This is a genomic window from Nonomuraea sp. NPDC052129 (genome assembly GCF_040680095.1).
Lineage (GTDB): Bacteria > Actinomycetota > Actinomycetes > Streptosporangiales > Streptosporangiaceae > Nonomuraea.
The window spans coordinates 55001-111316 of sequence record NZ_JBFAVX010000037.1 but is presented as its reverse complement, the minus strand read 5'-3'; the positions used below and the strand labels follow the sequence as shown (position 1 = coordinate 111316).

56 protein-coding genes, 1 tRNA gene and 1 pseudogene (2 of these 58 only partly in view) are annotated in these 56316 nt (G+C 69.9%); 24 read left to right on the top strand and 34 right to left on the bottom strand.

Annotated features, from left to right (window positions below):
• Positions 1-184 carry the 3' portion of a TetR/AcrR family transcriptional regulator gene (locus AB0L53_RS48890; protein ID WP_364010537.1) on the top strand. 575 nt of this gene lie to the left of the window's left edge, so only the last 184 of its 759 coding nucleotides appear in the window; its start codon lies off the left edge, out of view; it ends in the stop codon at positions 182-184.
• Between the two features lie 215 nt (positions 185-399).
• Here the strand turns inward: AB0L53_RS48890 and AB0L53_RS48885 are convergent, their stop codons facing one another.
• From AB0L53_RS48885 to AB0L53_RS48855, 7 genes are all read right to left on the bottom strand, one after another.
• Positions 400-1218 (bottom strand): phosphatase PAP2 family protein, encoded by an 819-nt coding sequence (locus AB0L53_RS48885; protein ID WP_364010534.1) that lies wholly within the window; start codon positions 1216-1218, stop codon positions 400-402.
• A 10-nt stretch (positions 1219-1228) separates the two neighbouring features.
• On the bottom strand, positions 1229-2152 hold the full coding sequence (locus AB0L53_RS48880; RefSeq protein WP_364010532.1) for a hypothetical protein: 924 nt from the start codon (positions 2150-2152) through the stop codon (positions 1229-1231).
• The gene (locus AB0L53_RS48875; protein ID WP_364010529.1) at positions 2149-2640 is read right to left on the bottom strand and encodes a hypothetical protein; all 492 of its coding nucleotides are present in this window, start codon (positions 2638-2640) and stop codon (positions 2149-2151) included. Before AB0L53_RS48875 ends, AB0L53_RS48880 begins: the two co-directional genes overlap by 4 nt.
• Before the next feature lie 3 nt (positions 2641-2643).
• A complete protein-coding gene (locus AB0L53_RS48870) occupies positions 2644-3867 on the bottom strand; it encodes a macrolide family glycosyltransferase (RefSeq protein WP_364010526.1) in 1224 nt (407 codons plus the stop codon).
• Complete coding sequence (locus AB0L53_RS48865; protein ID WP_364010523.1) at positions 3864-4181, bottom strand: hypothetical protein; 318 nt, start codon at positions 4179-4181, stop codon at positions 3864-3866. The genes AB0L53_RS48870 and AB0L53_RS48865 overlap by 4 nt, the downstream gene beginning before the upstream one ends.
• A gap of 242 nt (positions 4182-4423) precedes the next feature.
• On the bottom strand, positions 4424-4684 hold the full coding sequence (locus AB0L53_RS48860; protein WP_358553954.1) for a hypothetical protein: 261 nt from the start codon (positions 4682-4684) through the stop codon (positions 4424-4426).
• Entirely contained in the window at positions 4681-5487 is an 807-nt protein-coding gene (locus AB0L53_RS48855) for a phytanoyl-CoA dioxygenase family protein (protein WP_364010520.1), read from the bottom strand. Before AB0L53_RS48855 ends, AB0L53_RS48860 begins: the two co-directional genes overlap by 4 nt.
• Before the next feature lie 90 nt (positions 5488-5577).
• On the opposite strand from AB0L53_RS48855, the gene AB0L53_RS48850 reads away from it, so the two are divergent.
• The 3 genes from AB0L53_RS48850 to AB0L53_RS48840 all read left to right on the top strand — a co-directional run bounded on the left by AB0L53_RS48850 (position 5578) and on the right by AB0L53_RS48840 (position 6977).
• Positions 5578-6336, top strand: coding sequence for a helix-turn-helix transcriptional regulator (locus tag AB0L53_RS48850; RefSeq protein ID WP_364010517.1), 759 nt, complete (start codon positions 5578-5580; stop codon positions 6334-6336).
• 72 nt (positions 6337-6408) lie between these two features.
• Positions 6409-6777 (top strand): DUF4184 family protein, encoded by a 369-nt coding sequence (locus AB0L53_RS48845; RefSeq protein ID WP_364010514.1) that lies wholly within the window; start codon positions 6409-6411, stop codon positions 6775-6777.
• Entirely contained in the window at positions 6771-6977 is a 207-nt protein-coding gene (locus tag AB0L53_RS48840; protein ID WP_364010511.1) for a hypothetical protein, read from the top strand. The genes AB0L53_RS48845 and AB0L53_RS48840 overlap by 7 nt, the downstream gene beginning before the upstream one ends.
• Positions 6978-7127: 150 nt before the next feature.
• Here AB0L53_RS48840 and AB0L53_RS48835 read toward each other — a convergent pair whose 3' ends face one another.
• The gene (locus AB0L53_RS48835) at positions 7128-8312 is read right to left on the bottom strand and encodes an FAD-dependent oxidoreductase (RefSeq protein ID WP_364010508.1); all 1185 of its coding nucleotides are present in this window, start codon (positions 8310-8312) and stop codon (positions 7128-7130) included.
• Between the two features lie 81 nt (positions 8313-8393).
• Positions 8394-9335: an RNA polymerase sigma-70 factor gene (locus AB0L53_RS48830; protein ID WP_364010505.1), complete on the bottom strand. Its 942-nt coding sequence runs from the start codon at positions 9333-9335 to the stop codon at positions 8394-8396.
• Positions 9336-9383: 48 nt separating this feature from the next.
• Here AB0L53_RS48830 and AB0L53_RS48825 point away from each other — a divergent pair, with 48 nt between their 5' ends.
• A complete protein-coding gene (locus AB0L53_RS48825; RefSeq protein WP_364010502.1) occupies positions 9384-9857 on the top strand; it encodes a GNAT family N-acetyltransferase in 474 nt (157 codons plus the stop codon).
• 36 nt (positions 9858-9893) lie between these two features.
• Here the strand turns inward: AB0L53_RS48825 and AB0L53_RS48820 are convergent, their stop codons facing one another.
• Together AB0L53_RS48820 and AB0L53_RS48815 are read right to left on the bottom strand one after the other, a co-directional pair.
• On the bottom strand, positions 9894-10262 hold the full coding sequence (locus tag AB0L53_RS48820; RefSeq protein ID WP_357954927.1) for a hypothetical protein: 369 nt from the start codon (positions 10260-10262) through the stop codon (positions 9894-9896).
• A 91-nt stretch (positions 10263-10353) separates the two neighbouring features.
• Positions 10354-10749 carry a hypothetical protein gene (locus AB0L53_RS48815; RefSeq protein WP_364010498.1) on the bottom strand — a complete coding sequence of 132 codons (396 nt, stop codon included), beginning with the start codon at positions 10747-10749 and terminating at the stop codon, positions 10354-10356.
• Between the two features lie 231 nt (positions 10750-10980).
• Between AB0L53_RS48815 and AB0L53_RS48810 the strand changes: the two genes are divergently transcribed.
• Positions 10981-11190: a hypothetical protein gene (locus AB0L53_RS48810; RefSeq protein WP_364010495.1), complete on the top strand. Its 210-nt coding sequence runs from the start codon at positions 10981-10983 to the stop codon at positions 11188-11190.
• Between the two features lie 557 nt (positions 11191-11747).
• On the opposite strand, the gene AB0L53_RS48805 is transcribed toward AB0L53_RS48810, so the two are convergent.
• A complete protein-coding gene (locus AB0L53_RS48805) occupies positions 11748-12173 on the bottom strand; it encodes a hypothetical protein (protein ID WP_364010492.1) in 426 nt (141 codons plus the stop codon).
• Positions 12174-12421: 248 nt separating this feature from the next.
• On the opposite strand from AB0L53_RS48805, the gene AB0L53_RS48800 reads away from it, so the two are divergent.
• Positions 12422-13090 carry a Type 1 glutamine amidotransferase-like domain-containing protein gene (locus AB0L53_RS48800; protein ID WP_364010489.1) on the top strand — a complete coding sequence of 223 codons (669 nt, stop codon included), beginning with the start codon at positions 12422-12424 and terminating at the stop codon, positions 13088-13090.
• A 151-nt stretch (positions 13091-13241) separates the two neighbouring features.
• Here the strand turns inward: AB0L53_RS48800 and AB0L53_RS48795 are convergent, their stop codons facing one another.
• The 6 genes from AB0L53_RS48795 to AB0L53_RS48770 form a co-directional block, all read right to left on the bottom strand.
• Complete coding sequence (locus AB0L53_RS48795) at positions 13242-13751, bottom strand: hypothetical protein (protein WP_364010486.1); 510 nt, start codon at positions 13749-13751, stop codon at positions 13242-13244.
• The gene (locus tag AB0L53_RS48790) at positions 13748-14140 is read right to left on the bottom strand and encodes a hypothetical protein (protein ID WP_364010483.1); all 393 of its coding nucleotides are present in this window, start codon (positions 14138-14140) and stop codon (positions 13748-13750) included. The genes AB0L53_RS48795 and AB0L53_RS48790 overlap by 4 nt, the downstream gene beginning before the upstream one ends.
• Complete coding sequence (locus tag AB0L53_RS48785; RefSeq protein ID WP_358204469.1) at positions 14140-14958, bottom strand: helix-turn-helix transcriptional regulator; 819 nt, start codon at positions 14956-14958, stop codon at positions 14140-14142. The genes AB0L53_RS48790 and AB0L53_RS48785 overlap by 1 nt, the downstream gene beginning before the upstream one ends.
• Positions 14959-15064: 106 nt before the next feature.
• Positions 15065-17797: an AAA family ATPase gene (locus tag AB0L53_RS48780; protein WP_364010480.1), complete on the bottom strand. Its 2733-nt coding sequence runs from the start codon at positions 17795-17797 to the stop codon at positions 15065-15067.
• A gap of 27 nt (positions 17798-17824) precedes the next feature.
• Positions 17825-20530, bottom strand: a complete 2706-nt coding sequence (locus tag AB0L53_RS48775) for an AAA family ATPase (RefSeq protein ID WP_364010477.1) — start codon at positions 20528-20530, stop codon at positions 17825-17827.
• Between the two features lie 80 nt (positions 20531-20610).
• Entirely contained in the window at positions 20611-21552 is a 942-nt protein-coding gene (locus tag AB0L53_RS48770; RefSeq protein WP_364010474.1) for an NADP-dependent oxidoreductase, read from the bottom strand.
• 263 nt (positions 21553-21815) lie between these two features.
• Here AB0L53_RS48770 and AB0L53_RS48765 point away from each other — a divergent pair, with 263 nt between their 5' ends.
• The 9 genes from AB0L53_RS48765 to AB0L53_RS48725 all read left to right on the top strand — a co-directional run bounded on the left by AB0L53_RS48765 (position 21816) and on the right by AB0L53_RS48725 (position 31083).
• Positions 21816-22748: an NADP-dependent oxidoreductase gene (locus AB0L53_RS48765; RefSeq protein ID WP_364010471.1), complete on the top strand. Its 933-nt coding sequence runs from the start codon at positions 21816-21818 to the stop codon at positions 22746-22748.
• A 112-nt stretch (positions 22749-22860) separates the two neighbouring features.
• Positions 22861-23733: a helix-turn-helix transcriptional regulator gene (locus tag AB0L53_RS48760; protein ID WP_364010468.1), complete on the top strand. Its 873-nt coding sequence runs from the start codon at positions 22861-22863 to the stop codon at positions 23731-23733.
• Between the two features lie 187 nt (positions 23734-23920).
• Positions 23921-24763, top strand: coding sequence for an SDR family NAD(P)-dependent oxidoreductase (locus AB0L53_RS48755; protein ID WP_358204416.1), 843 nt, complete (start codon positions 23921-23923; stop codon positions 24761-24763).
• A 156-nt stretch (positions 24764-24919) separates the two neighbouring features.
• Complete coding sequence (locus AB0L53_RS48750; protein WP_358204408.1) at positions 24920-25702, top strand: SDR family oxidoreductase; 783 nt, start codon at positions 24920-24922, stop codon at positions 25700-25702.
• A 70-nt stretch (positions 25703-25772) separates the two neighbouring features.
• Positions 25773-26342: a flavin reductase family protein gene (locus AB0L53_RS48745; protein ID WP_358204401.1), complete on the top strand. Its 570-nt coding sequence runs from the start codon at positions 25773-25775 to the stop codon at positions 26340-26342.
• A gap of 26 nt (positions 26343-26368) precedes the next feature.
• Entirely contained in the window at positions 26369-27745 is a 1377-nt protein-coding gene (locus AB0L53_RS48740; protein ID WP_364010464.1) for an amidohydrolase family protein, read from the top strand.
• 148 nt (positions 27746-27893) lie between these two features.
• Positions 27894-28214 carry an Atu4866 domain-containing protein gene (locus AB0L53_RS48735; RefSeq protein WP_364010461.1) on the top strand — a complete coding sequence of 107 codons (321 nt, stop codon included), beginning with the start codon at positions 27894-27896 and terminating at the stop codon, positions 28212-28214.
• A 38-nt stretch (positions 28215-28252) separates the two neighbouring features.
• On the top strand, positions 28253-29446 hold the full coding sequence (locus tag AB0L53_RS48730; protein ID WP_364010458.1) for a PQQ-dependent sugar dehydrogenase: 1194 nt from the start codon (positions 28253-28255) through the stop codon (positions 29444-29446).
• 23 nt (positions 29447-29469) lie between these two features.
• Entirely contained in the window at positions 29470-31083 is a 1614-nt protein-coding gene (locus tag AB0L53_RS48725) for a Na+/H+ antiporter (RefSeq protein ID WP_364010455.1), read from the top strand.
• Here the strand turns inward: AB0L53_RS48725 and AB0L53_RS48720 are convergent.
• From AB0L53_RS48720 to AB0L53_RS48705, 4 genes are all read right to left on the bottom strand, one after another.
• On the bottom strand, positions 31066-32004 hold the full coding sequence (locus AB0L53_RS48720; protein ID WP_364010452.1) for an HNH endonuclease signature motif containing protein: 939 nt from the start codon (positions 32002-32004) through the stop codon (positions 31066-31068). The genes AB0L53_RS48725 and AB0L53_RS48720 overlap by 18 nt on opposite strands.
• 568 nt (positions 32005-32572) lie before the next feature.
• The gene (locus tag AB0L53_RS48715; protein WP_364010449.1) at positions 32573-32770 is read right to left on the bottom strand and encodes a hypothetical protein; all 198 of its coding nucleotides are present in this window, start codon (positions 32768-32770) and stop codon (positions 32573-32575) included.
• 53 nt (positions 32771-32823) lie between these two features.
• Positions 32824-33285, bottom strand: a complete 462-nt coding sequence (locus AB0L53_RS48710) for a hypothetical protein (RefSeq protein WP_364010446.1) — start codon at positions 33283-33285, stop codon at positions 32824-32826.
• A 772-nt stretch (positions 33286-34057) separates the two neighbouring features.
• Positions 34058-34139 (bottom strand) — tRNA-Tyr (locus tag AB0L53_RS48705).
• 648 nt (positions 34140-34787) lie between these two features.
• On the opposite strand from AB0L53_RS48705, the gene AB0L53_RS48700 reads away from it, so the two are divergent.
• Together AB0L53_RS48700 and AB0L53_RS48695 are read left to right on the top strand one after the other, a co-directional pair.
• Complete coding sequence (locus AB0L53_RS48700) at positions 34788-35285, top strand: YajQ family cyclic di-GMP-binding protein (RefSeq protein WP_357954907.1); 498 nt, start codon at positions 34788-34790, stop codon at positions 35283-35285.
• A gap of 331 nt (positions 35286-35616) precedes the next feature.
• On the top strand, positions 35617-36438 hold the full coding sequence (locus tag AB0L53_RS48695; protein WP_364010443.1) for a glycerophosphodiester phosphodiesterase family protein: 822 nt from the start codon (positions 35617-35619) through the stop codon (positions 36436-36438).
• A 471-nt stretch (positions 36439-36909) separates the two neighbouring features.
• On the opposite strand, the gene AB0L53_RS48690 is transcribed toward AB0L53_RS48695, so the two are convergent.
• Together AB0L53_RS48690 and AB0L53_RS48685 are read right to left on the bottom strand one after the other, a co-directional pair.
• Positions 36910-38163, bottom strand: coding sequence for a serine hydrolase (locus tag AB0L53_RS48690; protein ID WP_364010440.1), 1254 nt, complete (start codon positions 38161-38163; stop codon positions 36910-36912).
• A gap of 36 nt (positions 38164-38199) precedes the next feature.
• Positions 38200-39444, bottom strand: coding sequence for an alpha/beta fold hydrolase (locus AB0L53_RS48685; RefSeq protein ID WP_364010437.1), 1245 nt, complete (start codon positions 39442-39444; stop codon positions 38200-38202).
• A gap of 60 nt (positions 39445-39504) precedes the next feature.
• Between AB0L53_RS48685 and AB0L53_RS48680 the strand changes: the two genes are divergently transcribed.
• The 4 genes from AB0L53_RS48680 to AB0L53_RS48665 are packed head-to-tail and all read left to right on the top strand — an operon-like array spanning position 39505 to position 42056.
• Positions 39505-40050 carry a helix-turn-helix domain-containing protein gene (locus AB0L53_RS48680; protein ID WP_358554014.1) on the top strand — a complete coding sequence of 182 codons (546 nt, stop codon included), beginning with the start codon at positions 39505-39507 and terminating at the stop codon, positions 40048-40050.
• Positions 40051-40110: 60 nt separating this feature from the next.
• Complete coding sequence (locus tag AB0L53_RS48675; RefSeq protein ID WP_364010434.1) at positions 40111-40575, top strand: NUDIX domain-containing protein; 465 nt, start codon at positions 40111-40113, stop codon at positions 40573-40575.
• Positions 40576-40629: 54 nt separating this feature from the next.
• Complete coding sequence (locus AB0L53_RS48670; protein ID WP_364010431.1) at positions 40630-41841, top strand: cytochrome P450; 1212 nt, start codon at positions 40630-40632, stop codon at positions 41839-41841.
• Between the two features lie 5 nt (positions 41842-41846).
• Positions 41847-42056, top strand: a complete 210-nt coding sequence (locus tag AB0L53_RS48665) for a ferredoxin (RefSeq protein WP_364010618.1) — start codon at positions 41847-41849, stop codon at positions 42054-42056.
• A gap of 102 nt (positions 42057-42158) precedes the next feature.
• Here the strand turns inward: AB0L53_RS48665 and htpX are convergent, their stop codons facing one another.
• The 7 genes and pseudogenes from htpX to AB0L53_RS48630 all read right to left on the bottom strand — a co-directional run bounded on the left by htpX (position 42159) and on the right by AB0L53_RS48630 (position 50631).
• Complete coding sequence (gene htpX, locus AB0L53_RS48660; protein WP_364010428.1) at positions 42159-43010, bottom strand: zinc metalloprotease HtpX; 852 nt, start codon at positions 43008-43010, stop codon at positions 42159-42161.
• 204 nt (positions 43011-43214) lie between these two features.
• Positions 43215-44993, bottom strand: a complete 1779-nt coding sequence (locus AB0L53_RS48655) for an NADH-quinone oxidoreductase subunit N (RefSeq protein ID WP_364010425.1) — start codon at positions 44991-44993, stop codon at positions 43215-43217.
• Positions 44990-46753 carry an NADH-quinone oxidoreductase subunit M gene (locus AB0L53_RS48650; RefSeq protein ID WP_364010615.1) on the bottom strand — a complete coding sequence of 588 codons (1764 nt, stop codon included), beginning with the start codon at positions 46751-46753 and terminating at the stop codon, positions 44990-44992. Before AB0L53_RS48650 ends, AB0L53_RS48655 begins: the two co-directional genes overlap by 4 nt.
• Positions 46753-48660: an NADH-quinone oxidoreductase subunit L gene (locus AB0L53_RS48645; protein WP_364010422.1), complete on the bottom strand. Its 1908-nt coding sequence runs from the start codon at positions 48658-48660 to the stop codon at positions 46753-46755. The genes AB0L53_RS48650 and AB0L53_RS48645 overlap by 1 nt, the downstream gene beginning before the upstream one ends.
• Positions 48661-48935: 275 nt before the next feature.
• A pseudogene (nuoK, locus tag AB0L53_RS48640) lies at positions 48936-49220 on the bottom strand (NADH-quinone oxidoreductase subunit NuoK); the annotation flags it as partial.
• Positions 49220-49783: an NADH-quinone oxidoreductase subunit J gene (locus AB0L53_RS48635; protein ID WP_357954888.1), complete on the bottom strand. Its 564-nt coding sequence runs from the start codon at positions 49781-49783 to the stop codon at positions 49220-49222. The gene AB0L53_RS48635 and the pseudogene nuoK, both read right to left, overlap by 1 nt.
• Positions 49780-50631 carry a 4Fe-4S binding protein gene (locus tag AB0L53_RS48630; RefSeq protein WP_364010419.1) on the bottom strand — a complete coding sequence of 284 codons (852 nt, stop codon included), beginning with the start codon at positions 50629-50631 and terminating at the stop codon, positions 49780-49782. Before AB0L53_RS48630 ends, AB0L53_RS48635 begins: the two co-directional genes overlap by 4 nt.
• A 208-nt stretch (positions 50632-50839) precedes the next feature.
• Between AB0L53_RS48630 and AB0L53_RS48625 the strand changes: the two genes are divergently transcribed.
• Positions 50840-52039 carry a serine/threonine-protein kinase gene (locus tag AB0L53_RS48625; RefSeq protein ID WP_364010416.1) on the top strand — a complete coding sequence of 400 codons (1200 nt, stop codon included), beginning with the start codon at positions 50840-50842 and terminating at the stop codon, positions 52037-52039.
• A 559-nt stretch (positions 52040-52598) separates the two neighbouring features.
• Here the strand turns inward: AB0L53_RS48625 and AB0L53_RS48620 are convergent.
• Positions 52599-53552 (bottom strand): zinc-binding dehydrogenase, encoded by a 954-nt coding sequence (locus AB0L53_RS48620; RefSeq protein WP_364010413.1) that lies wholly within the window; start codon positions 53550-53552, stop codon positions 52599-52601.
• A gap of 78 nt (positions 53553-53630) precedes the next feature.
• Between AB0L53_RS48620 and AB0L53_RS48615 the strand changes: the two genes are divergently transcribed.
• A complete protein-coding gene (locus AB0L53_RS48615; protein ID WP_364010410.1) occupies positions 53631-54224 on the top strand; it encodes a helix-turn-helix domain-containing protein in 594 nt (197 codons plus the stop codon).
• A gap of 339 nt (positions 54225-54563) precedes the next feature.
• On the opposite strand, the gene AB0L53_RS48610 is transcribed toward AB0L53_RS48615, so the two are convergent.
• Together AB0L53_RS48610 and AB0L53_RS48605 are read right to left on the bottom strand one after the other, a co-directional pair.
• The gene (locus AB0L53_RS48610; RefSeq protein WP_364010407.1) at positions 54564-55841 is read right to left on the bottom strand and encodes a glycosyltransferase; all 1278 of its coding nucleotides are present in this window, start codon (positions 55839-55841) and stop codon (positions 54564-54566) included.
• 238 nt (positions 55842-56079) lie between these two features.
• Positions 56080-56316 carry the 3' end of a CU044_5270 family protein gene (locus tag AB0L53_RS48605; protein WP_364010404.1) on the bottom strand. The gene runs 732 nt beyond the window's last position, so the window shows 237 of its 969 coding nt (coding positions 733-969); its start codon lies beyond the right edge, outside the window — the gene reads right to left on this strand; its stop codon occupies positions 56080-56082.

The following is a 56316-nucleotide window of genomic DNA, read 5'->3' as shown; positions in this document are numbered from 1 at the left end:
CGGGGAAGACGCCGACGATGAGTGGGTCCTGTCCCGCGACGAACTGCTGAGCCGCTTCGCCGCCCTGCCCGAGGACCGATTCCCCAACACCAGGCGGCACGCGGCCGAACTGACCGCCGGCACCGGGCACGAGCATTTCGAGTTCACCCTCAACCTGATGCTCGACGGCCTCACCGGACGCTGACCTCGGCGTCGTTCATACCGCTACGTATTCACTCCAGTCCCGGCCTGCTCCAGCGAGTGCCGAGCAGGGGGCGGGCTGGTCGCCGGCGAGGGTGGGCAGCGTAACCCCACCGGACCGTCAGCTGGAGTACCGTTTCCAGCCGGAGCCGTTCGAGTGTGTCCCACATCGAGCGGAAGTCATCGGCTGTCCGCATCGCGCGCAGCGGTACCGCGTCGTCATCGCGCCATTGTCCCCGTACCGCCGCAATCCCGAGTACGCCGGCGCTCGGCGAGGTGGTTCCACGCTGATACGACAGCGATGGAGACGGCCAGCAACACGACGCTTCCGGCGATGTCGAGCACATAGTGGTTCCCCGTGACGAGCACCACGGCCATCATGCCCAGCGGAAAGATCCATGGCAGCAACGCCCATTGCGGATGGGAGGCCCGCAGCGCGCACCACACGGCGTACGCGCACCACAGCGACCACCCCACGTGCATGCTGGGCATCGCTGTCAGGTTCTGGCCGTTCGCGATCTCTCGTGAGGCATGGCCGCCCAGGATGTCGTACTCGGCGATGATGTCGACGACGCCCGGCAAGGCGAACCGTGGGGGCGACATGGGCAGCGCCCAGTAAACGGGCAGCACGAGAACGAGCATCGTGACGAGGGTCCGCCGAACCTTGACGTAGACCTCGGCATGCCGGACGAAGACCCACACCAGCACACCGATGATCGCGAGGTAGTACAGGCGGTAGTAGTACACCGCCGGCTGGATGAGGGCCGGATGCTCGGTCAGCCACTGGTTGGCCCTCAGCGCGATGTCCAGATGGACTGCCCGCTCTATGGACTGCACGGCCAGAGCGTTGGCGGTGGCGGCTGCGACGTCCTTCCCGACGGCGGTATGAAGCCATGCGAAGAGCAGGATCACGAGCAGCAGAGCGGCCACTTCGGCGAGTGGTGCGGGGCGCTCACCCATCTTCCCGGCAAGTGCCGCCGATCGGGCACGAGCGAGCAGGCTCGATAATCGGCCTACTGCCACCTCACGTGGGCTCACGCGGGTCACCCTAACTCACTGTTCCTGCAAGGCAGGCGCGCCGGATGAGGGCGATCACAGTGTCGGCGGTGCAATCGAGGAAGCTGCGGCCATCGGGCAACTGCGGCTCTGGGCTGATGTAGCTGCTCCGCCCCATGTGGGTGGCCGGGTCAAGCCTGTGTACGGTGATCTTTCCGGCGCGGGCGGCCCGGTTCCATCCGCTGCGGCGGAACAGCCGCCAACGCTGAGGGAAGATCCAGGTGCCGACCCGCTCGATCCAGTCGCTCGCGCTGGTGAGCTGATGCAGGTGATCGGCGTTGGTGAGATCGTTGGCGCCGTTGTGGAACCCACCGATGGTGATCAGCAGGAGCGGTGCACGCAGCCGGGTGTGCAGTTCTTCGACCGCGCCGGTGGCGACCTGGGCGCCACCACTGTAACTGAGCAGCACCACAGGTATGCCGCTGCCGGGCTGGTAGCCCGCCCGGCGCAGCTGGTTGACGATCTGGGTGCCAACGGCGCGGTTGTACAGGGGACGGTACCTGTGGTCGGCGGCCACGAAGATCTGCATGACGTTGTGCAGGAACAGCAGGAGCCCGGCGCGGTGACGGAGCCACGCCCACACAGGCCGGTCGGCGAGCGGGTCCGCCAGTGGAGAGTAGGGCTGCACCTGACCCAGCACCCGCAGCTCCGGCGCACCGGCGATCAGGGCTTGGACCAGCTGGCCCCCGTCGCGGGTGTCGCGGAAGCGACGTTTTCCGATGCCGTCCAGATAGACCAGGTAGGCGTCCGGCGGACGGTCGGGCTCCGCACCTCGGGCATAGGGCATGTCCTGCGGTAGCTCGGTGGCAGGAGTACGCCAACCGGCGGTGTAGGCCGTGACCTCGTAGCGGGCGAGCAGAGCTTCGGCGAGCAGGACCGGACCGAGCAGCAGGACAAGAAGCGGGATCTCGATCACGTGGCCGGCTCCTGCGCCGCGCTGGCGTTGATCCGCACGACCAGGCGCCGCACAAGCTCGATGGCGGCGGCCAGTCCGACGCCGGCGACGGCCACGCAACCTGCGGCAGCCCACCAGCCCAGCCCCGTCGTGGCGGCGAGCGGGGCGACGAGGCCGGCCCCGACCTCCACGAGGAGCAGCAGGTGCAGCAGGGGCCCGAGCAGCGGGAACGCGAGGACGGCGGCGAGAAGCAGTGGAGCGACCAGGCCGGGTGTCCAGGTCAACGCGGCAACGGCTGACAATGGAGCGGACAGCACCAGCTCGGCGAGGGTCCACGCGGTCAGCGGCCACAGAGCGAACGCGGCGCCCTCGACCACGGCGTCGGTCAGCATGAGCAGGACCGCATGAGGCCGCGACACGCCGGGCCGGCGAGACACCAGGGGCAGGAACCGCCCGACGGCCTCGGACAGCCCGGCGAACAGCAGCAGGACGACAACGACGGGTGACATCGCTCAGCGCTCCCGTGTCGAATCCGCCGGGTCCGGTCGGCTGCCCCGGCCGGCCCGGTGCAGGTAGCGCTCGAGTTCGTCGGCGGCGCGCAGATAGCCGCCGGCCCCGCGCTGGTCGATCCGCAAGCCGGCCGCCGCGGTCCGGAAGCGTGGCTCGTCGAGCAGGCGACGGGCGAGGGCGTTCACGGATCCCGCCGCGGCGTCCTGGGGACGGATCGACAGCCCGGCGCCGAGTTCGACCACCCGCCGGGCCACGAGGGGCTGATCCGCGCCCTGCGGGACCACCAGCATCGGAACCCCGACGTACAGGGCCTCGTTGGCACTGTTCATCCCCCCGTGAGAGACGAACAGCGCGGCACGGGCCAGCACTTCAAGTTGCGGTACGAAGCGGCGAGCCCGCACGTTGTCCGGCAGCGGACCCAGCGCGGCCGGATCAGTCTCTCCGGTGGAGATGATCACGGTGCCGCCCAGTGGCGCCAGCGCGGTGGCGAAGTCGCGCAGCAACCGGGGGGCGGCTTTCAACACCGTGCCCACCGAGGCGTACAGCACCGGATCTCGCAGGCTGTCGGCCGGGAACGACGGGTCGAGTGGGCGTACGCCAATGCTCGGGCCGACGAACTGGTACGAATGGTCGAAGGCGTCGACGCCGGGCTGGAACGCGCGCGAGGTGAAGACCAGGTTGAGCGGCTGCCGTACGTTCGCCAGATCTACCAGCGGCAACCCACGGGTGTCGTACCGGCGGGACAACTCCCACCGCGACCGCAGGTAGCCCCCGCCATAGCGGGGCCGGGTCGCCGCCGCGGCCAGCAGCTCCCACGAGGCGGCGGTGGGGCTGGGCGCAGACCGGTTGAACGCGAACGTGGTGAACAACGCTGCCGCCGGCACCGCGAGTTCGCGGGCGGCGACCGCGCCCCAGGGGCAGGCGGAGCCGTGGACGATCAGGTCAGGCCGGATGTGACGCAGCTCGGAAAGCACCGGCGGCAGCAGACCGACGGCGGTGCGCGCGAGCCCGTCCAGCATCGTGAGCGGTATCGGCGGATCGGGGAGCGGTTGATCGCCCCCGGGGTAGAGGTACACGGTCGCACCGGTGGCCTCGATCTCCTTCGAGAACGCGGGCGAGGTGTGATAGGTGACGGAGTGGCCACGGCGGACAAGCTCGGCCACGACCGGCAGCGTCGGGTTGATGTGCCCATGCATGGCGATGTTGAGGAACGCGATGGTGCTCACCGGCCTACCCCCGACGCGGAGGCGGCGTGTGCCTCGCCCCGGCAGGCCGGAGCAGCCCGATACAGGCCGGACCCACTGATGCGCAGCCCGTCGAGAAAGCGGCCCGCTTCGCGGCAAGCGGTCTCGATCAGCCGGTGGGATTGGCCGGGAGGGATGGTCGGGCTCAGCGGACTCGCCGGTCCGGTCGACAGCACCACCACGCTGGCCGCCCCTGCCTGCAGAGCCGCGCGTACTGGGACATAGGCGATCACCCCGACCGCCACCGCCACGGGACGGGGCCGGTCGCGCAAGCCCACCGACGATGTAACCCTCATGCTCCGCCCCTCTCTCACCATGGCGATCTGCTGGGCGGTGGCGCCGTGCCGGTCGGTGACCTTTCTCTTTCCGTTACGCCCACAACCATATCATTCGCGATAGTATTATTCAATACTATATTGTGGGCTAGAGGAACCACCGATCGCAGTGCGGGACGCCATCGTGCGGATGGGGCGGGCGCTGGAGATGGCGACCGGTGCTTCCCGCCCGCTGACGACGACTGCGAAGCGGGAAGCAACCATCAGGACAGTTTTTCGAAGAAGAACTCGTGCTTGAGAAACGACGTGTCGTATTCGTGCCCTGGGTACGGCGGGATCAGCTGCGATGCCTGGAACAGCCGCCAACCGTCGCGCAGCGCGTCCACCCCCGTCTCGTACGGCGGTTCGTCCCCGTCGCCCGCCGTCGGATCGGTACGCCCGGTGCCGTCGTAGCGGGACCATCCCACCACCGGCGCGTCGAGGGCGGAGGTGGCCAAGTAGAGAACGAGCACTTCTTGCTTCATGCGACCCTCCCGGGGCGGTTGTTCACACGCGTGATCCAGTAGTCGATGTCGAACGAGGGATCCGCGGTCATGGCGCGCCACAGCAGTGCCCGATTGTGGAACTCCAGCCGGCCGGTCGCCTGCTCGTACCAGGGGAAACGCCTGCCCAGCTCGCCGAGGACGGCGGGGTCGGCGAGGTCGGAGGTGTCCCACAGGAGCACCTGCGGGACGGTGGGGTTGAACCGGATCTTGAACATGTACCGCCGGACTGCGCTGTCGTTGCGCCGGCCACCGTGCCAGATGCCGTGGTGCAGCAGCATCACCGTCCCGGCGGGGCAGGTCAGCCGGGTCTGGCCGAGCAGGTTCTGGTAGCGGCCGGTGTCGCTCTCGTTGACGCGGCGCAGGTGGCTGCCGGGCACCACGAGGGTGCCGCCCATGTCCGCGGTGACCTCGCGGGGGTAGTACATGAGCTGTACGTCGAAGGCGTCCACACGGGTGTCGATGATGGCGTCGGCGTGCAGCGGCTGGGCCTGTCCGTTGTACGGCTCGCGGATGTGCACGGCGTGGTGGTCGACGGTCGGGCCGGGCCCGACGAGGGAGTGCAGGGCCCCGGCGACCTGGGGCAGCTCAATGAGGCGGCGGGCGAACGTCCCCTCGGGGAATGCCTTGTCGATCGGGGTCCCGTACGGCAGGCGCGGGATTCCCGCCTCCAGTACGTCGATCGCCTGGTCGTTGAGCTCGTCCGGGACGACTCCGTCGAGCCGCAGGTAACCGGCGGCCACGAAGCCGGCTACCTGCGCGGAGGTGAGCAAAGTGGTTCTCATGCCTCAAAGCTAGAATCGGACACTCGCCGTGTCGTGGGTTGTAATCCTCATCTACTGGTTGATTTTCCCCCACTGGGGTAGACATGCGCTGTGCGTCACCTGACGATCGCGCTCTCCGAGCCGCCCGTGGTGGCCGGGGCGGGAGTGGGCGTGCACGGCGTCGTCGGCCTCCACGACGTATTTCGGCTGCCCGACCTGTGGCAACTCCACCTGTACGGCTACGCGGCCGAACTCGTCCTGGAAAACACCACGCACGCCATCAAGCCGGGACACGTGAGCCTGATCCCGCCTGGCGCCGAGGTGCACTACCACTATCGGGGCAGATCAGAGCACCTGTACGCGCACTTCCGCCTGCCCGGCGAGGACGAGCGCCGCACTGTGACGGTCATGCGGGACGCCGGCGACCAGGCCCCGGTCATCGGCGCAGCGCTGCGCCAGGCCATCGCGGCCGTCCCCGGCACTCCGGCCAGGGCGTCGGCCGAGGTGTGGTCGGTGCTCTGGCGGGTGGCGAGCCTGCCCGTGGTCGGCAGCCGGCCCGCCGTGGTGGCCGCGGCGATCGAGTACATCGAGGCGAACCTGGCCACACCGCTGACCGTACCGGACGTCGCCAGGGCCGCCGGGGTTTCGCACAACCACCTCACCCGGCTGTTCCGCGCCCAGAGCGGTGACACGGTGGTGGCCTACATCCGGCGCCGCCGGCTGTCGCGGGCGCTGCACTTGCTGCGCGAGTCGACGCTGGCGATCCCCGCGATCGCCGCGGCAGTGGGGATCGCGGACCTGCAGGCGTTCAACAAGGCGTGCCGCCGTGAGCTGGGCGCCTCTCCCCGCATCCTGCGCATGCGGCGATGATCCACGCCGACCCTGACCGCCGGCGCCGTCGATATAGATCATCATCCGGACGGCGAGGGCCGATAATGGCGTGTGCCGTTCACCCTGAGCCATGTCGCCGCGATCCTGCCGATGCGGCGGTGGTTACCGCCGTCGGCGCTGACGGTCGGGGCGGTCATACCTGATCTGCCGTACTACCTGCCGCTGCCGTTCTCGTCGGTGAGCACGCACGCATGGTGGGGAGTGCTGCTGCTGGGGGTGCCATCGGGCGCGGTACTGCTGGCGCTGTTTCACCAGGTGCTCCGGGCGCCGCTGGTCGCGTTGGCCCCGGCCGGGCTGCGCGCCCGGGTGCCCGTCGCGCCGCGGCCGGCGCCCGTGACGGTGGTGGCGGCGCTGGGGTCCGGTCGGAACGGCTGCCCGGGGTGGCGGGCCGGGTGCGCGGCGGGGTGCTGGCCATGGTAACGGTGGCCGCGATCGCCGGTGCCGCCGCCGGGGCGGTGACCGACCGCGCCGCGGTGAGCGGCTACGACCTGGTTCGGAGCATGATCCTGGGAGGCGCCGACGGGGCCGCTGTGATACTCGCGTGCTTCGTACTCGTCTGGCATGGGCGGAACGTGGTGAGCACCCGACGGGCGGCGCGTGATGCGGGCCCGCCGGCCTGAGCGCTTCGCCTGGTGGCCGGCACGGTAGCGGGTCACCCTCCGTGGGGGTGAGCCCCCGCGCGCCTAAATGCCACATCAACCGACGACCTTCCAGCCGTCCGCCGTCGACCCGCCCGAACCGCGTGCCGGAAAGGTCGTCCACGACGATGTTCATGCGGTCTCCCGCATCAGCGTCTGCTCACGCTTAACGCGGTTGGGCCGGGTCGGCATCCCAAGTGTCGGGTTGGCGACGCTCCATGCGGCGCTCTTGCAGATCAGTTCCTTGTACGCGGCGGCCAGTCGGCCGGTCAGGACCGCCTGCTTGGCACGGTCGTCGGCTGTGACGTACTGGATCAGGCCCTCCTTGCGGCCCAGTGAGACGCACAGATTGAAGTAGCCGATCGTCTTGTTCGGGACCTTCCGGCCGGTCAGGCGCGCCGCGATGGCGTCGGCGGCCAGCCAGGCGACTGGGATTCCCGAGGCGCACGACATCCGGAGCGGCTTGTCTCCGGCGCCCATCGCCATGGCCGCGTCGCCGACGGCGTACACATCGGGGTGGGAAACCGAGCGCATGGTCCGGTCGACCACGATCTGGCCGGCGCCGGAGACCTCCAGGGATGTCGCCTTCGCGATCGGGTGGACCGCGAAACCGGCGGTCCATACGGTGACCGCGGCGGGGATGACCTTGCCGTCGGCGGTGGTGACGTGGTCGGCTTCGACGCCGCTGATGGCGGCGTGCTCGTACGCGGTGATGCCGAGCCTGCCGAAGACCTTCCTTACGTGCTCACGCCCCTTGGGTGAGAGCCAGTCGCCGAGGCCGCCGCTGACGGCCAGGGCGACGTTGAGGTCCGGGCGGGCCTCGGCGATCTCGGTGGCGGCCTCCACGCCGGTGAGGCCGCCGCCGACCACCACCACGGCCTGCCCGGCGTCGAGGCCCGCCAGGCGCTCGCGTAGCCGGAGTGCTCCGGTACGACTGGCGAGGTGGTACGCGTGCTCGGCGGTCCCGAGTACGCCTTGGCTGTTCCAGTCGCTGCCGAGGGCGTACACGAGGGTGTCGTACGCCAGTTCTTCGGCACCATTCGCACCGGTGATGGTGACGGTCTTGCGGTCGACGTCGACGCCGGTGACCTTCGCGAGCCTCAGTTCGACGCCGGTGCCGGCGAAGATCTCGCTGAGCGGCCGGGGCCTGAGGTCCTGGCCGGTCGCGAGCTGGTGATTGCGGACGCGTTCCACGAAGTCGGGCTCGGCGTTGACGAGGGTGATGGCGACGTCCTCGCGGCGCAGCCGCTTGGCGAGGCGGCCGGCGGCGCTGGCTCCGGCGTATCCGGCTCCGAGAACGATGACACGATGCTGCATTTCAGGCTCCTGTCCGGTTCGGATGTGCCACTTGAACCGGATGGCCCGCCGTTTCCTGACAGGAACGCGGTGTGAGACACGTCACATCACGAGCAGGGGCTCTCCATGGCTGGCCGCCGCCCATTGCTCGGTCGCGCGTTCGAGCTTGTCGGGGTTCGCCTGGGTACGGCAGGCGGTGATGCCCTCGGCGGTGACCTCCAGGCACATGACGGCGACGACCCGGCCCGCCACGACGGCCACAACGGCGGGTTCGCCATTGGCGGTCCAGGCGTATATCTCGGGCGAGCCGCCGACGACGGCGCGCTTGGCCTCGGCGGGCTTGAACATGCCCCACACGAACTTCGCGACCGCGACGGCTCCCTCGAACGCCTTGGTGCGTGCCGGAACCTTCCCTCCGCCGTCACCGATGGAGATGGCGTCCTTGGTGAGCAGGCGTACGAGCTCATCGGTCTGGCCACTGGTGGCGGCCGCGAGGAACTCCTCGACGATCCGCCGGGCGGCGGCCTCGTCGATCTCGGTGCGGGCTTTGCCGTACGCGACATGCTTCTTGGCACGGTGAAAGATCTGCTGGCTGGCCGCCTCGGTGATGTCGAGGATCTCGGCGATCTCCCGGTGCGGGTAGTCGAAGGCCTCCCGCAGCACGTACACGGCCCGTTCGTTGGGGGACAGGCGCTCCATGAGGGTGAGGACCGCGTACGAGACCGATTCGCGCTGCTCAGCGGTGTCGGCCGGGCCGAGCATCAGGTCCCCGGCGAGCAGCGGCTCGGGAAGCCATTGGCCCACGTAGGTCTCACGGCGCGCCCGCGCGGAGGTGAGCTGGTTGAGGCACAGGTTGGTGAGTACTTTCGTCAGCCAAGCCTCGGGGACCTCGACGCGGTCGAGGTCGGCGGCCTGCCAGCGCAGGAACGTCTCCTGCACGACGTCCTCTGCCTCGTCCGCGGAGCCGAGGAGACGGTAGGCGATGGCCTCCAGACGGGGCCTCGACAGCTCGAACCGGTCCACGTCAATCACCGTTAGAGGCATGGCCCGAATCCTAACTCTTCATGCGTGACCAACTCATATGGTTCTCGCATGCCTAAAAGCCTCCGCCTCGCGCCTATCACCCCCGCCAACATTGAGACGGCCATTGCCGTGAAAGTCCGCCCCGAACAAGAACACTTCGTCTCACCTGTGGTGAAGTCGCTGGCCGAGGCGTACGTCCACCCGAACGTGGCCTGGCCACGCCTCATCCTCGACGGCGACCGTCCGGTCGGCTTCCTCATGGCCTTCTTCGATATCGACTGGGACGGCAAGGGAGTCGACTTCCGGTCCGGCTTGTGGCGCCTCAACGTCACACCCGACGCACAAGGGCAGGGAGTCGGCCGCTTCGCCGTCGAATCAGTGGCGGGCGAAGTCAGGCGTCGTGGTGGCACGCAGATGTATGTGACGTGGGAACCGGGAACGGGCAGCCCCGAAGGCTTCTACCAGAAGCTCGGGTTTCAGCTCACAGGTGAGAAGAGCGGGGGCCAGACGGTCGGAGTGCTGAACCTGACGAAGCCCTCGTAATGGCAGGGGGTGGCTGCCGCGAAAACGCTCACAGTCTCAGCGACAGGCGTCGCAATCGTCGCACAGGGTTTTGATCCAGGGGCGTTTCCTGGCCTGGCCGGGATTACCGCAGTACTCACAGATCCTGGCCGACTCCTGTTCAGCGGCGTGTACGAGGAGTGTCGCCGCGTCGTCCTCCCGCTTGTAGCGTTCCGCCTCATGTGGTTCGGGCCACTTGTCGCCCCCCTGGTGCAGGTGGCGCAACAGGCCGGTGAGGAGGTAGACGCGTAAGGTGCCGTACTTCTCCTTGACCTGTTGGACGCTGTAGCCGGGGCTTACGGCCAGCAGTTCCTCGTGCAGGCGTTGCAGCAGCGGATGCCAGCCCTGGCCGATGCCGTCAAGGTGGGCGGGGATCTGTTCCGACATGGCTTCATGATCCGATACTGTGAGGTCGGCTGTCGACAGCGTCAACTCGCTGATCTCTTCGCTCGGTAGGGTGCCCGTAGAAACGCTCTCCCTATTGCAGCTGGAAGAATACGAGCCCCGGGGCAATCGCCGGAGCTGACGGTCTCGGATTTAGACGGAGGCACCGAGAATGGCCGCTGGTGAGCCTTGGACGGGCAACGATCCAGATCACATTGTTGACCGCGTCGGGGAGCAGCGCGATCGGGAACCACAGCACGAGGCTGTACGCGACCGCGAGATACAGCAGCCGGCGCAGCGCCTTTGCCCGGCGGTTCAGCGGTCCGGGTGCGGGGGCACGCAGGATCAGCCACAGGAGCACGGCCTTCACCAGGGCGGCCACGAGCAGCACCACAGTCGTCGGGGTGTCGAACCCGCCGCGCATGTAGAACTCCGCGTAGGCCGGCGGCGACCATTCGACTGCCGCCCAAAGCCAGGCGTCGCCGAGCACTAGGCCCGCGACAGCCGCCGCAAGGACCAGACCGACTAATCCAATCCTGATAATCCGCCATAAATTAACCGAAAGCACGGGACGCGATCTTAGCGCGGCACCGCCGTACAGGGGGTGTGTCCAGTCAGTGGCTCTGCCTCTTTTTCCGGTGGAAATTCACGCCATGCCGTCAATGACGTTACTCTCCTGTGGAACGACAACTATCTCTCCTTTGAAGGCGTCGCGTACGAGTTGTCGCTCAACGAGAACCTGTTATCATACGCGGTCCCACAGTTCGTGGTCAGAGGCCTGGAAGAAAGCGAAAGTGACGGCGTTGGCTGCGCCCTGGTTGAGCAAGGCCTCATCATCGCGCTGTTCAACGCGGATACGTCGGACGACGATTACACGTACATCGAAGTTTTGGCCGATCGGCGACGGCGCGCAGCGCCGCCGCCCCCTTAGCGGCCCGGTTGCCGGACCGTCATCCGCCGACAGCGTGGATCACGCGCTCTTACCGTTGACCGAGACGCATGCACGTCCCCCAAATTTTCCGCCGTCGGCCGGCTCGTGCACTTCTTTGGTGATCACGCTGTTCACGTCGGCCTTGTCCGCGTGCACGGTCCCTCACGCCCCCGCTTCCCTGGCTGATGTTGAGCCCGTCATTTGGAAAGGCCTGTCGTCGGCGCTCCTCCCGCCTCATCACGGCCACGGGCCGCCGCCCCGAAAGCTTCCGCCGGGGCGGCGGTCGGCTATGTAGGGAGTGGGGCAGGAACCACCCGATGCAGTGAATCGCCGGCAATGGAAGCAAGAGGGCCGCCACTTGGTCGTAGATCGAGGCGTTCAGCCGGGATCAGCGACGAACAGCCGCTCAGAGCTGCCCGCCCCTGAACCGCAGAAGAGGCCCCGTAGGGCCTCTGAGCTGCGCTAACTGCGTACGGCAGGTGCGAGGTTCGAACTTGCGTTGACTAAGGCGCCGTGAGCATGGCTCTGTCTTGCCCCGCTGGACGCGGGCGGCCGGCTCAGCTGCAGCGGGCGACGCGGGTCATGGAATACGGCTTGTAGGCAGCGGCGTAGAACTTCTTCTTGCCCTTGGTGTGGGCGTTGACCGTCATGCAACGGTACTTGGCCGCCTTGTCGCCGACCGAGCCCTTCCTCACGAACATGATCTTGGCGCTGACCTTGTGGCTGCACTGGTTGTTGAAGTAGATGGTCACGCTCGTGTTGCCCTCACCCCACGAGTAGTTGGCCCACTTGCCTCTGGGCCGGGAGCAACTGATGCTGTCGCTCTCGAGCCCGGCTTGAGCCGACGCGGCGATGGCCTTCGTACTGGCGGTCTCCGTGCTCGTCCGTGCGGTGCCTGCCTGCGCGGAGCCTGCGGTCGCCGGTGTCAGCAGCATGGCCGTCGCGGCGGCGGAGCCAAGCAGAACGGATGTGAGCTTCTTCATGCTTCAACCTCATAAGAGCAAAGATCTTGACCGAATCAACCGTATCGGCCATCCCAATACTCTGTAAAATCGAGGTTGTCAGCCCGTCAAGCAGATTGTCGCCAGCGCCGTCCAGGCTGTGAGGACCTGGAGAGCGAAGGGTTGGAGAGACTGATCTACCAGGCGTTTGCTCCCAGCAGCGATGAGTCTCGCGGTGGTCCCACGTCTACACGTCACACCGCTCCATCGCACGCGAATCGGGAGACATCTTGAAGCTTCTTCTCACCTCCGGAGGCGTCACGAACGCGGGCATCCGCGATGCGCTGGTCGATCTGCTGGACAAGCCGATCGCCGACTCCAGTGCCCTCTGCATCCCTACGGCGGAGTATGGCCACCCCATGTGCACGCCGGCCTCAGCCTGGCGCTTCATCGCCGGACAAACCCCAGCACCCATGTGCGACCTGGGCTGGAAGTCGGTGGGCGTCCTCGAGCTCACCGCACTGCCCAGTATCGGCAAGGACCGCTGGGTCCCCTGGGTCCAGGAGGCCGACGTCCTCTTGGTGGACGGTGGCGAGGCGACGTACCTGTGCCACTGGATGCGGCAGTCCGGGCTGGCGGATCTCCTGCCATCGCTGTCCGAGACGGTCTGGGTGGGGGTGAGCGCCGGAAGCATGGTGATGACCCCCCGGATCGGTGACTACTTCGTCGAATGGACGCCGCCCACCGGAAGCGACCGCACCCTAGGGGTCGTCGACTTCTCGATCTTCCCGCACCTGGGGCACGAGCTCATGCCGGGAAACACCATGGCCGACGCCGAGAGATGGGCCGCCGACATCGCGGGTCCGGCGTACGCCATCGACGACCAGACGGCCATCAAGGTGACCGACGGCACCGTCGAGGTCGTCTCCGAGAGGCGCTGGAGGTTCTTCTCCTCCTAGCCACCGATGCCCAACCGCCTGAGTGGGCGAGGCGCCTACTCAGGCCGCAGATCGCGTGCGCTGCGGCCATCCGCCTTGCGTAGGCTGAGCCGACGGTTTTACAGCGGACCGATGTTCTCGCCCGCGTCATGCCTCTGACTTGGCCATACGGCTATCGTCTCAGGATCCACCTGAAGATCCATCCCGCGTATCCCGTGGACATGCATCTGGGGGCACATGGCTGCTGTACGCATGGCCCTTCAGGGCACGAGGAGCGATCGTGAGGCACCGTGACCATGCCTCCGCTGGACACGGCCGACCGGCTCAACTGCAGCGCGCGACGCGGGTCACGGAGTACGGCTTGCAGGCAGCGGTTCGGCGCCGGCCCCTTGGTGGGGGCGGCGTGCAGGTACGCGGTGGCCAGCGCACGGTGCAGTTCGGTGGTGTGTGGGTCGTCGGCCAGCGCGTCGATCGCGCTGGTCAGCAGGCGCCTCAGCCGATCGGTGTCCTCGCCTGTCCCCGTCTCGGCGAGGAGCCGAGTACGGAGCAGCGGGTTGGCGGCCAGCCGGTCGGGGCGGCGCAGGTCGTGCAGCGCCTGGGTGAGAGCCGCGGTGAACTGTTCGCCGGTCAGCACGGCGAAGCCCGCACCCTGCTGGTGGGCGGGCGCGTCAAGGGAGATCATGAGGTCCATGACCGGGGAAGGCTGCTGGTGCCCAGCCGCGTCCAGCAGGAAGCGGGCGACGCCGAGGTGCTCGCCCCGGCGTGGCGGACGGCGGGCGCGCGTGCTGCCACGCGGCGGCCACGACCGGGTCGCCCTCTATCTCCTCGGGCCGCTCGGCCTCCAGCCGCAGCCAGGTCGGCACGGCGGGCCTCGTCTGCGTAGCGGCGCAGCAGGCTGCTCTTGCCCACGGCGCCGGGGCCATGGATGAACAAGACCGCGGCCGGGCCGCCGGTCAGGGCGCCGCGGAAGGCGGCCAGGTGCGTGGCGCGGCCGGTGAAGGCGGCGTTACGGGCCGCGTCCAGACGATCGCCGAGGCGGGCGGCCCGCGGGGAGACGTCCGAGGTGCCCATCAGGTGGCCAGCGTGCCCAGCAGGGCCAGGGCTTGGGCCGAGGGCGAGTCCGGCTCGGCCGGGTGGGCGATGAGCCGCAGGCCGGGCCTGCTGGCGATGGGGAAAATCTCGGTGCGCAGGTGCAGGTCGCCGACGTCGGGGTGGTGGAAGCGGGTGCCGGGGGTGAGCGCGCCGCGCGGCTCGGGGGCGGCCCACAGCCGGCGGAAGTCGTGGCTGATGATCGCCAGCTCGCCGACGAGTTCACGCAGGTGGTGCTCGTCCGGGGTCTGACGGGCCACTTGGCGCAGGTCGTGGACGGCCGCCCGGGCGGTGCTGGTCCAGTCGCGGAAGAACTGCCGTCCTGCCGGGTCGAGGAAGATCATGCGCAGCAGGTTGTCGCCGAGGACGAAGCGGTTGTGCAGCACGTTCGCCAGCGGGTTGCGGACCAGCACGTCGCCGGACCAGCCCAGGATGAAGGCCGGGGCCACCGTCCAGTCGTTGAGCAGGGCCAGCACCTCGGGTGCGACGCGCTCGACGCGGCCGGGCCGGCGGCGCCCGGCGGTGGGCCGGGCCAGCCGATACAGCTCCACCAGGGCGTGCTCGTCCAGGCGCAGCGCCCGGGCCAGGCTTTCCACCGTCTGGCGGGTGGGGTGCTCGCGGCCCTGTTCGAGCCGGGCGTAGTAGCCGACGCTGAGGCCGGCCAGGTGGGCGACCTCGTCGCGGCGCAGCCCGGGAACCTGCCGGCGGCCGTCCGCGGGCAGACCGGCCTGCTCGGGCCGCACGAGCGCGCGGCGCTCTCGCAGAAACCTCCCCAGCGGGTCGTTGCGATCACTGTCCATGACATCCGAGGTTAGGCAAACGCTGGACCGGCTGCCTGGGTGCATCACTCCCAGGTTGAACGACCCCGGGTGAACGACCCCAGGTGAACGACGCGGGCCGCGCCGGTCAGGTGCCGAGGTCGAGCTCACGCAGCTGACGGCGGGAGCCGATGCCGAGTTTGCGGTAGATGTTGCGCAGGTGGTTGTCGATCGTGCGCGGGCTGAGGAACAGGTCGGCGGCCACTTCACGGGAGGTTCTGCCGGTGGCCACGAGACGGGCGATGTGGGCCTCCTGCGAGGTCAGGGCGTCCAGGGGGGAGCTGGCGGAGCTGACCGGCCGATCCCCGAGGTCGCGCAGCGCCCGGGCGGCGCGCGTGGCGAAGGCGGTGGCGCCCATACGGTCGAACATGCGGTGCGCCTCATGCAGGCTCGCGCGGGCCCGTGGCCGTGCGCCGGAGCGGGCGAGCCACTCGCCCTGCAGCAGGTGCGTACGGGCCAGCTGGACGGCGACCCGGGTGCCGGCGAGGCGGTCGATGGCCTCCTCGTACAGCTTGTCCGGGGTGTCGCTGAGCAGGGCGCGGCAGCGGGCCAGCACGCCGAGCCCCCAGCCGGTTCCGGCGGCCTCGGTCAGCTCAGCGAGCTCGTCAAGGGCGGGTCCGGCCAGATCGAGCCGTCCGGTGCGGGCGGCGGCCTCGATCAGCTCGGGCAGCGCGGCGGCGCTCCAGAACAGGCGGGTGCGGCCGGCGGCCTGGCGGGCGGGTGCGAGCGCCGCTGCGTGTTCGCCGAGCCCGTTGTGCAGGACGGAGGTGGCGTACTCGACGATCGTGACGAACCCGCCGGCGCCGTCGGCGGCGGCGCGCATGCTCTGCTCGAACAGCGCGCGGGCTCGGCCTCGGTCGCCCTGGTGGGCGGCCAGCACGATGGCCGCGTAGGGGACGAAAGCTCCGGCGATGGCCTCGGTGAGGGCGTGCGCCTGCTCGGTCATGGCCGAGGCGGCGGTGAAGCGACCGGCGTAGGTGGCCGTCACAGCCTGGAAGTTGAGCGCCAGCGGCAGGAACGTCAGCGCCCCCGCCTCCCGCGCGAGCTCGACGCAGCGGGTCGCCAGATCGTCGAGCGCGACCTCGTCCCACAGGTCCCAGGCCGCGCGACAGGCGACGGGCAGCCAGCCCGGATCATCGGCCTGGCGGAAGCCGTCGACGGCCGCGCGCAGCAGCGGCGCGGCGGCGCGCTGGCCCTGGGTGAACAACGTGGCCAGGCCGTCCAGCAGCAGGTCGGCGGGTTGTGGCATCGGCGGTGCGGCGGGGCCGTGCAGCACGGCGGCGGCCACGGCCTTGATGCCGTGCGCGTCGCCGTTGCGTTCGGCTCCGGTGGCGGCCCACAGAGCGTCCAGCGCGGTATGCCTGGCCAGGGCCGCGTCCAGCGGCGCCATCTGCTCGGCCGCTTCCAGCAGCAGCGCGGGGGCGTCGTCGTCGCGGCGCAGCGAGAAGGCGATCTGTCCGCGCAGCCGCAACAGGCGGGCCCGCCCGGCGTCGGTGAGGGGGCCGGCGTCGGCGACCGTGAGGAGAGCGCCGGTCTGCTCGGAGGCCCCTGCCTCGTGTTTGGCCTGGGCGGCGGCCAGCGCGCGCTCGGCTCGTGCGGCGGGATCCGGGGTCAGCTCGGTGGCGCGTTCGAGGAACGCGGCGGCGGCCGCCACACCGCCACGGCGCCGGGCCCGGCCGGCCAGGCGCTCCAGCTCACCGGCAAGGTGTTCGTCGGGCTTGTCCGCAGCATGGGCCAGATGCCAGATGCGCCGGTCGGGACGGTGTCCGGGGTCGAACGCGCGGCCCAGGGCGCGATGGGCGTGGCGGCGCTGGGTTTCGGTGGCAAGCCGATAGATCGCCGATCGGACCAGCGGGTGGCGGAAGCGGACATCCGCACCGACCTGCACCAGCTCGGTGCTTTCGGCGGGTTCGACGTCGGACAGGGTGAGCCCGTCCGACTCCGCGGCGCGCCGCAGCACGCCGGTGTCGCCGAGGGGTTCGGCGGCGGCCAGCATCAGCAGCCGCCTGGTGCGCTCGGGCAGCGTGCTGAAGCGGTGCTGGAAGCTCTGCTCGACCAGGTCGGTCACGGGCGCGTCGAGGTAGCTGGGGTAGCCGGCGGGGCCGAGGTCTCGGGGCAGCTCCAGCAGGGCGAGCGGGTTGCCGCGCGCTTCGGCGATGAGCCGGCGGCGGATTTCCGCGTCCAGCGGGGCGTGCGGCAATGCGGCCAGCAGGGAGGCGGCCTCCTGCTCGGTGAGCGGGGACAGCGGCAGGCGGGGAAGGGCGGCCAAGGCGGGTACGGCGTCCGGGTCGCGCATGGCGAACAGCAGGGTAACGGGCTCGGCCTGAACGCGGCGGGCGACGAAGGCCAGCGCCTGGGCCGAGCCCGCGTCCAGCCACTGGGCGTCGTCCAGGACGCAGACCACCGGTGCGCTGGTGGCCGCCTCCGCCAGCAGGCCGAGCACGGCGAGCCCGATGACGAGCGGCTCCGGGGCCGACCCTTCACCCAGGTCGAATGCCGCCTGCAGCGCCGCCCGCTGCGGTGTGGGCAGTCGGCCGGTCAGGCCGAGCAGGGGCAGGCAGAGCTGGTGCAGCGCGGTGAAGGCCAGCTCCTGCTCGAACTCCGCGCCCGCGGCGCGCAGGATCGTGCTGCCCGGCGCGGCGGCCGGCACCACGCTGTCCAGCAGGACGGTCTTGCCCAGCCCGGCCTCTCCGTGGACGACCAGTGCCGTGCCGGCGCCTTGCCGCGCCTGCTCCAGTAGCCGGGACACGTGCGGCATCTCACGGCGCGCCAGGCGAAAAAACGGCAGGTCAGGACCGGTATGCGTGGTGTACTCGCTCATCGAACCCGATAGTAGTTCAAGATTGAATTACTGCTGCGGGGGGTGCCCTGCTCCGAACGCCGTCTCCCTCAGCTGCCTGCGGGAGGTGATGTCGAGCTTGGTGAAGACGCTGCGCAGGTGGGCGTCCACGGTGCGCGGGCTGAGGAACAGCCGCCGGCCGATCTCCTTCGACGTGGTGCCCGCGGCGGCCAGCCGGGCGATGCTCTCCTCCTGCGGTGTCAGCAGGACCGGACCGTGCCCGGGCGGGGGCGCGCCGCCTGCGGCCAGCTCCCGTTCCGCGCGCCCGGCGAAGGCCTCGGCGCCCATCGAGGTGAACAGGGCGTGGGCGGTGCGCAGTTGCTCGCCGGCGTCGATCCTGCGGCCCTGCCTGCGCAGCCATTCGCCGTACGACAAGTGGGCGCGCGCCAGGAAGGCGGACGGGTGCGGCCCGTCGGAGGACAACGCCCTGACGGCGTCCCGATAGGAAGGCTCGGCGGCGGAGCCGTCACTCAGCAACGCCTGGCACCACGACGTCAGCCCGACCGCCCAGCCGGTGCCCGCCGCAGCGGCGTGCTCGCGGACGCGGCTGGCTGCCGGCGCCGCCAGGTCCGGCCGGCCACCCCTGGCGGTCGCTTCGACGAACTCCATCGCCGCCAGCGGCCACAGGCCGGGCTCGGTCTGCTCAATGGCAGCGATCAGCGCCTGGCAGGCCATGTCGTAGTGGCATTGGCCGTTCAGCAGCACCGCATGCGCGAGTTCGGCGAACGCGCCCCGCCTGCCGTCCTTGGCCGGGACGTCCTCGGCCGAGATGCGTCGTCGCAGACGCGTCAGGGCGGGCTCGTCCCCGCGCCACGCGGCACACAGCAGCGCTCCTGGCGTGATCGAGACGGCGCCGATGGCCGCGGCGATGGCCTGACCGTCGCGGACGTACCGGTCGGCGACGGCCAGGTCCCCGGTGTAGAGGCGGGCCACCGCGAGGTCGTCCAGCGCCGAGCGCAGCTCGGCCAGCGCACCGCTGCTGGTGGCGGCGTGCACCCGGGCCTCGGCGATCTGCTGCCAGCGTGGGAAGTCCCAGACCTCCACCGTCGCGATCGCCGGCAGTGGCCCCCGCAGTGCCGGGCCTGCCTCCAGCGCGTGCCGCAGCAGGGGCATGGCCTGGTCGGAACCGGCCACGAGCAGGGCGGCGACCGCTGCCAGGAACTGGTCGATGGGCTGCGGCGGGGCGGGCAGCACCGCGACGGCCTCAGCCACGGCTCGGCGCTGGCGTGCTGAGGCGTCGCGGCCGATCACGATCGTCACGGCGAGCGCTTCGAGCAGGCAGGCGCGCGCTTGGGGCAGATCGGCGGCGACGGCGCCCAGGAGCGTGTCGAGGGTGGCCTCGCCCCGATCGGCCGCATATCGGATCCGGGCGCGCATAGTCGTGGCGCGGATCCGCTCCGCCGGGCCCGCGTCCAGCAGGCTCGCCAGCGCCAGCGCCTCGTCGTCGGCGCCGATCTCCCGCTTGGCCTCAGCGGCGGCCATCGCGCGACCCGCGCGGCGGCGCGGGTCGGCGGTGAGCGAGGCGGACAGTTCCAGGAACGCGGCGGCGGCCGCCGCGCCGCCGTTGCATCCCGCCTGCCCAGCGCGGGCCTGCAGTTCCGTGGCGACCTGCTCGTCAGGGCCAAGTGCACCCAAGGCTCGGTGCCAGGCCCGGCGGTCGGCGTCCGCGCGAGAGCCGGTGGCCTCGGCGAGGGCGTGATGCGCCCGGCGCCTGGCCGGCGCGTCCGCGCCGCGATAGACCGCGGCGCGTAGAGCCGGGTCCGCGAATCGCACCGGGTTCGACAGCTCCAGCAGCCCCGCGTCCTGCACCTCCTGGCCGTCGGCCACATCCAGGCCCAGCTCGCCGGCGGCGCGCCACAGCAGCGCTCGATCGCCGGTGGGGTCGGCCGCCGCGACCAGCAGCAGCATGCGGCCGGCCGCGCTCAGCGCCGTGACAGCGGCAGGCAAGTCGCGGTCATTGCCCAGGGCCGGGTGTGCGACGGGCATGAAACCGCCCGCCGTGACCGCCGGGGACGGGGCCTGCAACAGCGCGCGCGGGATGCCCCTGGCCTCGGCGAGGATCCTGCGGCGCACCCGCCTGTCGACGGGTACCAGGGTGTGAGCATCGAACAGCGCGCCTGCCGTGCCCTCGGTCAGGGGGCCGAGGCGCAGCCGGGGTAGCTCCTCGATCTCGGGCCGATCCGCCGGCTCGCGCAGCGCGAGCGTTACGGCGACACCGGCCGATGACAGTCCCCGCGCCATCAGGTCGAGGGCCTGGGCGGAGGGCCGGTCGAGCCAGTGAGCGTCGTCCACCAAGCACAGCAGCGGCCGGCCCGCGGTGCTCTGCTGCGCGAGCGCGCGCAGGGCGAGCCCCATCGTGAACCAGGCGGGCTCGCCTTCCCCGTCGCCGGCGGCGAAGGCGGCCTCGACGGTGGCGCGCAGGTACGGCGGCATCCGGCCGAGGTCGCTCAGCAGCGGGGCGAACAGCTGATGGACTGCGGCGAAACGCAGACGGCTCTCGGACTCGGCACCGGCGGCCTGCAGGACGCGAAAGCCCACGGCCCGAGTCCGCAGGTGCCCCAGCAGGGCGCTCTTGCCGACCCCCGCGGGCCCGTACAGCAGGACCGCGCCACCACGACCGCCGCGGGCGTGCTCCAGCAGCCGGTCGAGCTTCTCGCTCTCGTGCCGGCGTCCGTACAGCACCGGGGCGGCGCGAGTGGGGCTCGGGTCGTTCATCGAGGCCGACCCTACCCGCGGGTTTACCCGCCCTTGTCACATGCCTGTGTCGTTCGTGTTGTGTGAGCAGCTCAGTCAGCCTACGGGTGGCCTTCCGGGGACAGGACGAGGCTAAGGACGATCTTGCCGCGCGTGTGCCGCCGGGCCAGCTCGACGTAGGCGTCGCGGACCCGTTCCAACGGGTAGACGGCGTGGATCGGCACGCTGAGCCGCCGCTCGGCGACCAGGGCCGCGAGCCGTTCCACCAGCCCGGGCGAGAAGGCGTCCTCCTGGGCCTGGCTGCGCACGCCGTAACGGCGCACGGCCGCGCCGTCGGCGATGGTGTTGATGCGCTGCGGCGGCACGCCGAGGTCGATGGCGACCTGCACGTTGCCCGCGCCGAAGGTGTCGATGAAGGCGTCCACCCCGTTCGGGGCCGCCGCGCGCAGCCGTTCGGCCAGGCCGGGGCCGTGCAGCACCGGTGTGATGCCCAGCGATCGGGCGAAGTCGAGGTTGTGCGGACCCACGGTGCCGACCACGGTGGCGCCACGCAGGCGGGCCAGCTGGGCGGCCAGGACGCCGACGCCACCCGCCGCGGCCGAGACCACCACGGTCTCTCCCGGCTGGGGCCGCACGGCTTCGACGCCCGCCCAGGCGGTCACGCCCACCGCCGAGAGCGGGGCCGCCTCCTCCCAGCACAGCACTGCGGGCTTGCGGGCCAGGGTGGCGGCGTCGTGGACCACGTAGTCGGCCTGGGCGCGGCGCGGGGCGTAGCCGATGACCTCATCACCTGGCGCGAAGCCCGTCACGTCTTGGCCCACCTCCACGACCTGGCCGGCCAGGTCGTTGCCCTGCCCTTCGGGGAATGCCGCCGGCCACAGGTCCGCGAAGACACCCTCGCGGATGCCGATCTCGCCGGGGTTGACGGGGGCGACGTTCACCTGGACCAGCACCTGGCCGGGGCCTGGCGACGGCCGGGGCACCTGGACGACCTCCAGCACCTCCGGGCCGCCGTAACTGCTGAATCTGACTGCTCGGGGCACGCGCACGTCTCCGTTCATCACGATGGGTCCTCTCGCCGGGCGCCGCCATCGAGGCGTGACGCGGCAGGCATCACCGGACATGGGGGCCTCCCAACAGGGGGTGGATCGGGAGATCAGGATTGCGCGGCGCGCCCGGCGCCCGCCTCGGCGGAAGTTACTCAACGAATGCGGCGTTCATCGCTATATGAGTAATTCTCGCCGATGCCTGTATCGCCCCTGGTCAGAGAGGCTGTAGCGGTGACGGCGAAGGACAGGAGCAGCAGGTGAGGGCGCTAGTCTCCCGCGCGTACGGGCCTCTTGAGGAGTTGTCCTTCGCCGATGTGCCCGTTCCGGTCCCGGAGCCGGGACAGGTGCTCGTCCGCGCCGAGGCCGCGGCGCTGAACCCGATCGACGTCAAGCTGGTCACGGGCGCGATGCGTGCGGCCATCCCGGTCACGCACCCGTTCGTGCCCGGCGTCGACATCACGGGCGTGGTGACCCGGGTGGGCGAGGGGGCCACCCGGTTCGCGGTCGGCGAGCCCGTCCTGGCCTGGAACGGCGTCCGCTCCGGCGCGCTAGCCGAATACGTCATCGTCGACACCGGGCCCGCCAGCGCGCGACGGCCCGACGGCCTCGACCCGCAGCGGGCGGCGGCGCTGCCGACGGGCGCGTTGACGGCCGCGGCTCTCATCGAGGCCGCCGCGCTCGGCCCGGGCATGACCGTTCTCATCGTCGGCGCCGCCGGCGGCCTCGGCTCCTACGCCGTCCAACTGGCCGCGCAGGCCGGAGCCCGCGTCATCGCCACCGGTCGCGCCGGGCAGTTCGCCTTCCTGCGTGGCCTCGGCGCCGGCGCGGTGATCGACCACACCGCGGCGGAGGTCGCGCCTCAACTGCTGAACCTGCTCCCGGACGGCGCCGACGTCGTGATCGACCTCGCCAACGCCGGGCCCCGGCTCGAACGCAGCGCTGACGCCGCCCGCGTGGGTGGCCGGCTGGTGTCTCCACTCGGCGGCCCGTCCAGCTTTGCCCGCGGCGTGCAGGCCATCTACACCGGCACCGTCCCCGTGCCAGGAAGGCTGGACGCCCTCGCCGAGCAGGCGGCACGCGGCGCTCTGCGGGTCGTGATCGGTGCCACCTACGAGTTCGCCGACGCCCCCCAGGCGCTCATCGACTTGGCCACGCAGCACAGCCAGGGGAAGGTGACCATCACCTTCTGACGGTTCCGCACGTTGAAAGGACGGATATGACAGCCCGCACGAGCACGCTCGGTACGGTCATGCAGGCCGCGCCGATCAAGAGCCCGATCAAGGCCCCGGCCGGGGACGCGGCGTGACCGGGACCCCGCTGGGCGACTTCCTGCGCGCCCGCCGCGAAGCGCTCAAGCCGCAGGACATCGGCTTGCCCGAGTACGGCCGCCGCCGGGTCAAGGGCCTGCGCCGCGAGGAGGTGGCGATGCTGGCCGGCATGAGCAGCGACTACTACGTGCGGCTGGAGCAGGGCCGCGAGTCCAGCCCTTCCCCGCAGGTCGTCGACGCGGTCGCGCGGGCGCTGCGCCTGGACGCGGCCGCCACCGAACACCTGTGGCGGCTGGTGCAGCCGCCGGAGGCGCGTAGCTGGCGGCGCGCGCAGGACACCACCGTCAGTCCGCAACTGCTGCAGCTGATGGACGGCTGGTCCACCTCGCCCGCCTTCGCGCTCGGCCCCGCGCTGGACATCCTGGCCTGCAACCCCATGGCCGCCGCCCTGCACGAGGGCTTTCACCCGCCCGACAACCTGGCCCGCATGGTGTTCGCCGACCCGGCCGGACGGGAGTTCTACCAGGAGTGGGAGCGGGCGGCGCACTCGTGCGTGGCGGAGATCCGCGCCGCCTACGGCCATGACCCCGACAATCCGCGCATCGCCGAGGTCGTGGCGGACCTGTCGGCCGCCAGTGACGAGTTCGCCGAGCTGTGGGGCCGTCATGACGTCAAGCCCAAGACCCAGGAGGGCAAGCACCTGCGCCATCCGGTCGTGGGCGACCTGCACATCCTGTTCTCGGCGTTCACCGTCAACGGGGCGCCGCACCAGCAGCTCGTCGTGTATCAGGCCGAGCCCGCCTCGCCCACCGCGCAGGCGTTCGAACGGCTGCGTGCCCGCGCCGACGACGCACTGTCCAGGGCGATGCAGGACGCGGATCAGGCGCTGACAGCACGAGCCGACTGACCCACCACGACACGACCATGCCAAGAGGCCGGGGCCACGCCCCGGCCTCTTTCCGTGCGCGGCCGTTCCGCCGCACGGCGCGGTTCCTAGGTATGACACTCCCAGGAATTCCGCGACCTTCTTCCACCTCGCTGACCTGGGCAAACTTTACATGTCAGCCAAACGGAACGGAACGAAGGACACCGTCATGGCCACCTGGTTCATCACCGGAGCATCCCGCGGGCTCGGCGCCGAGATCGCCCGCACCGCCCTCGCCAAGGGCGACAACGTCGTCATCGCGGTCCGCAACCCGGCCCGCGTGCCGGACGACCTCGCCAAGGCCGGCAACGTACTCACCGTCGCCCTGGACGTCACCGACAGCGCGGCCATCCCGGCCGCCGTCCAGGCCGCCGTCGACCGATTCGGCCGGATCGACGTGCTGGTCAACAACGCCGGCCGCGGCCTGCTCGGCGCGCTGGAGGAGATCAGCGACGCCGAGGCACGTTCGCTGTTCGACCTGAACGTCTTCGCTCTCATCGACATGACCCGCGCCGTCCTGCCCGTCATGCGCCGCCAGGGCTCCGGCAAGCTCTTGCACATCGGCTCGCGATCGGGGTTCGAGGGCGAGCCCGGGGTGAGCCTGTACAGCGCCTCGAAGTTCGCCGTGGCGGGCGTCAGCGAGGCGCTGTCGAAGGAGCTGGAGCCGTTCGGCATCCAATCGATGGTGGTCGAGCCGGGCGTCCTGCGCACCGACTTCCTGGACGCCAGCTCCCTGTCAGTCGCCGCCGGACGGATCGACGCCTACGACGGCACCCCGGCCCATGTGACCCTCGACTGGGCGGGCACCGCCAACCACACCCAGCTCGGCGACCCGGTCAAGGGCGCGGCACTGATCTACGAGGTCACCGGCCAGGACAGCTTGCCCTCGCACCTGTACCTGGGCCCCGACACGCTGGAGCGGCTGCAGGTCAAGCTGGACCAGATCGAGCGGGATGTGGCTCCCTGGCGAGCCAAGTCCGCCGCCACCGCCCACGACGACGCCGCAGCCTGACCAACAGCCCGCCGCTACAGGCGACCGCGGCTCCACCTTCGCGGAGGGATCCTGCGAACGGCGCCGGCGCTGGCGCCTGCCCTCCCTACCCGCACGTCTTCTGGCCCGCCGCTGACCGCGGGCACCGCACACACGCACACGAAAGAAGCCTTTGCCATGTCTACTGCTGCTCTGCTCACCGGAACCCCGCTGGCCGGCCGCGTGGCCGTCGTCTCGGGCGCCTCCAGCGGCATCGGCGCCGCCACCGCCCTGCGCCTGGCCGAACTCGGCGCGAGCGTGGCCGTGCTGGCCCGGCGCAAGGACAAGCTCGACGACCTGACCGCCGCCATCAGCGCCGCCGGCGGCACCGCGATCGCCATCGCCGTCGACGTCACCAGCCGGGAAGCCGTCGCGAACGCGGCCGCGCAGGTCGCCCACCGGCTCGGCACCGCCGACCTGGTGGTCAACAACGCCGGCGTCCAGCTCATCTCGCCGATCACCGACCTGCGACAGGATGACTGGCAGCGCCAGATCGACCTGAACATCACCGGCGTCATGAACGTCATCGGCGCCTTCCTGCCGCACCTTACCGCCGCCGCCGAGGCCGGCCGGTCCGCGGACCTGATCACCACCTCCTCGATCGCGGCCACCCGGATCCTGGAGAAGTTCTCCGTCTACTCCGGCACCAAGGCGTACATCAGCCACCTCACCCGGCTGCTGCGCGTCGAACTCGGCCCCAAGAACATCCGGGTGGCCACCATCGAGCCCGGCATGGTCGACACCGAGTTGCCCAGCCACGTCACCGACCCCGACGCCAGCGCCCTCATGGAGGGGCTGCTCACCGAGATCGACCCGCTGCAGTCGGCGGACGTGGCCGAGACGGTGGCGTTCATCGCCGCCTCGCCCCGCCACGTGAACCTCACCGAGATCACCATCCTGCCCACCGCGCAGGCCGTCTGACCTGGCCTCCTGCCCGGCTCCCTGCGAGGAGCCGGGCCGGCCTCTCCCCAAGGAGCCTAAGGAGCACGTCATGAATCGCGCCGACTTGATCCCGTATCCGCTGGAGCAGGTGCACCGGCTCATCGAACCCGGGCCCGTCCTGCTCGTGTCCACCTTCGACGGCCGGCGGGCCAACCTGATGACCAACGGCTTCAACATGCCCGTCTCGCACGAGCCGCCACTCATCGGCCTCATCGTCGGCCCGTGGGACCACAGTTACACCGCCCTGCGCGAGAGCGGGCAGTGCGTGCTGGCAATCCCGTCCATCGACCTGGCCGAGCAGGTGGTCGACGTCGGCAACACCTCCGGCCGCGACGCCGACAAGTGGAGCCGCTTCGGCTTCACTCCCGTGCCCGCCGCCACCGTGGACGCGCCACTGGTGGCCGAGTGCTTCGCCAACCTCGAATGCACGGTCGCCGACGACCGGCTCGCCGACGACCACCACCTGTGGATCCTGCGCGCCGAGCGGGCCTGGATCGATCCGGGCCGGCGCGGCGCGGGCGAGTTCCACCACCGCGGCGACGGCACCTTCTCCGCCAACGCCGCCACCGTGGACCTGCGCCACCGCATGACCAAGTGGCAGTACCTCACCCACGACTGACCCTTCCCACCCTCGAAGGAAACCCCATGAACGCCACCCTGGACCAGCTGCGCAGCGCCGTCCCCGGCCGCCGCATCCTGCTCACCGGAGCCGCCATCGTCACCATGGACCCGGAGTTGGGCGTCCTGCCCCGCGCCGACCTGCTCATCGAAGGCGACCGGATCGCCGCCGTCGGCGTGGACCTGCAGGCCGGCGACGCGCTGGTCATCGACGTCACCGGCACCGTCCTGGCCCCCGGTTTCGTCGACACCCACCGCCACGCCTGGGAGGCGCAGCTGCGCCGCATCATGCCGGACGTCAACGACCTCGGTGAGTACGTCACTTCCACCCTGGCCGGCATCGCCCCCGCCTACCAGCCGCAGGACATGTACATCGGCACTCGCCTGGCCGCGCTGACCGCCATCGACAGCGGCATCACCACCATGCTCGACTTCTCCCACAACTCCCGCACCGCCGCCCACTCTGACGCCGCCATCCGCGCGCTGGCCGACACCGGCATCCGCGGCGTGCACGCCTCGATGCGCCCCCACTTCGGCGACTGGGACGGCCAGTGGCCCGCCGACCTGACCCGCCTGCACGACACCTACTTCGCCGTCGGCGGGCTGCTCACCCTGCGCCTGGCCGCCCTGGCCACCGACGAGGTCGCCGGCCCCGACCTCGCCTACGGCGAATACCTCGCCCGCACCGCCCGCGACCTCGGCATCGGCGTCAGCATCGACGCCGTCTTCGGCCAGTCCTCCTCCGAGGCCATCCTCGGCTGGGCCAAGCAGGGCCTGCTCGGCCCGGACATCTCCCTCATCCACTGCACCGGCCTGACCCCGCAAGCCTGGCAGGCGATGGCCGACACCGGCGCCAACGTCGCGCTCGCCCCCACCTCCGACGCCCAGATCGGCCTGGAGAGCGCGATCCCGGCCATCGACGAGGCGCTCGCGGTCGGCATCCGGCCGGGGTTGAGCATCGACGTCGAAGTCGCGCTCGCCAGCGACATGTTCACGCAGATGCGCGCCCTGCACGCCATCCAGCGCATGCGCGCCGTCAACGCCGCCTATGGCACCGGCGACCAGCCCGCCCGGATCGGCGTGGCCGACGTGCTCGACTTCGCCACCCTGCAGGGCGCCGCCAGCATCGGCCTGGGTGGCGTCGCCGGCTCCCTCACCTCGGGCAAGCAGGCCGACGTGCTCGTCGTACGCGCCGACGACCTCAATAACATGCCGCTCAACGACCCCATCGGCACCCTCGTCCTCGGCTCCGACGCCCGCAACATCGACGCCGTCTTCATCGCCGGTCAGGTCCGCAAGTGGGCCGGCGCCGTCCTCGACGTCGACCTGGCCGCGCTGCGCGAGGACGTGCGCGCCTCCCGCGACCGCGTCCTGCGCGCCTCCGGCTCCGCCGACCGGCCCTGACCGGCCGCACCGTCGCCGGCGCGATCTGCGGGATCGGCCTGGCCTGCCCAGCCGGCCCGCACGCGCCGGCAACCGCCGCCCCCGTCACCGGCCGCTCGCCTCGGCCGGCCCGCCACGCCCATCACCTGTCACTGCAAGGAGCCCGTCCGTGTTCAGAAACACCCTGCGCCTCCTCGGACTGTTCACCACGCTGCTCGCCTGCGCCGCCGCGAGCGGCGGCCGCTCGAAATCCGCCCCTCACCCGTACGTCGGCATGTGGGTCACCGCCGACGGCCGGATCCGCCAGGAACTCCTCGCCACCGGCCGCTACGAAGAGGAACGCGACGGCCGCAAGCTTGCCTACACCGGCCGCTACACCGTCACCGGCACCCACCTCGACTACCACGACGACCTGGGCTTCACCGCCACCGGCGACGTGCGAGACGGCGTGCTCTACCACGAGCACCTGGTGCTCAACCGCGAAACCTGACCGCGCCCGACCCGTACCACCCGTAGAAGGGACAAGCCATGCCACGCACCGTGCCGACCGTCCTGGCTTGTGCGGCCCTGGCGCTCATCGTGGTCGCCGGATGCACCATCACCGCGGCACCCGCCGGCCCCGCTGCCACCACCATCGCCACCTCCGACGGCCGTAGTACCGATCAGGACGCTGCTGGTCAGAGCCGCCCGTTCGAACCGGCCACCATCGCCGCCCTGAACAGGCCCTGGGCCCTCGCCTTCCTGCCCGACCGCCGCGTCCTGGTCACCGAGAAGGCCGGCAGGCTCCTCCTGCTCACCACCGACGGCTCCGTCCAGCCGGTCGACGGGGTCCCACCCGTCTCCACCGGAATCCAGAACGGCCTGCTCGACATCGCCGCCTCGCCCGGCTACACCACCGACCGCCTGCTCTACTTCACCTACTCCGCGCCCGGCCTCGACGGCGGCCTGCGCCTGGCCCGAGCCCGGCTGGAGGAGAACGGCACCACCGCCCGCCTCACCGCCATCGACATCATCTGGCGGCAGGAGAGCGACAACGGCAGCTACTGGGGCGGCGTCATCACCTTCTCCCCGGACGGCCGCCACCTGTTCCTGGCCGTACGCGACTCCGCCCGCAACTCCACCGACCCCTCCGGCGCCCAGGACGGCGACCGTTCCCTGGGCAAGGTGCTGCGCCTCAACCCCGACGGCTCCACCCCCGCCGACAACCCCGACGCCGCCTCGGGCGGCGTGCGCGGCCAGGTCTGGACCAGCGGCCACCGCACCAGCTACGGCCTGGCCCACGCCCCGGACGGGACCCTGTGGCAGAGCGAGATGGGTCCGCAAGGCGGCGACGAGCTCAACGTGCTGCGTCCCGGTGAGAACTACGGCTGGCCCCTGGTGTCCGAGGGCGCCGACTACGACGGCGCGCCCCTGGCTCGCCATGCCGACCGCCCCGACCTGCACGCTCCCGCGCTGTCCTGGACTCCCGTCATCGCGCCCGGCGGCATGACCTTCTACCACGGGGACGCCTTCCCCGCCTGGGACGGCTCCCTCCTGCTCGCCGGTCTGGTCTCCGAGTCCCTGGTCCGCGTCATCATCGACGCGGCCGGCCGCGCCCGCGAAGCCGAACGCTGGGCCATGAGCAGCCGGATCCGGGACGTCGCCGTGGCCGGCGACGGCAGCGTCTGGTACGTGGAGGACGCCAGTCCCGGCCGCCTCGTCCGTCTTGTGCCCCTCCAGTAGCAACCCTTCAGGAGACCCCGCCGATGAGCCACCGAAGCATCGAGATTGTGGTCGTCGTGGTGACGGCCATGCTGACCCTGACCTGGATCGCCAGGAGATTGCGGCTCAGCGAGCCCATGCTGCTGCTGGCCGGCGGGGCCCTGATCGGGCTGCTGCCCCACTTCGGCGACATCCCGCTGCCGCCGGAGGTCGTGCTGTTCCTGTTCCTGCCGGCCCTGCTGTACTACGAGTCCTTGACGACCTCGCTGCGCGAGATCCGGGCCAATTTGCGCTCCATCACCCTGCAGGCCACCGGCCTGGTCGTGCTCACCACCGCGGCGGTGGCGGTTCTGGCCCACGCCACTGGTCTGTCCTGGCCCCTGGCGTTCGTGCTGGGCGCGGTGCTCGGCCCCACCGACGCGGTGGCCGTGGCGGCGGTGGCCCGCGGGCTGCCCCGCCGTACGGTCACCATGCTGCGCGCCGAATCCCTGATCAACGACGCCACCGCGCTGGTGCTGCTCGCGGTCGCGCTCGAAGCGGCCGTGGAGGGTGTGCCGTTCTCCTGGAGCGGCACCACGCTGCGCGTCATCGTCTCCTACGCTGGCGGCATCGCCGCCGGGCTCGCCGTCGCCGGGGTCATCGTTGTCATCCGCCGCCGCTGGCGCGACCCCATGCTCAACAGCGGCCTGAGCGTCCTGACCCCCTACGCCGCCTTCCTTCCCGCCGAACTCCTACACGCCTCCGGCGTCCTGGCGGTCGTCACCTGCGGCCTGGCCCTCAGCCAGGTTGGCCCCCGGCTCATCCCGCCGGCCGCCCGGCTGCAGGCCGTCTCCTTCTGGGAGGTCACTACGTTCCTCATCAACGGAGCGCTGTTCGTCCTGGTCGGCATGCAGCTCCCGGCCGCGGTGCGCGGCCTGTCGTCCTTCGCGCTGCCGCACGCGCTCCTGCTCGCCCTGGCGGTGAGCGCCGTGGTCATCGGCGTGCGGCTGCTGTGGTTCTACACCGTCCCCTACCTGGTACGGCTCCTCGACCGGCGGCCCAGCCAGCGCGAACGACGCATCGCGGCCCGGCACCGGCTGCCGCTCGCCTGGGCCGGCATGCGCGGCGCCATCTCCCTGGCCGCAGCCCTGTCGGTGCCCGCCCTCACCGCGCAAGGACTACCCGTTCAAGACCGCGACGCCATCGTGTTCATCACCACCATCGTCATCCTGACCAGCCTGGTCCTGCTCGGACCGCCGCTGCCCGCCCTCATCCGCTGGGCCCGCCTGCCCGCTGACCCCACCCAGGCCCAGGAGGAGCGCCTGGCCGTCCGCGAGATCACCCGCGCGGCCCTGACCGCCCTTCCCGAGCAGGCCGCCCGCCTCGGCACACCCGCTCACATCGCCGACGCGCTCGCCCGCGACCTCGCCGGTCCCGGACGCCACGGCCAGGCGGAAGCGGCGGAGCACGCCCGGCAGCTGAAGCTCGCCCTGCTCCAGGTCCAGCGCGCCACCCTGATCCAGCTCCGCGATCGCCGCCACATCGACGACATCGTCCTACGTCGGTTGCAATCCCGGCTGGACGCCGAACAACTCCTGGCCGACGAGGACCAGGAAGACGCTCAAGCCTCTCCGGCCGCACCGCCGCCCTTCGACGCCCATTCAGGAGCCTCCTCGTGACATCGACGCGCCGGCAGCTCGTAGCGGGCCGGCGCTAGCCACGCCGGCCGGAGTGCGTGGCGGCAGTATCACTCGCGGGTCCGCAGCAGCGACACCAGAGCGGGACAGGGCCGCACGGGTCGTGAGCACGTCCGTCACCCCGGTCGTCAGGAAGACACCCGCCACCATCGTGCCCGCCAGCGGCCAGGGAACGGCCACCGTCGCGACTCCGGTGACGCTGCTGGTGACGGTCAGCGCGGCCGTAAGCGTCCCGGCGGCAGCCAGCAGACCCAGCAGCAACCCGGCCGCGGCCACCGCCCAACTCTGCATCAGCGCCATCCGAACGACTTGGCGCCGCGTCAGACCGGTAGCCCGTGCCGGGCCTGCAGCCGGGCGGAATGCTGAAAGAGCGAGGCTCGCCTGCACGAGCATTGGGGCGTAGTCTCCCAGGCTTACGAGGCGGTCAGAGGAACTGCTCAGCATGATGATGAGGTCTGGATCAAGACCTACCGCATTCAGCCGCGCTTCGGCCGGTTCTTCAATGAGGGCGCGTAGAAGCGCTGCTGCTTCCGCGTCGAATGCGGCAAATTCGTCCATCGTGAGCCTCATTCGGCCAGCGAGCATCTCGTTGGCCTCCACGAAGATGTCATGCAGCCGCTCCTCCGTAAGCCTCCCCATGCCTTCCAGAACCATCAGTCCCAGGCCCTCCCGCCGGCGCTTCCATTCCTGCAACACCTGCGGCGGATAGAGATCTCGTCTGCGCCCGTCGATCCTTCGGTGGTGTGGGCGGCAGAGCAGGATGATGTTGGGGAAGTCATCCAGCTCTTCCGGACCCAGGCCGTCATGCTCCCAAGGACCGCCGGGATTAGCTGCGTAGATGTGGGCTTTCTCTACGTTGAGTTCGGAATGCCATCGATCATCTTCACGATTGGCTGATCGCACGGAGGGTCAGGCCAGTAGCACGTACCCTGCGCCAGCGCGTAGAGGGCGGCGAGTGTGCTGTCGGAGTAGCTGCGCTGCCGTCCCAAGGTGTTTGAGTCCTTTCCTGAGGGCTCTGTGACGCTCCTTCTGACGGTAGACGCGCGTCGCGGGAGCCAGTGTCGCCGCAGACACATCCCAGGCGCTGCGACCCATCAACCAAGATCGCTAGAGAACGATCAACCGTAGAGCTTCGGTGTCACCCGTGGACGGCCGGACACAAAGCGAGAGGCCCGTCACCGCGTTTCCGCTGGTGACGGGCCTCTTCCCGCTGGTGTGGCAGGTGCAAGGTTCGAACTTGCGTAGGCTGAGCCGACGGTTTTACAGCCCCGCCGCAAGAAGGGCCCTGACCTGCACGTAATCGACTCGAAGCGCTCTTCCGGGAACGGATGGGGAACGATCAAGCATTACGCCTTGCGGGCCCGTGCCATGGCCGTTCTCGGCGCGGGCGGTTTGATCAGCAGCCGGGTTGAGGGCGGCTCGCCATGGTGGTGGGAGCCGCTCTGTCGTTGATCAATCTACCGCGCGGGTGCTAAGAGGTTGCGCCTGCGCAGGTGGTGACACCGCACGCCTTCTTGCCTGCTGCGACGGCCGCATTTAGTTCCACCTCGTCGAGCGCGCACGGTTCCCGACCTACGGATTCGCTGCTCATCTGGCCGCCTACCAGGCCATGGCAGTCCCGTCTCGTATGCCAGCAGTCTCCCTTTTCGGTGATGAAGACGATGATCATGATGTCGTCCCCCTTCAGGCTTGTTGCGTGTGGTGAGTAGGTCACACGAGGCGTTACCGCCGCCAGTGTCTGTCGCGGCAGGTATAGGTGCGCCCGTTCGACGCGACACCTACCGCTCCGGGACTGCCACAGAAGCCGCCTGGGCGTGCTCTGGCGAGCGGCGCCGGCTCCGGCTCCGCTACGGGTTTGGGTCTGGGAGTGCGCTTCGGCGAACGCCGCCCCCTATCGCGGTCGCGGTCGTCGCGGTCGCGGGACTTGATGACGCCGTCGCCGTCTTTGTCTTCGTCGTAGCGGTCTTCGATGCCGTCCTCGTCGAGGTCTTCGATGTCCTCAACGGGTTCCGGTGTCGGCGTCCAGGAGACGGTGTGCGACGTGATCGGAGGTGCGCTGGCCACGGCTGCGGGTTCTTGGTCGTTGCCGACGAAGAGGGCGTTGCAGCCGACCACAACAAAGGCGATTACGGCGAGGCAGCCCCATGCCCCACCCTGGTTGCCTGACTTGGATTTGCTGGGCAATGGCGTCCCCTGTGGCTCCGCGTGGACACGAACGGTATGTGAGACGCTGCTTTGCGCTACTTAGTTGGCGGAAGAGCCCTCATCTAGCAGGCTGATCTGGCCTTCGCAGTCCCGCCACTTCTCCACGTCTGTGATCCTCGCTGGCCAGCGGACACGATGCCGAGTTGGGTGTGGCTCTTCCGCAGTGAGATCAGCTGCGACCGCGCCGAACTCTCCGCAGTGCCTGAGCGCCTGGCCGACCTGGCTGAGTGTGCCAAGCCACTGGAGGAGACCGGCCTCGCACTCGAGTAAGCAGCCCGCACGCCGCCGAGCAGGCGCCGCTGTCGGCGACCTGGCCGCTGGTTCACCGCCGCCACGCTGACCTGACCGGCGCGGGACTGAACAGACCGCCCACGCTGAGCTCATAGAACGCGACGCCGCCCGCCGGGCGGAACCCGGGCGCGGCACTGCTAGCCAAGCTGACGACGCGTCAACCGGCCGTGGCATCCTCATGTATCAGCGCGTCCACGAGCCAGGACACGAGACACGTAGCGCCATACGACCCCATGCATGCCCTTCCCGACTGGCATGACGGCCTCGCCCTCGTCGGAGTCTGCGACGTGGTGGAGATCCACCGCGATGGCCGAGTGGCGGTCGCCCGCCGGGGCGACCGAGGATCGCAACATCGCGATCGCGATCGTGGCGTTCGCAGTCCGCGCCTGTAGGCAACCGGATACAACGCAAGAGGCCCGTCACCACATTTCCGCTGGTGACGGGCCTCTTCCCGTTGGTGTGGCAGGTGCAAGGTTCGAACTTGCGTAGGCTGAGCCGACGGTTTTACAGACCGCTCCCTTTGGCCACTCGGGCAACCTGCCGCGCCATCCGCTCTCGCGGCGACATCAGAAGAATAGCGGACTTCCGAGGTACACGTGACACCGGTTTGTCCCACACCGGATCCCGCCTACCTGCTCCACCGAAACGTTATTCGCCCCACCATCGACCGAACCGTCCCTTTGAGCGGGCCCGCGTCCCTGACCTGCGACAACGGCTTGTCAGGGACCAGGGCGCCGAGGAGGTCGCAGAGCGGGGGCTAGCTCTGGCCTACCTCGACGACGAGCAGGCGATCACCCGGAATGATGTCTCTGACCCGAGCAAACGTGATTCGAGAAGGCGGAGGGTCCGGCCCGATCCGGTCGCGCTGCGGCTCGTCTGTTTGAAGGTGGTCGCGTTCGTGCTGGCCAGCCGGCGCTCCCGGGGCTCGTACAGTGAGGATGAGCTTCGCGCGCCAGTAGGTGGCGGCCTCAGGCACCCGCGCAATCGCCACCAACACCATCGAAAAACGCCCTAATCGGAAAGCGACGCCGGTGATCCTTCGGTGTGGCGGGTGGATCAAGGCCCGGCGCCCTGCACGACGCGCCGATGCTGGCTAGGCTCGTACGCTGGGGTCCGCGTTCGCAGAGGGCGCGTTTCGAGGTCCGCAAGATCTGGAACCGGATACCGCCTAATGCTTACGCAGCGAGAGGATGTGCGTTTTGGCCGATTCATCTTTCGACATCGTCAGCAAGATCGACCGCCAGGAGGTCGACAACGCGCTGAACCAGACGGTCAAGGAGATCGGACACCGCTTCGACTTCAAGGGCACCGGGGCCAGCATCAGCTGGTCCGGGCAGAGTATCGAGATCAAGGCCAACAGCGAGGAGCGGGCCGGGGCCGCGCTCGACGTGTTCAAGGAGAAGGTGGTCAAGCGAGGCCTCTCCCTGAAGATCATCGACGCGGACGAGCCCAAGCTGTCCGGCAAGGAATATCGCATGCTGGTCTCGCTCAAGGAGGGCATCGACCAGGAGAACGCCAAGAAGATTTCCAAGCTGATCCGCGACGAGGGACCCAAGGGTGTCAAGGCGCAGATCCAGGGTGAGGAACTTCGGGTCAGTTCGAAGAAGAAGGACGATCTCCAGGAGGTCATGTCCCTGCTCAAGGGCAAGGATCTGGACATCGCCCTGCAGTTCGTGAACTACAGGTAGCAGGCGCCCCGCCGTACGTCAGAGATCGCGCAGGGCATATCCGGGGCACACGGCCGAGCGCGCTGTCCACAAGGGCACGCGTTTTCTCCTGTGCCTCGGGCCTCCGCTGTCCATGAGCACGTGTCAAACGGCGCCCCTACTTGTGGGCTGAGCGATCGTGCGCTGAAGCGCCCTGGCGACGTGGTGAAGGTCTACCAGTGCTAGGCGGGCCCGGACGACGCTCGGTGCCCGACGCACCGCCTCGACAGGCCGCTGGTCGCCGTATCCGAGGCCTCGCAGTGATCCGGATATGCCAGGGTTGGCGTAATTGGGTGAGCGAAAGGTGAGGGTCTTGGCGTTATCGCGCGTTGTGGCCGGTCTGTCCGTGGGTGTGCTGGCCACCGTACTTCCTGCGGGCAGTCCCGCCCAGGCGAGCGCCGCATTACCGCCCTGTCCGCAGATATTCGGGCATGGCGGCTACCCCAGCGGCGCCAACGGGGCCGACACCTGGAACCGGGATCAGGTACGCCAGCCCAACAGCCCCACCGCCATCCGAAAATACAAGGGCTGGGGTGCGGCAGGTGTCGAGGCGGATCTGCAGCTCACCAAAGACGGTACGAAGGCCGTCATGTGGCACAACACCTCCACCTGGGGCCTGAGCGGCATCAAGAAGAACATCACCGACATCTGGTGGGCCGCCGGTGACACCGCGCTCAAGGGGCGGACGATCAACCGGGGGAGCTTCAGCGGTGAGACCGTTTACACCTTCCGCGAGTGGCTGACCGCCATGAAGGCCGATGGCATGATCGGGCTGGTCGAGATCAAGCCCGAGACCCGGCAGTTCCTGCTCGGCGCCGACGCCACGATCAAGTCGCGGGCGTGGGCCGAGGTCCTGGATCCGGTCAAGGAGCGGTACGGGTCGCAGGAGATCATCCTGTACTCCCATGATGCCGATATCGCGGCCGAGCTCAAGAGGCGCGTCACCGCCGCGGGCCTGGCGCGGGTGCTGACCGGCGGGCCCAGCTGGCCGGAGGTGACCAAATGGGAGGAACCGCCGCCCTCGTGGACGCTGAACGAGAGCGCGTGGCAGGCCGCGCTCGATCGGTCGACCAAGCGGATGGCGACCGACTACACATCCCAGCTCAGCGCGTGGCTCAAGGGGAAGTGCCAATAGCTGGTCATCGGCCGCCCGACTCGTCAGGGGCGTCACCATGACCATGCTCGTTCACGTCACCTCGGCCAAGAACACGCGGTCGATGCGGCGCAGCGGCATTCGTGCGGTGAGCGGTGGGCCTGACGGGATCTCTGGCCCATGGAAGGCCGCCATGCGCGTGCCCGATCTGCAATCCGTCGGGCCAGTACGGCGCGGCCAAGATCCGCAAAGCTTTCGGCGACCCTGACGACTAGCCGGGACGGATGGCCGAGCTTGAGACGGTGGACATGGTCTGCGACCAAGAGGGTGCGCGGGCAGGCAACAGAGGCGGCGCACGTGTCCGCACGCCGCCGCGGCCGATCCGCGCGAGGCTGACTCGGCTCCCGGCCCGCCGCCTCTAGCTCGCGTACGGGGCGGCAATGTGCATCCCCTAGTACTCGGTGACAGATGCGGAGGTGCCCACGACATCCGGCCCGTGCAGGGGCGACGCGTTCACCGTGCCAGCGACAGGAGGTGGAACGCGCCTCGGATGATGGACTGGCCTTTGGTCGCCACGTCCATCGTGTCGGGTGCGGTGGTGGGGTCGGACACCATGAGGCTGGTGGCCAGAGCGCGGCCGTCGGCCGTGCGGGCGAGGTAGTGCATGGTCACGACGCCGGGCTCGCTGCCGCCCTTGTACCAAACTGCCGGGAACTGGGCCGCGTCCAGGTTGAGCCCGTCGTCGTTGAGTGACAGCGCGTGGTGGATCTCGGGCTGGTCGAGCCGCAGCAGCCCCGCGTACGCGTGGCAGATGTCAGCCGGCGAGGCGAACCATTCGATTTGGTCGATGTTGTTCGGTTGGGGCCAGGTCTTTCGTACGTCAGGCAGGGGCCGCCGTTCCAGTTCCCGTAACGCGGCGGCGCGCTCGTGTCGCGGCAGGGCCAGGTACTGCTGTGCCCGAGCCGCATCCGGGGCGGCCTTGAGCTGGAAGAGCGCCTTGGTGGTGAGGAACGGGATGTTCTCCTGGGGCTGCCGGTGGCCGAACAGCGACAGCTGGCGCACCATAATGTCCCTGCCCAGATGGTGGATCAGGTGGTCGGTAGCGGTGTTGTCGCTGATCGAGATCATGTGGTCGGCGAACGCCGCCAGCGGGAGGGTGGTGCCGGCCGGGCGGTCCTGCAGTGTGCCCGAGGGCAGGCTCTTCCAGTCCTCGCGGATCGCCAGCTCTTCGTCCCACGCGGCTCGCTTCTCCGCGACGGCTTGGGCGAGCGCGCCCAGGACGTACAGCTTGAACGCCGAGCCGATCGGCCGTTGCGTGTCGGCGGCGAGGCCGTGGGCGATCCGGCACTGTCCGTCCGGCTCGATCTCCGCAGCGGCGAAGGACACGCGTGTTCCCAACTCGGCCAGGCGCGTGTCGATCTGTGTCCACGAGGTCGGCTCGCCTTGGTCCGGGGTCAGGCGGAGGTTGTCCACGAGCCCTGCCCCGTCCACACGCACCGTGAGGAGGTAGTCGGCAGTAGGACCACGCACCTCCGCCTGGGCCAGATCCGGTCGCGTCGTGAGGATCTTGCCTGCCGCGAGCCTGCCCACCCCGGCCAGCGCGGCGTTGAGTCCGTCCGGCCCGCCGCTCGCGTCCAGCAGGGCCGGTGCCAGGCGCTGACGGATCTCATCGTCCGGCAGCGGAGCTCGGGCTGACGCGCCCAGCAGCCAGTTCAGCTGTTCTTCAGCGGTCTTGGAGGAAGCATCCGCCGCAGTTTCTCCGATCATTGCCGTGCCCTTCGTTCAAGTGTCGAGTCAATGTGGTCAGCCCGCCAGCCAGTCGGCGATGTCGGCGACGACGGCCGCGTCGACATGCTGCGGCGACTCGTATTCCGCGGGAGTGGACGGGCCTGATCCGGAGAAGAACAGGTGGTTGTCGGCGTCGTGGACGCGGATCGTGACGTCCGCCCGGTGGGCGAGACCTGCCTGCCAGCGGGCGAGGTCGTCGGCGACGGTCACCTGGTAGTCGCGGCCGCCCTGCAGGATGAGCATCGGCTTGTCCAGTGCCGCCGCGGTCGCCACCGGGTCGTAGCCGCGCAGATCCAGCCAGTACGCCCCTGAAAAGCCGAACGGCAGCTCGGCGGCGGGCGTGTCGGGCGACAGGTCGGGGCTGTCGACCATCGCGGCCTGCCGCGTGATCATCTCGGCGGCGGCCTGCGCGCCGGGGTCCAGGGAGGCGAGGTAACTGACGACGCGCACGGCGGCCTGGTGCATCGGCTGGGCGTCACCGGCCAGCAGCACCAGACCGGCCACGGACGGCTCGGCGGCGGCGACTCGCGGGGCCACCTTGCCGCCCATACTGTGGCCGGCGACGTACACCCTGGCGGCATCCACGGTTGGGTGGCGCTGCAGCAGGTGGATGGCGGCGACGGCGTGCGGGACGTACTCGTCGGTCATCGTGAAGTCGGACTGGCCGGCGTGGGTGTAGGTCACCTTGTCGAAGCGCAGCACCGCCACTCCACGGCTGGCCAACCCCCAGGCCAGGTCCTTGAGCGGCTTGTTGGGGCCGCTGGTCTCATCTCGGTCGAACGGTCCGCCGCCGCTGAGCAGCACCACGCCGGGCCACGGGCCGCGCCCGCGCGGCAGGCTCAATGTCCCGGGTACGGCCAGCGCGCCGGAACCCACGGTGACCTCGTGCTCGTCGAAACTCTTACGACGCGCGTACGGCGGCGGCGTCCATTGCTCGGTGAGCGGGGGCGCGAGCCGCAGACCCTGCAGCAGGCCGGTCTCGTCGACCGACATGACCACCGTCAACCCGCCCCGCTCGCACGTCACCGGCACGCTCACCCGGGTCAGCCCCGCCTTGATCGGCTCGCTCACCGGTGTCCCCAACGCCGAGATCGACCCGATCCTGGAGATCAGGCCCTCCCACTCGACGCGCAGCGCCTCAGCGGACACCACCGCTCGCAGCGGCGGGGCAAATAGCCGCTCGATGTCCGCGAAGTGCCCATTCTCCGCCAATTCGACGACCGCCGTGGCGGCCGCCGCCGGGCCCATTTCCACCATCATCCCGACACCAACCTTTCTACTGTTTTGCGAACGGTAGCACAACATGAGATCGTTGTTCGGATGGAATCCTTGGAGCTACTGGCACATCCGGTACGACTACGGATCGTGCACGCGATGCGCGGCGGGCGCTCACTCACCACCACTCAGCTGTGCGCCCGGATCCCCGACGTCTCGAAGGCCATGGTCTATCGGCACGTCGACCTGCTCGCGTCCGGCGGAATCCTGGAGGTGGCCGACGAGAGGAGGGTGCGTGGCGCGGTGGAACGCCACTACCGCCTACGCCTCGACCGGGTCACCGTCGACGCCGACGCGCTCGCGGCGCTGTCGCCCGACGACCACCGGCGAGTCTTCGCCACCTCGATGGCGGTCCTGGTCGCCGAGTTCAACGCCTACCTCGACCGCGAGAACGCCGATCCGGTCGCGGATCTCGTCGGTTACCGGCAGCACGCCATCTGGCTCAACCGCGGCGAGTTGGAAGAGATGATCAATGGGCTGCGTCGCGTACTCCTGCCCCTGCTGGCCAACCAGCCGACGCCGGACCGCGCGCAATACCTGCTCAGCCCGCTCTTCTTCCCTCTCGAACAGCCATCCGGCGACTCCGAGTGAAGCGCCGGCCCACCGCACCACGTCCGCGATCCGGAGAGCACCCGCATAAGCTCCAATGACGTGACGAAAATCCCCCTGCGCCGGTTCACGGCCCGTGCCCTGCCCATCGACGAACAGGGCAGGGTGCTCCTGCTCCACGGGTTCGATCCCGCCCGTCCCGACGAGCCGTTCTGGTTCACCATCGGCGGCGCCGCTGAGGACCGGGAGACGCTCCAGGAGGCCGCGCTGCGCGAGCTGCACGAGGAGGTCGGGATCCGGGCCGGGGCCGACCGGCTCACCGGTCCGTACGGCACGAGCACGATCGAGTTCTTCTTCGCCGAGTACGCCGTCACCCAGGACCAGACGTTCTTCGCAGTTCGGGTGGCCGAGGGCACGGACATCTCGTACGAGCACATGGAGGAGATCGAGAAGGCCACCACACTGGGTCACCGATGGTGGAGCCCTGAGGAACTGGAGGCCACTGACGAGGTCTTCTTCCCCGAGGACCTCGCCACCATCCTGCGCAAGATCAACTCGACTGCTTGACGGCCATAAGGCAATTGTTTTAAATGCGGTCATATCGGCCATCAGGAGGTCACCGTGAGTGGCGCGCCCGATTACCCGTTCCGCAATCCCATCGCTCTGGAGCCGCCTGAGGAGTGGGCCAGCATGCGCGAGGGATGCCCGGTAGCCCGGGTCCGGCTGGCCAGCGGCGATGAGGCGACGCTGCTCACCCGCTACGAGGACGTCAAGCAGGTGCTGTCAGACCCGCGGTTCACCCGGCACCTGGACGCTCCCGACGCCGCCAGGGTCAGCGCCGACGCCTCCGGCGGATCGTTCGCCAAGCGCAGGACGGGCATGGCCACCTCGGTCGGTGAGGGGCACCAGCAGTGGCGGCGGCTGGTCGGCAAGGCGTTCACGGTCAAGCGCGTCATGGCCATGCAGCCGCGGATGGTGGCGATGAGCGAGCAGTTGATCGACGCGATGGTGGAGCAGGGGGCGCCGGCCGATCTCGTCTCCGGGCTGGGGTTCCCGCTTCCGGTATGGGTGATCTGCGACCTGCTCGGGGTGCCCGATGAGGATCGTTTCCGGTTCCCGTACTGGTCCGACACGCTCCTTAACATGACGAAGTTCGAGCAGAAGGAGATCGACGCCGCGCAGGCCGACTTCAACGACTACCTCACGGCGCACATCGCCGCCAAGAAGGCCGAGCCGGGCGACGATCTGATCAGTGCCCTCCTGGCCCTCGTCGAGGAGGACGGCCTGATGACGGAGGCCGTCGTCCTGGGCACCTGCCAGGGCCTGCTGGTCGCCGGGCACGAGACCACCGCGAACATGATCGGCAAAATGGTGGCCATGCTCCTGGCCGACCGGCGGCAGTGGGAACGTCTGCTGGCGGACCCGTCCCTCATCCGCTCGGCGGTCGAGGAGATTCTGCGCTACGACGCGAACCCCGGATTCGGGATGCCGCGCTACCTCACCGAGGAGGTCGAGGTCGCCGGTACGACGCTGCCGGCCGGGACCACGGTGGTCTGCAGCCTGGCCTCGGCCAACCACGACGAGGACGCCTTCGCGCAGGCCGGCGACATGGACCTGGGTCGCTCGCCCAACGTCCATCTGGCCTTCGGCGTCGGGCCGTACTCCTGCTTGGGGCAGGCGCTGGCACGTACCGAGTTGCAGACCGTTCTGGCCGTGCTGCTGCGGCGGCTGCCGTCGCTGGAGCTGGCGGTCCCCGCTCGGGAGCTGGCCCGCCGCGAAGGACTGCTCATCGGCGGACTTCAGCAGGTGCCCGTCAAGTGGGTGACCGCCTGATGATCATGAGGGTGGCGGTGGACCGGGACAAGTGCTGCGGTGCGGGGCAGTGCGCGATGATCGCGCCGGAGGTGTTCGACCAGGATGAGGATGACGGGGTCGTGCTGCTGCTCGACGACACGCCGGATTCGCGCCTGCATCGGGCCGTACGGGAGGCGGCGAGCGTGTGCCCGGCCACCGCGATCCAACTGTCCGAGTCCGACGTGACGGCGTAGTGCCCTCCAGCTGTACGAGTCCCCATGTGGTCCGCCCGACTGTACGAGTCCCAGCACGGTCATAGCGTGCGGCCAAGCTCTCCGAGCCCTCAGCGTGGCGGATTAGCGGCGGTAGCCCGCCATGCGTTCCAACCGGGCGACCCGCTCGGAGGTGGGCGGGTGCGTGGAGAACAGCCGCCCGAGCCCGGACCCGCTGAACGGGTTGGCGATCATCATGTGGGAAGCCGAGGTGAGACGGCTGTTCTCCGGCAGCGGCAGCCGGCGCGCGCCCATCTCGATCTTGCGCAGCGCCGAGGCCAGCGCCAGCGGATCGCCCGTCAGCCGAGCGCCGGACTCGTCCGCCTGGAACTCCCGCGTCCTGGAGATCGCCATCTGCACCATTCCCGCCGCCACCGGTCCGAGAACCATCATGAGCAGCGCCCCCACGAACCCGGGCCCCTCATCGTCATCCGACCCGCCGAAGAACACGGCTACGTAGCTGAGCCAAGTGATCATCGTGGCCAGCGCACCGGCTACCGACGAGACCAGGATGTCTCGGTTGTACACATGGGACAGCTCGTGGCCAAGGACCCCGCGCATCTCGTCCGGGTTGAGCAACTGCGTGAGCCCGTACGTCACGCAGACCGCCGCCTGGCGCGGGCTCCGGCCGGTCGCGAAGGCGTTCGGTTGCACGGTGGGCGAGATGTACAGGCGCGGCATCGGCTGCCGGGCTTCGTTGGACAGCTCCCGTACGATCCGGTAGAGCATCGGCTGCTCGACCTCGCTGACCTGCCGCGCCCGCATCGCCGACAGGGCGATCCGGTCGGAGAAGAAGTAGGCGATACCGCTGCTCGCCATGGCGAGCACGAACGCGAGCTGCAGCCCGGTGCCGCCGCCCAGCCACCCTCCCACCGCGAGTATCAACGCAGATAGGCCGCCCAGCAGAATGGCGGTGCGCAGACCGTTGTGGTGCAAGGTTCCCCCCTTCGCGGTGTGGGTTCACCTGGTCCAACGACGATCCCCCGGTTCATCGTTCCCTGTGGCGCCCGCCCGAGGGCACAGTGTGACCGAACCGCCAGCTCAGAGGGTCGGAACCGCGCCCCTCCGCCAACTCTTCCGGAGGGAGATACGCCCTATCCGCTGGCTCACCCGGAGGCGGATGTTGTCTCATCCGCATGCTCACCCGGAGGCGGACAGCGACGTCATCCCCAGCACCAGCTGCGGTGCGACCGAGAACAGCAGCGCCACCACCACAGCGATCCCGACGGCCACCCAGGCGGCGGGAAGCGCCCGGCGGACCCCGGCGGGCACGGGTTCGGCCGGGGTGAACAGCCGGGCCGTCCAGACCACGTAGTAGTACAGACCGATCACGGTGTTGACGGCCATGACCACCGCGAGCCATCCGGCTCCACCCTCGATGATCTCCCGGAACACCACCACCTTGGCGAACAGCCCCGCCAGCCCCGGCGGCAGACCGGCCAGGCAGATCAAGCAGAACGCCAGCGCGATCGCCGCCACCGGACTGCGGAAGGCGAGGCCACGGTAGTCGTCCAGCTCGTTGCGCGCGGTCGTCCGCGACATCAGCATGACGACCGCGAAGGCGCCCAGATTCATGGCCGCGTAGATGACGAGGTACGCCATCGACGCCCCGACCGCCCCGGCGACGTCACCGGCAGTGCCAGCCGCACCCACCACGGCATCGGTCACACCAGGTGCGCCAACCGTGCCCCCTGCACCCACCGCGCCGACCGCTCCCGCAGCGCCAACTACACCTGTTGCACTGGCGGCACCCGCCGCACCCGCCGCACCCGCCGCACCCGCCGCACCCGCCGCACCCGCCGCACCGACGGTAAGGCTAGGGGCAGCGGTCATCGCCCCCGTCTGGGCCGTTACCGCGAGCGGGGCCAGGATGTAGCCGGACTGGGCGACCGAGGACCAGGCCAGCAGGCGTACGGCGGAGCGTTGGCGCATGGCCAGGAGGTTGCCGACCGTCATGGTGAGCGCCGCGACGACCGCGATGATGGGCGACCATGTCGACGCCTGGCCGGGCAACGCCGTGACCAGAACGAGGATCAGGCCCGCGAACCCGGCCGCCTTCGAGATCACCGAGAGCAGCGCGGCGACCGGGATCGGCGCGCCCTGGTAGACGTCCGCCGCCCAGGCGTGGAACGGCACCACAGCGATCTTGAACGCGAAACCCGCCACGACGAGCACCAGCCCGACCGTGACCACGCCCGGTAGCCCGTGACCGGCCGCCAGCAGGGACGAATAAGTCTCCGGCGCCCCCACACCCGGCGCGGGGGTCTTCCCGCTGAACACCGAGGCGAGACGGGAGAGATAGACCGTCCCCGCGATCCCGTACAGCAGCGAGACCCCGAACAGCATCACGGCCGTCGACACGACCGAGACCAGGAAGAGCTTGACCGCCGCCTCGGAGGAGCGCCCGTCGTAGCGTTTGAGCGCGGTGAGGGCGAAGACCGGCAGCGAGACCAGCTCCAGTGCCACCACCAGCATGATCAGGTCACGCGAGGCAGGCAGGGTCACCGCGCCGACCAGCGTACAGAGCAGCAGGAAATACCACTCACCCGCCGGAATGCCGCCCCCGGCCAGCTGGGTCATCGACATCAGCACGACCACGATGCCCGCCACCAGCACCAGCCCGGCGAAGATCAGTGTGAACCGGTCAACCACGAACGAGCACGCCGGCTCACTTCCGGGGCCCGCCGCGGTGGCGAGGCTGTCGGGAACGCAGAAGGTCGCCCGTGCGCCGCCACCGCGTACGGCCTGCGCCACGACGAACCCCAGGGCGACGACGACGCCCGCCAGACTGACCAGACCGAGCCCGGTCCTGGTACGTCCCCCGCTGGGAAGGAACGCGTCGAGCATCAGCACGAGCCCGGCCACCAGCGCGAGGACCAGCGGCACCGCGATGACCGAGTAGTCGATCTGCTGGATCATGACAGGGCCCCCAGCAGGGTCTGTACGGCAGGTGTGGTGAGCGAGAGGAGCAGTTTCGGCCAGAGCCCGAACAGCAGGATCAGCACGATCAACGGCACCCAGGCGGCGAACTCGTAGCCCTGGATGTCCCGCAACACCCGCCCGCCGACGCCACCCTCGCCCTTGATCGCCCCCGTGACCCGCTCACTATCGGGCGATTCGCCTGCCCACGCGGCCTGCTCGCTGTCCGGCGACTCGCCCGGCCACGCAGCCTGCTCACTGCCGGGCGGCTCACCCGCCCACCCAGACCGCTCGCTGTCCGGCAACGCAGACCCGTCGGATGGCCGGACGCCCACGCCAGAAGCGCCCGAGCGGGCGGCGGCCGGGACCGCCTGGGCGCGTTCGGGGCGCCCGTGTGTCACGCGGGACAGCATGACGAGGAAGTACGCCGCCGTCAGCACCGCGCCCAGCCCGCCGATCACCATAAACGTCAGGAACAGCCCCCGAGGCAGTCCGGCCGCCGGCTGGAAGGCGCCGAAGAGGGACAGCATCTCCCCCCAGAACCCGGCCAGCCCCGGCACTCCGAGCGAGGCGATGGCCGCGAAGGTCAGCACCGACCCCAGGTGAGGAAGTGCGGCCAGCATGCCGCCGCCGAGTGCGCGCATGTCGGCCGTGCCGTAGCGCTCCTTGATCGCGCCGGCGAGGAAGAACAGCAGGCCGGTGATGAGGCCGTGGGCGACGTTCGCGAACAGGGCGCCGTTGATGCCCACGGTGGTCAGCGTGGCGAAGCCCAGCAGGACGAAGCCCATATGGCCCACGGAGGAGTAGGCGATCATACGCTTGAGATCGCGCTGCGCGAGGCAGGCCAGGGCCCCATAGACGATGCCGACCACGGCGAACGCCCCCAGCCATGGTGCCACCGCCGCCGCCCCTTCCGGCAGGACGGGGATGGCGATCCTGGCGAAGCCGTATGTACCCATCTTCAGTAGCACGCCGGCCAGCAGCACCGAGCCGACAGTGGGCGCCTCGGTGTGCGCGTCGGGGAGCCAGGTGTGCAGTGGCCACATGGGCGTCTTGACCGCCAGCCCGACGCCGATCGCCACGAACGCGAGGATCTGCACGGCCCTGGGCATGCCCGCGCCGTGTGCCTGGCCGAGGGCGACGATGTCGAGCGTGCCGGTGCGCGCCCAGACGAGCAGCAGGCCGAGCAGCATCACGACCGAGCCGAGCAGCGTGTAGAGGATGAACTTGATCGACGCGCCCCGCCGGCCCTTGCCGCCCCAGATGGCGATCAGGAAGTACATCGGGATCAGCACGATCTCGAAGAACACGAAGAACAGCAGCAGGTCGAGCGCGAGGAAAGTACCGATCATGCCGACTTCGAGCACGAGCAGCGTGAACACCAGTGCCCGCGGCCGCCCACCCCCCGCTCTCGGTCGCAGCAGCTGGCCGGGACCGCGCGCGTCTCCCCAGCTCAGGTAGACGAAGCAGAGGAACGTCAGGAGGGCCGTCAGCGCGATCAGCGGCAGCGAGATGCCGTCGACGGCCAGGTGGAAGTGGAGACCCAGCCCCGAGATCCACTCCCGGTCGACGGCGAACTGCGGCCGCGCCGTCTGCCCGTAGTCGAACGTCGCCACCATCGCCACGGCCAGCACCAGCGCGACACCCGACACGACCAGCCCGTAGACCCGCAGCCATGGACGCAACACGGTGGGCGACACCAGCAGGAGCAGCGCGCCGAGCAGAGGCACCGCCAGCAGCGCCACAGGAAGCCAGCTCATCATGTGAACACCACCGCCCCCACCACGATCAGGAGGACCCCGGCGAGCACGCCGCTCACATAGAGCTGGACGTTGCCGTTCTGGGCGAGCCGCAGCAGACCGGACAGCCCTCGCGCGGACCGTCCCGAGCCGCGCACCGCCCCGTCCACGACCACGTCGTCCGTCCTGACCACTAGCCTGGCCAGCGCCAGGGCAGGCCGGACGAACAGGGCGGCGTAGACGCCGTCCACGTAGAACGCCCGCTCGCACGGCACGCGCAGGGGACCGAGCAGCCGGGCCGGGTCGGCGAAGGGGTCACTGCGCCAGAACGCGTACACCACCCCGCCGCCGAGCAGCGCGAGCACGACGCTGACGGCCGCCACCCCGAGCTCCACATGGAGCCCACCGGCGAACCCGAGGAGCACGGCGGGAACCGAGAGAAGCACGATGGGCACGAGCATCGTGCGTGGCGCCTCGCGGATGTCGACCACGTGGGCCGTGCCGGGCTCGGGCTCGGGGAGCGCCACGACTCTCGCCTCGCCGAAGAAGGTGCGTAGCCAGGCTCGGGTCGCGTATGCCCCGGTGACGGCGACGGTCGCGAGCGCGCAGCCGTACAGCAGCAGGGCGGCGGCATCCGTCAGACCGCTACCCGGCAGCGCGGGGTCCATGGTCAGCAGGAGCTCGTCCTTGCTGAAGAAGCCGCTGGCCGGAGGCAGCCCCGCGAGGGCGGCGAACCCGATCGTCATCGTGACGAACGTGACCGGCAGCGCCCGTCTCAGGCCGCCCATCTGACTCATCAGGTTGGAGCCGACGTGGTGGATGACCGCGCCCGCGCACAGGAACAGCAGCGCCTTGAACGCGCCGTGCGTGAGGAGGTGGAAGATCGCCGCGCTGTCGGAGCCCACCGCAAGCCCACCGGCCATGTAGGACAGCTGGCTGATCGTCGAGTAGGCGAGCACGCGTTTCAGGTCGTCCTGGGCGAGCGCGGCCAGGGCGGCGCCCAGCATGCCAAGGGCGGCCATGACGGCCAGCACGTCGAGCGTGGGAGGGGCGCCCTGGAACACGGGGAAGAGCCGCGCCACGATGAAGATCCCGGCGGCCACCATGGTGGCGGCGTGGATCAGCGCGCTGATGGGGGTCGGGCCCGCCATCGCGTCGGGCAGCCAGGTGTGCAGCGGAACCTGCGCACTCTTGCCCGCCACCCCGGCCAACAGCAGCATGGTGGCGGTCACCATCGTGCCCGTGGACATCTCGGGCACCTTCTCCAGCACTTCATATATCTGGAAGCTGCCCGCGGCGCCGCCCAGCACAAAGATGCCGAACAGGAAGCCGACGTCGCCGAGCCGGGTGACCAGGAACGCCTTGATGGCCGCCCGCGAGTTGCTCTTGTCCTCCCACCAGTGGCCGATGAGCAGGTAGGAGCACAGGCCCATGACCTCCCAGCCCACGTAGAGGACGAGGAGGTCGCCGGCGTAGACGACCAGCAGCATCGCGCTGGTGAACAGGCTGATGAAGGCGCTGTAGGAGGGATAGCGCGGGTCGTCGTGGAGGTAGCCGACCGAATAGACCTGTACGGCCAGCGCCACGAGGGTCACCAGGACGCCGAGGATGGCGGACAGGTCGTCGGCCTGGAGGGTCAGCGAGATCGGGACGGCGCCGGTGCCGATGGTGCCGTAGGTGCGGCCGACGGCCGGGGCCGGCGGCGCGTCTTCTAGGAAGGCGAAGCCAGGTGCCCAGGCCAGCCAGAGCGCCAGGACCGCGGCGGCCGCCGTGGGCACCACCGCGATCCACGCCGCCCGCGTGTTGGCCGCAGAGCCCCCTGAACCGGGTCTGCTTTCCGGGCGCCGGCGCGGCCAGCGCGACAGCAGCAGGCCGGCGAAGGCCGCGACGAACGGCAGGACGACGGCCAGGAGCGGGAAGACCGTCACGACGCGCCCCCTCGCTTGGCGGGCTCGGCTTTCGTGGCCGAGTCCCCCGCCACCGCAGGCTCTGGTGTCGTGGTCGGATCCCCCGTCACCGCGTTCTCCCGTGTCGTGGTCGGGTCCCCTGCCACCGCGGGCTCACCCAGCCGACGTGTCGGCGGGTCATCCGACGTGCTGGGATCTGCGGGATCGCCCGGCATGCCGGAGTCTGCTTGGTCGCCCGACCTACCCGCCGGGTCCGCCGAGGTGTCCGACGTGCCTGGTTCGGACAGGTCGCGGAGCTGGTCGATGTCGACCGTACGGCGGTTGCGGTAGAGGGACAGCACGATCGCGAGCCCCAGCCCGACCTCGGCGGCGGCGATCACGATGATGAACAGCGTGAGCACTTGGCCGCTGTGCAATCGATCGCCCAGCCACACATCGAACGCGACCAGGTTGAGGTTGACGGCGTTGAGCATCAGCTCGACCGACATCAGCACGAGGATCGTGTTGCGCCGGGCGAGCACCCCGTAGACGCCGACGGAGAAGAGGAGCGCGGAGACGACCGCCGGGTAGACGATGTGCACTAAGAACCCCCGGTCTGCTCAGGTGGCGGACCCCCGGGTATGTCCGTGCGCGACAGCACGATGGCACCGATCAGCGCGGCCAGCAACAGCACCGAGAGCGCCTCGAAAGGCAGCACCCACGTGCTGAACACGCTGGCGCCCAGCTCCTTCGCCGCGCCGGCGCCGGGTTTCAGCGGTGTGTACGCCGTGCGGAAGCCGTCGATCACCACGGTGACCAGGACGGCCGCCGTCGCCACCGCCACCACGGCCGCCACCCACCGGTTGCCGCTGTCGAGATCGGCGGAGCGGCCGATCGGGGCACGGGTCAGCATGATCCCGAACAGCAGCAGGACCACCACCGCGCCCACATAGATGAGCACCTGGACCCAGGCCACGAACTCGGCGGTCAGCACCAGGTAGCCGCCGGCGAGGGCGCCGAAGGAGACGACCAGCCAGAGGGCGGCGTGGACCAGTTGCCTGGTCGTGACGACGAGCAGCGCGGATCCGACCGCCACCGCACCCAGCAGCAAGAAGACGATCTCTTGCCCGGTGGGTGACAGATAGGAGGGCACCGCCTCGGTCACGAATCCTCCTCGGACTCCCTTGTCTTTTCCGGGTCGAGCCGCCCGGGCGGGCGGATGGATCGAGGATCGGCCATCTTGCGCCCGCGTCGGCTCGTGCCAGAAGTCTGCTCCCCGCGGCCGGGCGGCGACGACGGTTGGCCCGTGCCTGTGGAAAACTCTTCGGCAGATGGCCGACCTGTGGATGACGGGCCGGATTCGGCGCCGGTTTCAGCGCCGGGAGCCGGTCCGGAGGCGGTTTCTGCGGCAGGTCCGGACGCGGTACTGGAAGCAGCGGCACTGGAAGCAGGGCCAGAAGCCGCTCCGGATGCGGGGCCAGAACCTACGCCAGATGCGGGGCCAGCAGCTTTATCGGCGCGGTCCACGGCCGGGCCTGCGCTGCCAGGGCGGGCTGTGGACGGGCCACGGGCCGGGCGGCGGGCAGCGGTGAGTTCCTTCGGCGGCTCGGCGCCAGGGTCGTGGGCCGGAGGAGGCGGAACCGTGGGAGCCCAGGTCGCGAGCCGATCCTTCTCGTGCAGAAGGTTCCGGATGTCACCCTCGGCGTACTCGAACTCCGGCGACCAGAACAGCGCGTCGAACGGGCACACCTCGATGCAGATCCCGCAGTACATGCACAGGGCGAAGTCGATGGCGAACCGGTCGAGCACGTTCCGCTGGCGGGGACGTCCGCCCTCAGGGGCCGGGAGGGTCTCCTTGTGCGAGTCGATGTAGATGCACCAGTCGGGGCACTCGCGCGCGCAGAGCATGCAGGAGGTGCAGTTCTCCTCGACCAGGGCGATGACGCCACGGCTGCGCGGTGGGAGGGCGGGCTTGACCTCGGGATACTGCTGTGTCACGGATTTGCGCAGCATGTGACGAAGAGTGACCGATAGGCCCTTCGCGAGGCCGACTCCCGGTATCCGCGCCATATCAACATCATGTCGCACTTGACCGCGCAGGTGAACGCTCCAGGCCCGTTGTCCCCAAGTTTTCCACAGCTATCCACAGGCAGACCGGAGGTTATCCACAAGATGTGTCCACACCCGATATGTGAAAGTCCTGCGCGATAGTCTTCCCGCCATGTCGTACAGCCAGCCGCCCCGTCCCAGCGGCGGAGCGTGGGCGGCGGCCATCGTGTGGGCGGTGCTGCCGCTACTGACGTGTGGGCTGGCGACGCCGTTCACGATCGGGTTCGCGGCCTACTGGCTGCGGAGCACGTGGCAGGTCGTCGCGGCGGGCTTCTATGCCATCTGCATCGGCTCGTTCTTGCTGGCGGCCGTGACCTACGCGGAGTACGACGCGTTCCCGGACCCGCTGTCGGGGTTGGTCACGTTCGCGCTGGCGATCAGCTGGCTGGGCGGGGTCATCCACTCGGGCATCCTCGTGCCCAAGATGGTCAGGGCCCGCCTCAACAAACCTGTCTACCAGCCTCCCCACCTGCACCGGAGCCCTCCCCCGCCCTTCGATCTGCACCAGCGCACCACCGCCCCGAGCCAGCAGCGCCGACCGCACGAGCCCGAGTGGATCGGGCACTACCGGGTGCTCCAGCCGCTCGGGCGAGGCGGGCAGGGCGCGGTCTATCTGGCGATGGCGCCCAACGGCGTACGCGTCGCGGTCAAGGTCCTGCACGACCTCGTGGACGAGGTGGCGCGGGCCAGGTTCGCCAGGGAAGTGGACGCGGCGCGGCGGGTGGCGACGTTCTCCACGGCCCGGGTGCTCGACGTCAGCATCACGGGTCAGCATGCCTACATCGTCAGCGAATACGTCGAGGGTCCGTCGCTCGAACATCTCGTACGCAAGTACGGCCCGCGCGACGAGGACAGCCTGACGCGGCTGGCGTTATCCACAGCCGGGGCACTCGCCGCCATCCACAAGGCGGGGGTTGTCCACCGCGACTTCAAGCCGAGCAACGTACTGATCGGATCGGACGGACCGCGAGTGATCGACTTCGGGATCGCGCGGGCGCTCGACCAGATGACGGTGACCTCGGGCAAGATGGTCGGCACCCCGCCGTACATGTCGCCTGAGCAGTTGTCCGGGTCCCCGGTGGGGCCGCCGTCCGACGTGTTCAGCTGGGCTGTGACGATGATGTTCGCGGCGACGGGGCGGCCGGCGTTCGGGGAGGATACGGTGCCCGCGGTGTTCAACCGGGTGCTCACCTTCCATCCGGACCTGTCGCCGTTACCGCCCGCCCTGCGCAGCGTCGCGGGCGCCTGCCTCCACAAGAGCCCCGACGACCGGCCGTCCGCGTCCGACGTGATGCTGGCCATCGTCCACTGACCCGATCCACCTGAGCCCGACCCGCCGACATTCCCGCGTCTGCCGACCCGCATCACCCCGGTCCGGTCCGCTGGCATTCCCGCGTCCGCTGCCCCGGCCCGGTCCGGCCCGACTGACCTCCCCACCCACCGACCGGCCGGTCGCCGCTCAGGTGTATGACTTCCGCCGCCCAGATGTCGGCTGGGCCGGTAAAGCTCCCATCGGTCCTCATGCTCGCCGCCGACGGAGCCGCAGGCGGGGATCGCGGAGTGCGAACGGCATGGTCCGCGCGGGCCAGGACGGATATTCAGCCGCCCCGGCAGGCGTGCGCTCGTGATCGGGCTCACGACCTGAACAGGCCCACAGCTCCCGGGCGGGGGAAGTGATCCGGGCGCCGAACATGACCTCCCTCGTAATCCACCGCTGCTCCCGGGCGGGGGGAGTGATCCGGGCGCCGAACATGACCTCCTTCGTAATCCACCGCTGCTCCCGAGCATGAGGACGTGATCGCCGCCGCTGGTGAAGGGGCGCTTGCTGGGCCGACTCCCACATGCGGCTTCGGCGGGACTGCCGGAGCGGGCTACCGGCTGGGGTCGATGACTAGTTTGCCGGTCGTACGGCGGCTGCGGAGTTCCTCGTGTACGTGCTGGATCTCCGACATCGGGTGGTCACCACCATGGATGACGCGGAGTTCGCCCGCGGCGACCTGTGCCGCCAACTCCGCGTACGCCTTGGCAAGAGTCGCCGGCTGGGCGAAGGCGTTCATGAGCCAGAAACCGCTGACAGTGAGGGAGCGGCGCTGGAGTGCGCGTGGCGACACCCTCTCGGGTTCGACCCGGCCGGCCATTCCGTAGAAGGCGAGTCGGCCGAAGGGGGCCAGCGCGGCGATGCTCTGGTCGGTGACAGGGCCGCCGGTCATTTCCAGGACCACGTCGACCTGCTCACCGTGATTCGCCGCGCACAGGGCCGCGGTGAGGTCCTCGGCCGCGGGGTCGACGGCGGCGTCCGCGCCGAGAGACAGCGCCAGTTCACGCTTCTCCGGAGTGGAGGCCGTGGCGATGACCCGGCCCGCGCCGCTCAGCTTGGCCAGTTGTACGGCCAGCGAACCGACGCCGCCGGCCGCCGCGTGCACGACCACGCTCTCGCCGGATCGCACGCGGCCGGTGTGGTTGATCAGCCACCAGGCGGTCAGCCCTTGGATGAGGAGGGCGACCGCGGCGACGTCGTCGACCTCGTCGGGCACGGGGAAGGCGGCGTCATCCCGTAGTAAGGCTTTCTCGGCGTACCCACCGCTCTCGATCATGGCGGCCAGCCGTCGGCCGTCCTCGGTCCGGCCGACGACTTCGCTACCTGGCACCAGCGGCAGCGTGGCCGGGGCGAGGTAGGCGTTCTCGCGCAGGAGGGTGTCGGCGAAGTTCACCCCGCATCGCGCCACGTGAAGGAGGGTTTGGCCGGGGCCGGGCTGGGGGTCGGGCACCTCGCGTACGGCCACCACTTCCGGGCCGCCGAACTCCGTTATCTGCACTGCTCGCATGTCAGCTCCTAGGCATCTCGTACCAATTGGTACTGAGTACCATAATGGATCGCGTTCGGAAAGCGATAGACTGCGTTGGTGTCTCGACCACCCCTCCGCGTGCGCAAGCGGCAGCGAGCTCGTGACGAGATCGTCGCGGCCGCGTACGAGTTGTTCGCCGAACGCGGCTATGCCGACGTGACCGTCGCGGACATAGCGGAACGGGCCGAGGCCGGGCGTACGACGTTCTTTCGGTACTTCGGTGACAAGCAGGAGGTCGTTTTCGCCGACGAGCAAGAGTGGCTCGACAAGGTCGCCCGCCGGCACCGTGAGCTACGCCTCGACGGGGCGCCCACCTTGTCCGAGGCGCTCGTTCTGCTGCGTGAGACCACCCTGGCCATCTGCGCCGAAGTGACGCGGGACGCGGAGCACTACGTCCGGCGCGAGCGGCTGATCGCCGACAACCCCGAGCTCAGCGACCGCGCGGACCGCAAGCAGCGGCGTCTCGCCGAGACGCTGGGTGAGATCCTGCGCGACCAGGGCGCATCGCCCGAAACGGCCGCGCTGGCGCCGCAGCTCGCGCTGGCCTGCTACAACGCCGGCCGCGAGATCGCCGCCGACGACCCAGCCGCGCTCGGACCGAGCGTGGCCGCCGCGTTCGACCGGCTCGGCATCGCCTCGACCACAGCCTGACACCCCACCGGACTCCAACCAGCCCAGCACCATCCCCACCACAGCCTGACACCCCCACCGGACTCCAATCAGCCCAGCACCATCCCCACCACGGCCTGATACCCACCGGACGTAGGTAGGAGCAGCTCGAGCCTCCAGGACCCCGGGGTTCAGACTGGTAGGAATCGCTGATCAAGTGGTCTGCATCCGAGCCAGTCACGCCGAGGGCGTTCACTCTGAGTGGTCATTCGGGCGTAGCGGTTCCAGGTCCCGCCTGCGTCAGCGGCGACTCGGGTGGTGGTCTTGTCGTGGAAGCCGAGGGCGCTGACCGCTGCGGGGGCCTGAAGGACGAGTTCGCCGCTACCGGCGCCTGGGCCGGCGGGGGAGCCGGTCGAGCGTCTCGATGACGCGGGCGGGGCCGTCCTCGGCGCCGACGCGCCTGGCCAGCTCGGCGGCCCGCTGCCGGTAGACAGGGTCGGTCACGGCCTGGCGTACCAGATCACCGAGGCGCTCGGCTGACAGCTCGTTCATCGGCACGTACCCCGGGCTGACCCCCAGCCCCGCCAGACGGCGCGACCAGAACGGCGCGTCACCCATCATCGGCACGGGTACGGCCGGAACGCCCGCGCGGACACCCGCCCCCGCCGTGCCCGCCCCCGCGTGGTGGACCACGGCGGCCATCCGGGGGAACAGCCACTCGTGCGGCGTGTCGCCGATGGCCAGCACGTCGTCCCCCATCGCCGACAGCTCCGACCAACCCGCCTGCACCACCGCCCGCGTCCCTGCGCGGCGCATGGCGGCGGAGATGGTCTCGGCGAGTTTCTCCGTGTCGTGCCGGGTGATGCTGCCGAAGCCGACGAACACCGGCGGCGGCCCGGCCTCCAGGAAGTCGGTCAGCTCGCGCGGTGGCCGCCAGTCCTCGCGCGCCGGCGGCCACCAGTAGCCGACCACCTCCACGCCGGGACGCCAGTCGACCGGGCGCGGCACGACCTGGGGACTGTAGCCGTGCAGGATCGTCCAGTTCTCGTCCTCGACCGTCCGCCCGCGCACCTCGCTGAGCCCCGTCTGCGGCAGGCCGAGCTGCTGCTGGAAGGCCCTGATCGGGGCGTCGAGCGGGGTCCTGACGTGGCTGGTGACCCCCATTAGGAGGCGGGGGAGGTGGCGGTTGCCCCACCTGCCGAGGAACCGTACGTCGAACGACGGCAGCGCGAAGTCGGCCGTCGGGACGCTGGGGAACAACTCCAGGCCCACGGCTGGGATGCCCATGGCCCCCGCCGCCAGGTAGCCGTGCCACAGGGCGGTGCGGTGCAGCAGCAGCACGTCGGCGCCCTGGGCGGCCGAGACGACCCCCTTGCCGGTCTCCTCCAGCAACCGCATGCCCATCTGGATGTTGGTCTTCATGGCGCGCAGCGTCCCGGTGCCGCGTCCCTGCCACCTCTGGCCCTCCTCGGACCCGAGCATGGCCCGCGTGTCGCCAGGGACGAGCCGGAACTCGCAGCCCGCCTCGTGGACGAGGCCGGCGAAGCTCTCCTGCGCGGCTATCGCCACGTCGTGCCCCGCCGCCTTCAGGCGAGCTCCGAGGCCGGTGTAGGGGGCGACGTCTCCACGGGATCCGCCGGTGATGATGACGACTTTCATGGGCGCGCTACGCCTCCGGACGCGTTGGTGGGCAAGGCAATGCACCGCGTGCGCGTCCCATCTGGCACGCCAAGGCGGGCATTCGATTCTGTACCAGCTAGCAATTTCAGCTTAGACTGAAACTACTAGCAACGGCAATCGCCGGACGCGCGCACGTGCACACTTCGATCCCGTACGCGAAGGCATCACCGAGTGGCTCGGTGTCGCGCCCGGTAGACGGAGGGAGTGGCTGCTTCCCCTACCGCTGTTCGCCGGGCTTGTCGACGGCCTTGGCGGTCATACGTGCGGTCCACACCAGAGGGGTGCCCGCCTTGACCGTGCGTGTCGCGCCGTCAGGAAGGCCGAAGGTACGCTCGGCGACGCTCTCGCCATACGTCCCCAGGAACCGGTAGTCCTGCGCGCTCACAATGATCTCGTAGCGCTCCGAGGCTCCCGTGTAGACGAACGCGGCCCCGTGGCGGCCCGCCGCGTCGAT

Coding starts and splice junctions, on each gene's coding strand:
- AB0L53_RS48875 (WP_364010529.1), bottom strand. CDS start 2,640: ATGTCACCCGTCGTTGTCGTCCTGCTGCTGTTCGCCGGGCTGTCCGAG.
- AB0L53_RS48865 (WP_364010523.1), bottom strand. CDS start 4,181: ATGAGGGTTACATCGTCGGTGGGCTTGCGCGACCGGCCCCGTCCCGTG.
- AB0L53_RS48860 (WP_358553954.1), bottom strand. CDS start 4,684: ATGAAGCAAGAAGTGCTCGTTCTCTACTTGGCCACCTCCGCCCTCGAC.
- AB0L53_RS48855 (WP_364010520.1), bottom strand. CDS start 5,487: ATGAGAACCACTTTGCTCACCTCCGCGCAGGTAGCCGGCTTCGTGGCC.
- AB0L53_RS48840 (WP_364010511.1), top strand. CDS start 6,771: ATGGTAACGGTGGCCGCGATCGCCGGTGCCGCCGCCGGGGCGGTGACC.
- AB0L53_RS48835 (WP_364010508.1), bottom strand. CDS start 8,312: ATGCAGCATCGTGTCATCGTTCTCGGAGCCGGATACGCCGGAGCCAGC.
- AB0L53_RS48830 (WP_364010505.1), bottom strand. CDS start 9,335: ATGCCTCTAACGGTGATTGACGTGGACCGGTTCGAGCTGTCGAGGCCC.
- AB0L53_RS48825 (WP_364010502.1), top strand. CDS start 9,384: ATGCCTAAAAGCCTCCGCCTCGCGCCTATCACCCCCGCCAACATTGAG.
- AB0L53_RS48820 (WP_357954927.1), bottom strand. CDS start 10,262: ATGTCGGAACAGATCCCCGCCCACCTTGACGGCATCGGCCAGGGCTGG.
- AB0L53_RS48805 (WP_364010492.1), bottom strand. CDS start 12,173: ATGAAGAAGCTCACATCCGTTCTGCTTGGCTCCGCCGCCGCGACGGCC.
- AB0L53_RS48795 (WP_364010486.1), bottom strand. CDS start 13,751: ATGATCTCCCTTGACGCGCCCGCCCACCAGCAGGGTGCGGGCTTCGCC.
- AB0L53_RS48790 (WP_364010483.1), bottom strand. CDS start 14,140: ATGGGCACCTCGGACGTCTCCCCGCGGGCCGCCCGCCTCGGCGATCGT.
- AB0L53_RS48785 (WP_358204469.1), bottom strand. CDS start 14,958: ATGGACAGTGATCGCAACGACCCGCTGGGGAGGTTTCTGCGAGAGCGC.
- AB0L53_RS48780 (WP_364010480.1), bottom strand. CDS start 17,797: ATGAGCGAGTACACCACGCATACCGGTCCTGACCTGCCGTTTTTTCGC.
- AB0L53_RS48775 (WP_364010477.1), bottom strand. CDS start 20,530: ATGAACGACCCGAGCCCCACTCGCGCCGCCCCGGTGCTGTACGGACGC.
- AB0L53_RS48755 (WP_358204416.1), top strand. CDS start 23,921: ATGGCCACCTGGTTCATCACCGGAGCATCCCGCGGGCTCGGCGCCGAG.
- AB0L53_RS48750 (WP_358204408.1), top strand. CDS start 24,920: ATGTCTACTGCTGCTCTGCTCACCGGAACCCCGCTGGCCGGCCGCGTG.
- AB0L53_RS48745 (WP_358204401.1), top strand. CDS start 25,773: ATGAATCGCGCCGACTTGATCCCGTATCCGCTGGAGCAGGTGCACCGG.
- AB0L53_RS48740 (WP_364010464.1), top strand. CDS start 26,369: ATGAACGCCACCCTGGACCAGCTGCGCAGCGCCGTCCCCGGCCGCCGC.
- AB0L53_RS48730 (WP_364010458.1), top strand. CDS start 28,253: ATGCCACGCACCGTGCCGACCGTCCTGGCTTGTGCGGCCCTGGCGCTC.
- AB0L53_RS48725 (WP_364010455.1), top strand. CDS start 29,470: ATGAGCCACCGAAGCATCGAGATTGTGGTCGTCGTGGTGACGGCCATG.
- AB0L53_RS48715 (WP_364010449.1), bottom strand. CDS start 32,770: ATGATCATCGTCTTCATCACCGAAAAGGGAGACTGCTGGCATACGAGA.
- AB0L53_RS48700 (WP_357954907.1), top strand. CDS start 34,788: ATGTGCGTTTTGGCCGATTCATCTTTCGACATCGTCAGCAAGATCGAC.
- AB0L53_RS48690 (WP_364010440.1), bottom strand. CDS start 38,163: ATGATCGGAGAAACTGCGGCGGATGCTTCCTCCAAGACCGCTGAAGAA.
- AB0L53_RS48685 (WP_364010437.1), bottom strand. CDS start 39,444: ATGATGGTGGAAATGGGCCCGGCGGCGGCCGCCACGGCGGTCGTCGAA.
- AB0L53_RS48680 (WP_358554014.1), top strand. CDS start 39,505: ATGGAATCCTTGGAGCTACTGGCACATCCGGTACGACTACGGATCGTG.
- AB0L53_RS48665 (WP_364010618.1), top strand. CDS start 41,847: ATGAGGGTGGCGGTGGACCGGGACAAGTGCTGCGGTGCGGGGCAGTGC.
- AB0L53_RS48655 (WP_364010425.1), bottom strand. CDS start 44,993: ATGATCCAGCAGATCGACTACTCGGTCATCGCGGTGCCGCTGGTCCTC.
- AB0L53_RS48650 (WP_364010615.1), bottom strand. CDS start 46,753: ATGAGCTGGCTTCCTGTGGCGCTGCTGGCGGTGCCTCTGCTCGGCGCG.
- AB0L53_RS48630 (WP_364010419.1), bottom strand. CDS start 50,631: ATGCTGCGCAAATCCGTGACACAGCAGTATCCCGAGGTCAAGCCCGCC.
- AB0L53_RS48625 (WP_364010416.1), top strand. CDS start 50,840: ATGTCGTACAGCCAGCCGCCCCGTCCCAGCGGCGGAGCGTGGGCGGCG.
- AB0L53_RS48620 (WP_364010413.1), bottom strand. CDS start 53,552: ATGCGAGCAGTGCAGATAACGGAGTTCGGCGGCCCGGAAGTGGTGGCC.
- AB0L53_RS48610 (WP_364010407.1), bottom strand. CDS start 55,841: ATGAAAGTCGTCATCATCACCGGCGGATCCCGTGGAGACGTCGCCCCC.